This is a genomic window from Bartonella sp. AA56HLJMS, assembly GCF_042197145.1.
In the GTDB taxonomy this organism is placed as follows: domain Bacteria; phylum Pseudomonadota; class Alphaproteobacteria; order Rhizobiales; family Rhizobiaceae; genus Bartonella.
Genome location: NZ_JBHIRL010000004.1, coordinates 1 through 57,671 on the forward strand (window position 1 = coordinate 1; position 57,671 = coordinate 57,671).

Consider the following 57,671-nt stretch of genomic DNA (forward strand, 5'->3'; position numbering starts at 1 on the left):
ATTGAACAGATCAATCAAGCTGTTGAAACCTTTTTAGCAGAGATAGAACGAGAGATAAAACAACTCTCAACAAAAGCCGCTTAACCTTATGGGGGTGTTTTGTTCCCCGCATATCTACAAGCACCCCCGCCCTTTCATAACAACTTTTAAGTCATGCGTGATTCACGAAATGGGTAAATTGCGTCTCAATGTAGGAGAAAAGATATGGCGCCTCGTAAAGCTATCATAACGCAAGCAGACATTGCACGAGCTTTAAGAGAAGCAAAAAAGCAAAAATGCGAACTCATAGAAATCAAACCTACCGGTGAACTGCTTATCTATCTGAAAGCAGATATTCCAATACCAAACTCAACAGCACACCCAGACAAACTTTTAGATTTGTCAAAGAATGAATATTACGAAATCGCACTCTCTAAGATGTAAAATTGATCATGCCAAAACCACGCCCCCCTCATCTCGTTAAACAAATTACCCAACATGGCAAAATCGTATGGTATGTACGTATTGGTCATGGAAAACGTATTAGAATACGCGGAACTTATGGAACACAAGAGTTTGTTGACAACTACAAAAGCGCACTTGCCGAATTACAAGGCATAATCCCTCCAAAACCGAAAATCGGCAAACTGATTGAAGGGTCATTTGCATGGCTGCTTAAACAATACTTTAACAGCTCTAATTGGCATAGCTACACTAAAGCTACAAAAAAACAAAAAGAACTCATCCTTATGAAGGTATGTGATACCATAGGAAACATTCCATACAAAGCAATTGAAAAGAAACATATCATAGCCGGCGTTGAACGACGCAAAGAAACACCAGCAATGGCTAGAAACTTTCTGAAAGCCCTTAATGGGCTTTTTAATTGGGCGATTGACCAAGGTCTTTTAGAAAATAATCCAGCCTTAGGTGTTAAAAGACCAGCCCTTCATAACAAAGATGGGTTTGCTGTTTGGACAGAAGAAGATGTTGAGAAATATTATCAAAGATGGTCCCATGGTACCCATGAACGCGTTTGGATTGATATTCTTCTGTATACGGGCTTACGTCGTGGTGATGCGGTTCGCATTGGCTGGAAAGATGTCAAAGACAATATTATTCATCTCAAAACAGAGAAAAGTAAATTCCAAACAGATGTCTTTCTACCTATTTTACCGGAATTAGCCAAAACGCTTGAAACTGGTCCTATTGGAGAAGAAACATTCATTTGTGGTAAAGAAGGTAAAAAACTAGTTAAAGAAAGTTTTGGCAACCTTTTTCGTGAGGCTTGTAACGTAGCGGGAATCAAAAAATCAGCACATGGCTTAAGAAAATTAGCAGCAACACGCGCAGCTAATTCTGGTGCAACAGTATCACAACTCAAAGCAATTTTTGGCTGGACAAATGATGCTATGGCATCTCTTTACACAAAGAGCGCAGACCGTAAAAAACTCTCTCTTGAAGCCATAAAAAAGCTTCAAAAAGATGAGGGATAGAGGCAAAAAAACTCAATAGAATCAAGATTCACCTATTCCCTTATATTAGACATAACTATTTTATTTTACTTGCTTTTTATTTGCCTGTCACGCCCACCATTCAACTTTATAGTATAAATAAATTATTGAATTATCGTATTCTTCCAAGGTACGGGATGCGTAAATAAAGATTCGGAAATAAGATTGTGCAACATGCCTCTACAAAGGGCATACTTTACGGAGTGTTTCTAATATTTTTTACGTTCTAATAGCGCCTCTTAGGGGAAGCCATCTAAAAGTATCACAAACGTAATAACAGCCTCATTTTGCAACAGATTAGAAGTTTGATTTTAAAATTCTTTCCACAAGCATAGGCTTCCGTTCTAAAAAATATTGTTTGTTTCCTGATCTATCCCCTGTTTTTCTTAATTCTTTCATGTCTATTGGTATACAACTTGTTGTCCAAACAGTTAGATATAACCACAGTCACTTCGATAGATATAAAACACTTAACCTTAGAGCTGTATTTTGAGTTTACCAATTACAGATTATAATAAAATATTAAAAAGAGTAAAAAACACGATAAAAGCAAATTTTTTCATTCTAAAAATACATTTGATTTATAATCATGTTTTATTGTTTGCCATGTTGAATGAGAAATCCGAATATCGCAATGTTTTCTCATTTCAAACCTATTTATATTGAATTAAACAAAGCCGTCTCTCTTACACGTCATAAGAGGAATTAGTATTAAGTAAAAATTGTATAAAAAAGCACAAAAATGCCGATAACTACCTCAAGTGCTAAAATCTATCGCAACATCGGGGGCTGGAAAATAGGCAAAGTGTATGATAATGTCAGTTTGTTTCTTCATAAATGTAAATATGATGGAGCTCAATGGATTTATCATTGTACCATTTATGAGCGCCAGCGTGAAGTGAGCTTTAAGAGATATCTCTTAAAACAAAGCCTGTAAAATGGCATTCTCCTCACACTGTATTCTTATTGAAATAATGATCACCTTGAACCGTATGAGTTTAGATCTTCAGAGCTCATCTGCATAACATTTTAATGTGATTATTATCCAATATTAAAATACTTTTCACATGATGTACAAACTATAAAGAAATAAGAAAAAACATTTGAAAATGTAAATATGAAATCTAAAAATTTAACTCTAAGATACAATCTATCTTCATTCATATAAATATACAGTATACATTCTTAAACCTATAAGACTAAGAAAACCTAAACATTGATGAAACCTATAACCCTACCTGAGAAACAGTGACAATCATGTTAAATCAAATTGTCCGCAAGTGTCTCTCATTGAAAAAACAATATCTTATCTGGACGGCACATATAACATCTTTTTATACGAAAAAACTATAAAGAAGTAATTCGTTATGAATCACAGCTTCCAAGACAAGAAGATATTTTCCACCTCTTGTGCCATCTGTAAATTCTCATCATAAACAGATATCGTTTTTATTCTTCAATGTTTCATAAACTGTTCTAAATCGAATCCATCATGCCTTGTATCTAATCAAAATCGATCTTACCAAAGATCATGCTAAAAAACGTAATAATATTATTCATAAAAAATAAAAAAATCACAATAGATGTTTTTTGGCAATTTCACCAGCACTAGCCGCAATGCTTAAATCTAATCTAAGAAATAAAATATTCATTTTCAGAAAGATAAAAAGAAGCTCATAAAAAAGAGTTTTTGTAATCTGTTTCCTAAAGCATGTGATATAGTAGCAACACGCGGCAAGAATATGCAATGCTAAAGTTTCAGCAATCAAAAGCAATTTTTACTGAAAAAAGAGAAAACAGCATCATTTTATACTAAAACAGTCAACAGAAAACGTTTAGCAACAAAATCAACCAAAAAACATCAAAAAGGTTCGGGAGTTTAAAGAAAAATAAGCTAATAGAATAAAAGGAAAACTCTCTAACTTTTTATAGCCTATTAATATCATTTAAACATGGTGATCCCGACAGGATTCGAACCTGTGACCCACGGCTTAGAAGGCCGTTGCTCTATCCAGCTGAGCTACGGGACCCAACTGATTATTTTCTCAATTCAAAATAGCATCTTTAATTCAATGTGTCCAAGAATGCTGCCGATCACTGCGAAAATTATCAGAATAAGAAATAGCACGTCGAATCGACGTATGTTTCTTTTCTACACGGTAAGAGATAGCATTCTTACGCGCAAAAGCAATCGCTTCTTCCTTCCTATTAAATCGGATTCTTACCTGATTATTCATATCAGACGTTGCCGTGTACCCCATAAGAGGTTCAAGCATTTTCGCTTTCACCGGCTCATACTCTAGAATCCAAAAACCTGTATTCCCCTTACCTGACTGCATAGCTGTCTTAGCAGGACTATAAATACGTGCGATCATGCCTTTTTCCTTCAGATTACACAACGCTTGAATGATAGTTTCTCACCACACGTACCCAATTGGGTCATTCTCACACACTCAATCAAATATGGTCGGAGCGATAGGATTCGAACCTACGACCCCCTGATCCCAAATCAGGTGCGCTACCAGGCTGCGCTACGCTCCGCCATTTACATTTACTTGATGCACATTTCCTAAAATTTTCACAACAGAAGTGCAAGAGAAAAACACACTTTTTTTTAATTTTGTTGCATTTCTTTACAAAAAAGCACATTTTTAAATTTTTTTCCCTACTCAATAACAGATTTATTAACAAGTAGTAGAAAATAACCTCCGTAGAAAATCCAATCTATATTAAAAAAGAATGAATTTCTCTATAAGGACTTCATAATTTTTGTCCTTTTTTAAGCAAGCTCTCACTGTATCAAAATGCATTCCACAGATACAATTTTAGAAAAAAACGACTTAAATATCATAGAAAAACTTTTCCAAAGAGCACATAAGCCAAAAAATTCAGCTGTATTAAGCTTTTTCCTCTCTTTTTCTATCTTCCCAAGGACTCTTTTATTAAAAATTCTAGAATCTTCTACAATCCAAATCCATAAACAACAAACATTTTTTCAAAGCACAAAGATTTCATTATAAATAAAATAAAGCGCTCTTTTTAGAAAAATTTTCAAATGCGAAGATGGAAAGAATTCAACATCATACAATAAAATCTCAAAGCTATTTAAAATAAACACATGACAAAAGCAAAAAATATTATTTTTTACTCTTATATAGATATCCAAAAAGGAGAAAATTTAAATGACTTGTCTTTCCACGTATTGAAACGATAGTAGAAGGACAGAATAAGTAAGCCATGATAAGGAGTATTTACGAAATTCTTCTATTCAAAACTTCAGCAATAACAGCACGTGTTATTTTTCTTTTTCTTTGTAATGCCAACTGATCAACAGAATCAATAACACGCTTCAATGAAAATAAAGAACGTTCACAACGACTTACAAGATAATAAACCGTATCTGGATGTACAATAAGTTGCCTATCTGAAAAAAGCTTAAATGCAACAGCTGTTAACAATGCATCATCAGGCTGATTAATTTCAACGAACATTACCGAATTAAGACGACTTTTTAGATCATTTAACATTAAATTCCAAGCGGAAGGAAGTGTTCGTGCCGTCATCAATAAAGTAGCTTGTCGTGCATCAAGATTTGCTTGCTTAATACTGTTAATTAAATGAAAAAGTTCTGTCTCATTGATTTCACCTGCATCAATATCCTCTATTAAAAATGATCTGCCTAAAGAAGCCATAGTAATAGCCTGATCAATTTCATTGTGCTGAATCCTGAAAGCATCTGCTTTTTGGAGCCATATATTAGAAAAGTGCGTTTTTCCAGAGCCTTCTTTACCAACCAAAACTGCAATAGGTAAGCTCCAATTGGGCCAGTGATCAATAAGCTGAAAAGCCATACGATTGCTTTCCGTTACCACTAAATCCTCAAATTGAAAAATCGGATCATAAGGAAAATTTAAAGATAATTGCGTTTCACGCCCATTCATTTTAGCGGCTCCGAATTTCCGCTTCTCGAATACATCTGAGAACTCAGATAAGTATGAAGAGCAAAACGAACTAAAACGCCAACAGCCGCTGCCGCAGGAATAGCAACAAGCATACCAGTAAAACCAAAGAGTGAAGAAAAAGCAAAAAGTGAAAACATCAACCATACGGGATGTAATCCCACTGATGAACCTACAAGCTTGGGTTGAAGGATATAACCTTCAATAAACTGACCAATTAAAAAAAGTGCCATCACAACGATGATTCCCCCCCAATTATTGGGATAAAACTGGACCCATGCAATACCAACAGAAAGGACCAAGCCACTCATTGTGCCGATATAAGGAACAAAGCTAATAAGACCAATAAACATACCAATCAAAAGACTAAAATTGAGTCCTGCAATCGTTAAACCAATAGCATAATAGCCTCCCAATATGAGACAAACTGTTCCTTGTCCACGAACAAAGCCTGCAATAGCTCTATCCATTTCATGAAAAATACTACGAACAGTTTCAAGATGATCACGCGGTATTAACGAATCGATTGCTGTTACCATACGTGGCCAATCTAATAACATATAAAATGCCACCACAGGTGCCACAACAAATAGGCTAACGATATTAACGATTGATTTTCCTGACTTTAAAAGTGAATTCAAAAGAGACGTAATAAAATCCGAACCTTCTCCCAAAAATCCTTTAATATTATTCCGTAATTCATTTGGATCACTTCCAAAATAGCGCCTTAACCAATCAAAATCATGCTCAACAAAAAAGGTTTGAATACGATTAATGTAAACAGGTAAACCATCACTCATAAATTGCTGTATTTGCCAACTAATAACAGGAATCAAAATAATTAAAGCAGCAACAAAGGTAATAACAATAAATAGGGTGATAAGGACAGTCCCAAACACACGACGAATACCAAATTTTTCAAGTAATTGAACAATGGGATTGAGAAAATAAGCCAACACAATCCCTGCCACAAAAGGAAGCAAAATTGATCCAAAAACAAACATAAAAAGAATGAAAAAAATCAGCGTACCAAGCCAAAAAAAGATTTGTCTTTTCATATTATTCGGCAAAGGTAATTGAGTATACGCTGGCACATAAGTCTTATAACGATCACGAGATGTATTCTCACTCACTTTCTTTCTCATAAGCTGCCAAGAGGACTGTCCGTGATTATCTGATATCTTGCTCATAAAATATCCTAAAAAATTCTTCACAAAAAATTATAAACAACTTCAAAATAAGGTACAAGAAAAGTTGCTTATTTTCTTATCAATATCTCTTGCAGAGAGAACTCTATCATGGCATTGCATAATATCAAAACCTGATTTTCCATTAAAGGAAGGCTCCAATGAGCAATCAAGATCTTACAAATAATAAATCCAAGGCTGGGGATAAATCCAAAGCTGGTCTTACCTACGCAAAAGCCGGTGTAAACATCGATATGGGTAATGCCATGGTAGAAAAAATTAAACCCTTTATACGCGCAACAAAACGAGCCGGAACAGATGCAGAAATTGGCGGTTTTGGTGGACTTTTTGATTTAAAAGCAGCAGGCTTTACGGATCCTATCCTAGTAGCAGCCAATGATGGTGTGGGAACAAAATTAAAAATTGCCATTGAAGTAGGTCACCATAACACTGTAGGTATTGATCTTGTAGCTATGTGTGTCAATGATTTACTCGTACAAGGGGCTGAACCTCTCTTTTTTCTGGATTATTTTGCAACTGGAAAGCTTGACCCTGAACAAGGAGCTGCGATTGTTTCCGGTATTGCAGAAGGATGTAAACAAGCCGGTGCTGCCCTTATTGGAGGAGAAACTGCAGAAATGCCAGGAATGTATGCAGAGGGAGATTATGATCTAGCTGGTTTTGCTGTTGGAGCATGCGAACGTAGCAAGCTACTCCCTTCAAAAGATTTGACAGAAGGTGATATTATATTAGGTCTAAGCGCCTCTGGAATTCATTCCAATGGCTTTTCGCTTGTTCGACGAATCATCCAGCAAAATTATCTCAAATGGAATGACCCTGCCCCTTTTTCCCCCGAAAGCAGCCTTGGTATAGCACTTCTTACACCAACACGCATTTATGTAAAATCGCTTCTTCCCATCATGCGAAAATATGAAGGGATTAAAGCTCTTGCTCATATTACGGGTGGAGGTTTTCCTGAAAATATTCCACGTGTCCTTCCATCCTCTCTCTGCGCTGAAATTAATCTTTCTAGCATCAATGTTCCAGCAGTATTTTCATGGATTGCCAAACAAGGTAAAATAGAAGAAACAGAAATGTTAAGAACATTTAATTGTGGTATTGGCATGATCATTATCGTAGCACAGCATGCAGCTGAAACAATTACACAAGCTCTTGAAAGAAAAGGAGAGACTGTAACTCCCCTTGGCATTTTAACAAAATGCCAAGATCAAAATAAAGGAATACTTTATAAAGGGGTACTGCATTTATGAAAAAACAAATCGTCGTTTTCATTTCTGGTAATGGATCCAATATGGTCGCCCTTGCTCAAGCTAGCCAACAAACGGCATATCCTGCTGAAATCGTCGCGGTTATTTGCGATAATCCGCGTGCCAACGGTATTGAAAAAGCGCAAAACCATAACTTACCTATTCATATTGTTGATCGTAAAATTTACAAAACAAAAGAAGAGCATGAAGAAAATATTTTTACAATTTTAAATCAATATAAACCGGATTTTCTCTGCTTTGCAGGGTATATGCGCCTTATCTCACCACGTTTTGTAAAACTTTATGAAGGACGAATTCTAAATATTCATCCTTCTCTTTTGCCTTCATTTAAAGGCTTAAACACACATGAAAAAGCTTTACAAGCAGGTGTAAAAATCACGGGTTGCACTGTTCACCTTGTTACAGAAGACATGGATGCAGGAAAAATCCTTGCCCAAGCAGCCGTTCCAGTCTATCCCCATGATACTGCTGAGTGCTTAGCACAAAGAGTTCTTAAAGCAGAGCATAAACTCTATCCCGAAGCCTTAAAAGCATTTATTGAAGGGAAGAGCAAAATGGTCGATACGCAACAACAGCTTTTATCTTTTTGAGTGTATCAACAATCTATTAATCAGCATATTTCAATGCTTTACACATAGTTTTTGCTCAGTATCTACAATTGAAAATCTCTATGAAATATTGACATAATAGAGTCCATCTCTTCATAAATTTTTGCACAAAATATGTAATTTTTTGAATTTTAGTTCATTTTTAAAATTTTTCTTCTTTATTCAATTCTATGACATTATCATAAGCTCTATTTATCAAAATACTCTCGTATTTCGCCTAAAAAATCTTAAAATACGCAATTTTCTATTGCATAAATTTTTGTTTATGACGAAAGTGTTTCTTTAACTGTTACAGCTAACTGTTTGAGTGTAAAAGGTTTAGATAAAAAACCAAAAACAGCATCTTGTGGAAGATTTTTAGCAAAGGCATCTTTTGCATATCCAGAAACGAAAAGAAATTTGATATCAGGATAGTTTTTACGGACTTCCTTCAATAAAGTTGGCCCATCCATTTCTGGCATCACCACATCGGAAACAATAATATCAACTTCTCCTTTTTGTTCCTCAAGAATAGAGAGTGCTTCCACCCCACTTGCTGCCTCTAAAACCGTATATCCTCTCATTTGAAGAGCTCTTACCCCCCCCATTCTGACCGCATCTTCATCTTCAACTAATAAAACAGTCGCAGATCCTGTTAAGTCTATATTTTTATCTTTCTCTTCATCTTTTTCAATCTTTTGAGAAATTTCTCCTTTTATATTGGGGATATAACGGGGAAGAAAAATATGAAATGTTGCTCCTTCACCTTCTTTACTTTCACAATAAATATACCCACCGCTCTGCTTGATAATTCCATAAACCATTGATAAACCAAGTCCTGTTCCTTTTCCAACTTCTTTTGTTGTAAAAAATGGCTCAAACATTTTTTCTTGTATAGCAGCAGATATACCAGCCCCTGTATCTGAAATAGTCAATTGCACATACTCGCCAATTGCTAATCCAAGATGATTAAATTCAGCACTTTGTTGCTTTGTAATATTATTTGTCGCAATCGTAACAATACCTCCATCTAACATGGCATCACGCGCATTAATAACCAAATTCATAATAACACGCTGAAAAGATGCTTGATCAACTTCAACGCTCCACAAATCTCTTCCATGGATAATTTTTAACTGAATATTATTCCCCAAAAGTGGTAAAATAAGATTGCGGATATCTGATAAAAATTCAGTAAAATCGACTTCTTCAGGTCGAAGTGTTTGCTTTCTAGAAAAAGCTAATAATTGCTGGACAAGAGCAGCTGCACGATTAGCATTGTTTTTAATATTGATCAGATCAGCATGAGCAGGATCAGAACTACGATGCGTATTTAAAAGAAGATCACACGACATTAAAATTGCTGTTAAAACATTATTAAAATCATGAGCAATGCCGCCAGCCAATTGTCCTACAGCTTGCATCTTCTGACTTTGCATCATTTTATCTTCAAGAGTTTTTTGTTCGGTTGTTTCAATGACAGAGATAATAAGCAAATTTTGCAATGCATCACCGTGATAGGGCGGTACAGACATAATATGGAGCCGTAAATGGCATTCTTCATTTTTTTCTAAAACAGTTTCTAGAGAAACAAAATAATTTTTATTTGTCGCAATTCTCTGAAAAGAACGCTCTAACTGCACACAATCACGACGAGAAATAACATCATAAAAATTGACAGCTTTGTCCATACATCCCGTGAGTGATGAAAAAGCTTTATTCATATGAACCAATTGCCCTGCATGATCCACCACGGCTATTGCAAAAGGACTCGCATCAAAATATTCTTCTAATATACTGGGTAATTTTAATTGATCATCCTCTTCTTTTTGTATTTGTTGTGGAATGATCACAACACGATAAATGGCTTCCTCTTCTAAGAGAGAAGAAACAGATATAAGACAATGGAATATTTTCTCACAAGTCGTGTGTGAATTTAAACATAACGAAAACCTATAGGGTAAAGAGTAACCTGAACTTTGATATCTGTTGGTTTGTAAACAGATATCACTCCATGAGCTCTTAGCGCCAACGCTATCAAATAACGAATCAAAATTATATTGACCAATTGAGAAATTCGCTAAATCAATTGAAAACCATTCTGCAAAAGTCGCATTGGCATAAAGAATAGTTCCTTGTCTATTAACGGATACAAAACCAATAGAAGCTTGATCCAAGTGATTGATAGCCTCTTGAAGGTTCGAGAAAAAAACTTCTCGCGTTTGTTGTAAGTGCGAAATATCAGCAATACGCCAAAATAAAAGCTTTTTTTTCTGTTTTTTGATAGGTTGAATGGAAATATTATACCAAACAGATTTTTTTGGTGTAGAATCAGTAAAAATTGGCTGTTCTACTCTCAATTCCTCTTGCGCTGCAAGATTATTACAGGCTGCAACCTTTAAGCGATACGAGAGTGCACCAGCTCCTGGCAGATCCGCTATAACCCTATAACAAGACACTTCAGGCTTATAGGTCAGAATTTTTCGATAGTTTTGATTAGAATAATAAACAAAACCAGAAAGATCAGAGATTACAATTGCATCATCGCTCCTATTAAAGATGCTAAAATCAAAATCTTCATGCGACCACACATGATATCTTAAAATTCCCATTCCACACAAAACGAGTGTTGCAACACCGATCATTGCTAGAATCAAAAAAGATATTGATATCACCTGTTGCAAATAGTTTTGTGGATAAAAAAAACCTAAAATACCCACAATGAAAAGAAAACCTAATACAAAAACAATACCAAAAATCACAACTCTCCGGTGAAACGAAGACGCTGATCTTTCATTATTCTGAAAATCTTTATCCATCTCTCTTTGCCTTAGCTTATAGCTATTTCTTATGTCACAAACTTCCTTTATATTCGTTGTTATGTTGTTATAAAGTATATACTATGATATTATCTAAGATAAGCTCGCTTAATATTCAAAAGTTTATTTCTTACATTATAAGTGAATCTTTTGAGGGTATGTTTATAAATTTATCTCAATAAAAAATAATATTTCCATCCAAAATGGGAGAAAATCTATGTATATCTGGTTATCAGAGCAGATAGGTGTATCTGCTGCAAACATAACGATAAGCTTTTTGCTTTTTATAATAACAATCGCAGCTATTACCGTAATTATCGTGTTTTTACGTCGCTTAAGTACAGGAAGATACAGCATTAATAGAAAAAAAAGTCTATCACGATTAGCATTATGTGAAGTAATTTCTATAGATCGAGCACGCCGCCTTGTTTTAGTCCGTTGCGATAATAAAGAACATTTGCTCCTTATTGGCGGATTAACAGATGTGGTTGTAGAATCCGATATTACTGGTACATCAAAAATACAAAAAAGAGAAACAGACACACATCTAAGTTCCGCCCCTCCAGAAAGAAACGATGTATCGGATAAAAGTCCCTCTCCTTTTACGAATGAAGGGATAAAAGATTCAGCCATCACCGCCGAAATTGAGGGGCGGCAAGAACCATCTTTATTCATTCCTATCCCTCAAAAATAAAAATATACAATTTCATCACCACGAATTTCATTTGTTTATCATCTCAATAACCTTAATCATCGCGATAAACTCTTTCACGTCGTTCGTGACGTTCTTGCGCTTCCAATGACAAAACGGCTATCGGCCGAGCCTCAAGACGCTTGATACTAATGGGTTCGCCGGTTTCTTCACAAAAACCGTATGTCCCATTATCAATGCGCTCTAAAGCAGCATCTATTTTTGAAATAAGTTTCCTCTGACGATCACGAGCACGTAATTCGATTGTACGATCAGTTTCACAAGAAGCCCGATCAGTCAAATCGGGCTGACCAACATTCTCTTCCTGCAAATTTTCCAAAGTCTCACGAGCTTCTTTTAATATATCATTCTTCCAAGAAACCAATTTAGCACGAAAATACGCCTTTTGCCGCTCATTCATAAAAGGCTCATCTTCACTAGGGCGATATTGACCATCAATCTCTTCGCTCATGCAATAAAAAACCTCCACATATGCTATGTGCGGTCTATATATTGTGCAATACCCATCAACACAAGAGTAAAATGTTTTTTCATAACAATCGACGAATATATCTAAATGCACTGTTTAGGTTTGATCGCTTTTTTATGTAGATTGAATTCTTGATCAAATCTCATCCAGAATCATTTTTCTCGCTTATTGAAAAACTTTAAAAAGAAGGAAATCAGAGCCATCCCTCCCCTACTCTCTACATTGTTTAAAATCTAAATGAAGCAACAATAAATCATTTCATCAATGCAAAAAATAAAATCTTTATAAAGGCAAAGTGTGATATTCACGTTTCAAATACATCAAAGCATCTTTTTCTTTATTACAGTTGATTGCAACAACCTCACCAATCAAAACACAATGGGTTGCGTGTTCGTGCCAACAAATCAAACGACAATCAAACGACGCTAGAGCATCTGAAAGACTAGGCGCCCCCGTTTGCAAAGCTCCCCATTGAGCAACATCAAAACGCTCATTTTGTGTAGAATTGCAACGCCTCGAAAAAACATCCGCTAATGAGCGATGTTTTCCTGCCAAGCTATTAACACAAAAATTTCCATTCTCCATAAACACCTGATTCTTTAAATTATGACGCATGAGACAAACAAGAAGGGTTGGAGGATCATCAGATAAAGAACAACACGCCGAAACAGTCACCCCACGTCTTCCCTTAATACCATTTGTTGTCACAATATGCACAGCTCCTGCAAAAAGACTCATGGCATCTCGATATTCTTGGGAAGAAACCGCAATAGTATGTTTATGTTGAAGTTCAGGCATCAAATATGTTTTATGATTCGACATATCTTTCACTTATAAAGCTTTAAAATTTCAAGCAATCTTTCCATAAAAAGACCTATAATACATATTTTTTCTTTTCCGTCATAACACAAAAAATATTTGTGTATACACAGCGATATGATAAAAACTGCCAATCTAAGGAGATTTTAATGCCCCATTCTCATCTCATTTCGCCTTCTCTCTTGGCTTCTGATTTTTCTAAACTTGGACAAGAAATGTTAGATGTTGTTGATGCTGGTGCAGATTGGCTTCATCTTGATATTATGGATGGGCACTTTGTTCCTAACATCACCTTTGGTCCTGAAATCGTCAAAGCTCTGCGCCCATTAACAAAAGCAATATTTGATGTCCACCTGATGATCGTACCAGTAGACCCTTATTTAGAAGCTTTTGCAAAAGCAGGTTCAGATATTATAACTATTCATGCTGAAGCAGGTCCACATCTTCATCGTTCATTACAAACAATCAAAAAAATGGGGAAAAAAGCAGGAATCGCACTCAATCCAAGCACCCCTGAACATGTACTGGAATATTTGCTTGATCAATTAGATCTCATTCTCATCATGACGGTCAATCCCGGTTTTGGTGGACAAAGTTTTATTCCAGAAATAAAAAATAAAATTAAGCGCGTTAAAAACATGATTGCAAACCGCCCTATTGATCTTGAAGTTGATGGTGGTATCACCGTTGATACAATTGGGATAGCTGCAAAAGCTGGTGCAAATGTATTTGTCGCAGGCTCTGCAATTTATAAAGATGGCAATAAAGAGCTTTACAAAACACGTATTAGTGCATTGCGCCAAGCCGCAATCCTCTCACAACAAGGAAAAAAATGATGATCGCACGTTATTCCCGCCCTGCAATGGTAACAATTTGGTCTCCCGAAACAAAATATCGTATTTGGTTTGAAATTGAAGCCCATGCCTGTGATGCCCTTGCTCACTTAGGGATTATTCCGAAAGAAGCCACCAAAGTCATTTGGGAAAAAGGGGCAGCAGCTAAATTTGATGTCAATCGCATTGATGAAATTGAAGCAATTACCAAACATGATGTTATCGCATTTCTAACCCACCTAGCTGAATTCATTGGACCAGAGGCACGTTTTATCCACCAAGGCATGACATCATCTGATGTTCTCGATACAACGCTGAACATTCAATTGATGCGTGCGAGTGATATTTTGCTAGAGGATATAGATCAACTTCTTGAAGCATTAAAAAGACGTGCTTTTGAGCATAAAGAGACAATCACCATTGGGCGGAGTCATGGCATTCATGCTGAACCGACAACATTTGGAATCAAGTTTGCTCTTGCATACGCTGAGTTTTCCCGTTGTCGCAAACGTCTTCTTGCTGCACGAGAAGAAGTTTCTACTTGCGCGATTTCAGGAGCTGTAGGAACTTTTGCTAATATCGATCCACGCGTTGAAGAACATGTAGCAAAAGCCTTGAAGATGCGTACTGAACCGGTTTCCACCCAAGTAATACCAAGAGATCGTCATGCTATGTTTTTTGCAACACTTGGTGTTATTGCTTCCTCTATTGAAAGGCTAGCAATAGAAATACGCCACTTACAACGAACAGAAGTTCTTGAAGCAGAGGAACATTTCTCACCTGGGCAAAAAGGTTCATCGGCAATGCCTCACAAACGTAATCCAGTTTTAACAGAAAATTTAACTGGATTAGCCCGTATGGTACGTGCATTTGCACTCCCAGCCATGGAAAATGTAGCTCTTTGGCATGAACGTGATATTTCCCATTCATCTGTTGAGCGTTATATTGCTCCAGATGCGACTATTACACTTGATTTTGCTCTTTCTCGCCTCACATCTGTCATTGAAAATCTCATTGTCTATCCAGAAAATATGCAAAAAAATCTCAATAAATTCCGCGGTCTTGTTCACTCACAACGGGTTCTTTTAGCACTCACACAAGCAGGGATTAGTCGTGAAGATTCTTATCGGATTGTACAACGAAATGCGATGAAAGTTTGGGAACAAGGAAAAGATTTTTTAGAAGAACTCCTCAACGACAAAGATGTTACCAAAGCTTTAAGTGAAGAAGAACTTCGCGAAAAATTTGATCTTTCTTACCACACCAAACATATCAATACGATTTTTAAACGTGTTTTTGAAGAACAATAAAGCGACATAGAAAACCAAAATCCATTCAACCTATGATCAAAAATCTGTTGTAACAAAGAAAACAATTCATGAAAGCAAATCAACTCGATATTCTTATTGTTCCTGGCTACAAAGGATCTGGTCCAGATCATTGGCAAACACGCTGGGAAAAAAAATTGTCGACAGCCAGCCGCATTGAACAACTCCATTGGTCAAAGCCTGTTTGTGAAGAGTGGGTTAACAAAGTTAAAACCGCCATCGCAAAAGCTCAAAGGCCTGTTATGCTTATTGCTCATTCATTAGGAGTTCCCAGTGTTATTCATGCAACTGTACAAAATACAGAAAAAATTTGTGGCGCTTTCTTTGTTGCACCTCCAGATGTCGCCAATGAAAAAATACGTCCCAAACATTTAATGACATTTGGCCCCTATCATCGCCAAAAGCTTCCTTTTCCTTCTATTGTCATAGCCAGTCGCAACGATGAGTTTTGTCAATTTTCAGTAGCAGAAAAAATTGCCAATGATTGGGGATCACTCTTTGTTGATGCTGGGTATTCTGGCCATATTAACGCAGAATCCGGACACGGACCTTGGCCTGAAGGGCTTATGGTCCTCTCTCACTTTCTTGCAAAAATTTGATCCAAAAGAGGTGATCTTCTTTCTCATCGCTTATGTATCTTCACCTTTGGGTAAACGTGTAATGATAAAAATTATAAAAGTATCATAGCAATATCATTGAGAAATTCTATCAATTAGGATAGTATCATTTATCAATGTTATTAAAAACCTCTCAAGATAAATAGAGAATCATGATGAATCGTCGCCACCGTATTTATGAAGGCAAGGCTAAAATTTTATATGAAGGACCTGAACCAGGGACTTATATTCAATTTTTTAAAGATGATGCAACTGCCTTTAATGCAAAAAAACATGAAATTATCGACGGAAAGGGCGTTTTAAACAACCGAATTTCGGAACATATTTTTAGCCATCTTGGACGTTTGGGCATCCCAACACATTTTATCAAACGTATAAACATGCGCGAACAGCTTATTAAAGCAGTGGAAATCATTCCGTTGGAAGTTGTTGTTCGCAATGTTGCTGCCGGCTCTCTTGCTAAGCGTTTAGGACTGGAAGAAGGAACCCCGCTTCCGCAATCCATCATTGAATTCTACTATAAAAATGATTCTCTCGATGATCCTATGGTAACGGAAGAACATATCACAGCTTTTGGGTGGGCTGTCCCACAAGAGATAGAAGATATCATGCAACTTTCAATTCGTATTAATGATTTTCTTTCTGGGCTTTTTGCCGGTGTTAACATCCAATTAATTGATTTTAAAATGGAATTTGGTCGCCTGTGGGAAGATGAAACAATGCGCATTGTTCTTGCTGATGAAATCTCTCCTGATTCTGCACGACTATGGGATATGCACACACAAGAAAAAATGGATAAAGACCGTTTTCGTCGTGATATGGGAGGGCTTATTAATGCCTATCAAGAAGTTGCTAAACGTCTTGGTATTATGAATGAAAACGAACCAACACGACCAAGTGGTCCCGTTCTCGTAAAGTAAAAACAAGGTAAAAAACATCACCTTATACAAACACCCCTCTTCAAAGGAGAGGTTCTTTTAAAAAGCAGGAAGCAAAAAATGAAAGCACGCATTACAGTTACTTTAAGAGAAAGCGTTCTTGATCCACAAGGAGAAGCAATTGTCGGTGCTTTAAAAAGTTTGGCTTTCGAAGGCATTCAATCTATTCGTCAAGGAAAGGTTTTTGATATTGTTCTTGATGATTTACCTTCTGAAACTGCAAAGAAAAAACTTGAACAAATGTGTGAAGAGTTACTCGCAAATACTGTCATCGAAAATTATACAATCGAACTTCTGTAAGTGAAACGCTCATGAAAACTGCCATCATTCAACTTCCTGGATTAAATCGTGATCGAGATATGGTTGCAGCATTACATCATATAACGGGAGTTGAGCCACTAAAAATTTGGCAAACAGAAACAACAATTCCAGATGTAGATGTTATTATTATTCCTGGTGGTTTTTCCTATGGCGACTACTTAAGATGTGGTGCGATTGGAGCGCGAACTCCCGTCTTTAAAGCCATTCGTGAAAAAGCACAAGAAGGTACGACAATTATAGGTATCTGTAATGGATTTCAAATTTTGTTGGAAGCAGGATTATTACCCGGTACTTTAATGCGTAACGCTTCTTTAAAATTTGTTTGTCGTGAAATCAAGCTTGAAGTCGTCAACGCCAAGACAAAATTTTCTCGATATTATTCTAAAGGACAAATTATTCGTTGTCCTGTTGCCCATCATGACGGAAATTATTTTGTTGATAGTGAAACATTGAAACAAATGGAAGACAATGAACAAATTGTTTTTCGCTATGCAGAAAATACAAACCCGAACGGCTCAATGAAAGATATTGCTGGTATTGTTAATAAAGCTGGTAATATTCTTGGTATGATGCCCCATCCTGAAAACTTTATTGAACCCGCCCACGGAGGTACTGACGGTCGTTTACTTTTTCAAAGTGCTTTAGAGTTAGTAAATGGATAATGCTGCAAAAATACTCGCGCTCCATAATTTAAAAAAATAAGGATTTATACCATTTATCGCTTCATAAAGCTATAAACAAAGCTCTTCACAAACAACAATGGATATTATTTTCTAAACACATAATTATTTAAGACCATTTTTAGTCTTAAATCCCACCAAACAAACGGACAAAATCTTCAGCTTACTGTCTATAAATATTTTTATTATTAAACAACATGATTGTTTATAATATAAGCTGCTAGGTTAAAAAAATAAAAATACTAAATTTCGATTAATTTGACGGATAAATACTCATGAAGCCTTGCAATAACATCACTATTACATCAGAACTCATTGCACAACACGGGCTAAAAGAAGATGAATATCAACGTATCCTAACGTTAATTGGTAGAGAACCAACATTTACTGAACTAGGAATTTTTTCTGCGATGTGGAACGAACATTGTTCCTATAAATCATCTAAAAAATGGCTAAAAACTCTTCCGACAGAAGGAAAATGTGTCATCCAAGGACCTGGTGAAAATGCTGGTGTTGTCGATATTGGCGAAGGACAATGTGTTGTTTTCAAAATGGAAAGCCATAACCACCCTTCTTATATTGAACCTTATCAAGGTGCAGCGACAGGTGTTGGTGGTATTTTACGTGATGTCTTTACAATGGGAGCCCGTCCTGTTGCTGCTATGAATGCATTGCGATTTGGTGCTCCTGATCACCCACGAACACGCCATCTTGTTTCTGGTGTTGTTTCTGGAATAGGTGGTTACAGCAATTCTTTTGGTGTTCCAACGGTTGGTGGAGAAGTAAATTTTGATGAGCGTTATAATGGCAATATCCTTGTTAACGCTTTTGTCGCCGGTATTGCAAAGACAGACGCCCTTTTTTATTCTAAAGCACAAGGTATTGGACTCCCTGTTGTTTATCTGGGTGCAAAAACAGGACGTGATGGTGTCGGTGGAGCAACAATGGCTTCTGCTGAATTTGATTCTTCAATCAGTGAAAAACGTCCAACCGTTCAAGTCGGTGATCCTTTTACAGAAAAATGTCTCCTTGAAGCATGTTTAGAGCTCATGGAACTTGGAGCCGTGGTTGCTATTCAAGATATGGGGGCAGCAGGACTCACCTCTTCTGCCGTTGAAATGGGAGCAAAAGGAAATCTGGGGATACAGCTTAATCTTGATACAGTTCCTGTTCGAGAAGAAAACATGACAGCCTATGAAATGATGCTTTCTGAAAGTCAAGAGCGTATGCTCATGGTCCTTAAACCAGAACTAGAAAAGCAAGCAGAAGCAATTTTTCATAAGTGGGGACTACATTTTTCTATCATTGGAAAAACAACCGATGATTTACGTTTTCGTGTATTTCATCAAGGGGAAGAAGTTATCAATCTTCCCATCAAAGAGCTTGGTGATGAAGCGCCTGTTTATGATCGTCCTTGGAGTGAGCCGGCAAAAAAAACACCCTTGAAAGCAGAAGACGTCAAAAAAGTTGAAAATCTTGGTGATGCGCTTCTCAGCTTATTGAATTCTGCTGATCAAAGTTCTCGGCGATGGGTTTATGAACAATATGATACCCTTATCCAAGGAAATAGCCTTGTTTGTCCAGGAGGTGATGCAGGCGTTATCCGTGTAGAAAACAACAGCAAACGTGCTCTTGCTTTTTCTTCTGATGTAACACCTCGCTATTGTGAAGCAGACCCTTATGAAGGGGGGAAACAAGCTGTCGCAGAATGCTGGCGAAACATTAGTACGACAGGTGCAACACCACTGGCTGCTACAGATAATCTCAATTTTGGTAACCCTGAAAAACCTGAAATTATGGGACAGCTGGTTTTTGCTATTAAAGGTATAGGAGAAGCTTGTAGAATCCTTGATTTTCCTATCGTTTCAGGCAATGTTTCTCTTTACAACGAAACAAATGGGGAAGCCATTCTTCCAACCCCCACAATTGCTGGTGTAGGCCTTCTTAATGATTGGTCTAAAATGGTAACAATAAGTGGTATGCAAAATGGAGATATTCTTGTTTTAGTAGGAAATTGCGGCTCCCATTTAGGACAATCAATCTATGCACGTAACATTTTAAATATTGATGCAGGCGCCCCCCCACCTGTAGATTTACAACTTGAAAAAAAGCATGGTCAATTTGTTCGAGATGTCATACATCGTGGTTTTATTCACGCCGCCCATGACCTTTCTGACGGAGGATTAGCGATAGCACTTGCTGAAATGGTGATTAAAGCAGGTAAAGGAATCAAAGTAAAATTAAGCAATAAATCACTCCATCATGCAGAACTTTTTGGAGAAGACCAAGGACGTTATCTTTTAGCCGTCAAACCTCACTCTCTTAATAGTCTTAAAGAGCTCGCACAAATCAATACAGTTTCTTTAACAAAGCTAGGTCAAGTTGCAGGTGATGCACTTGATATAGATGGAATACTAAAACTTTCTATAGACAAACTCACAAAAGCCTATGAAAACTGGTTTCCACAATTTATGGGTGAAGAGTAAAAATTGTTTTTTCTCTTAAACAGCCTTTATAAAAAATGAACAACATAGGAGAATAATGATGGCAATGAGTGCCCATGCAATTGAAACGCTTATTCGTGAAGGCATTCCTGATGCTACAGTAAGAATTCGTGATCTTGCTGGAGATGGGGAACATTATGCTGCAGAAGTTATTTCTGAAAGTTTTCGTGGTAAAACCCGTGTTCAACAACATAAAATGGTCTATGATGCCCTTAAAGGCAATATGGGAAATGACCTTCACGCCTTAATGTTGCAAACAAATGTCCCAAAATAATCTAAAATTTCTTCTTGCATTCACACATTTAATACGATTAAAAGCAGTATGAGTATAAATTACACACTGATAAAAATCTGAAATATCGAGGGATAAAAATGACCACTGTTCATGATTTTATTGACAACGAAATTAAAACAAACGACGTCATTTTATTCATGAAAGGAACACCTGACGCTCCGCAATGCGGGTTTTCGGGACAAGTTGTTCAAATTCTTGATTATTTAGGATTGAATTATAAAGGGATTAATATCTTAACTTCTAACGAATTGCGTCAAGGGATTAAAGATTACTCAAATTGGCCAACAATTCCACAGCTTTATATCAAAGGTGAATTTATCGGAGGCTGTGATATTGTTAAAGAGATGTTTCAAAACAATGAGTTACAGGAACTTTTGAAAGAAAAAAATATTTCATGTAATCAATCATAGGTATCTTTCATTTTATTCAGACTCTTAAAAAGAGCTGTTTTCAGACGAAATTTTTATTTCAAGGATGCCATATGTCATATTCAGTCGATGAACAAACGCATAGAGATGCGATTAGAAACAAAATTGGCTATAAAGAATTTGTTATTCTTATTGCTTCGCTCATGGCTATTAACGCTATAGCTGTTGATATTATGCTGCCAGCTATGCCCGATATTTTAGACGGCTTAAATGTTCTCAATGAAAATGATCAACATTATATCATTTCGAGTTATCTTATTAGCTATGGTATTGCTCAAATATTTTTCGGTCCAATAAGCGATAGGTATGGACGACGTAAACTTATTCTTCTCGGGCTCGCTTTTTATTCATTTACGGCGATTGGCTGTGCCTTTGTAACTGATTTTTCTCTCTTACTTATTTTACGTATCTTGCAAGGTATTGGAGGGGCTGCTATGCGAGTTCTTACAGTTTCCGTCGTACGTGATCTTTACAGTGGTCGAAAAATGGCAGAAGTTATGTCTATTGTTATGATGGTTTTTCTTGTTGCACCAATGGTTGGTCCCGCAACAGGACAGATCATTTTACTTCTTGGACATTGGCAATATATTTTTATTTTCATGGCAATGATTGGTTTAGGACTGATGATTTGGATTCAACTACGCTTGCCTGAAACTCTTTATGCGCAACGCTCTCTTTCCTTTTCTTCAGTTAAACACAACTTATGGATTGTAATAACCAATCGCACAACACTTTGCTATACACTTGCAACTTCCATTATTTTAGGCTGTATCTTTACCGCCGTTAATACATCACAACAAACATATGAAGGGATCTATAATCTAGGACTTTGGTTCCCTATTGCTTTTGCAGTTGGTGCTGCATTTCAAGCTCTATCATCATTCTTTAACTCTCAACTCGTTGGACGCCTTGGAATGCGGCGTATTGCTCATACTATGCTTTTGCTCTTTTGTGCCACTTCATGCATTTGGTTTATTGGGTCCATCTTAGCAGGTGGTGTTATCCCTTTTCCTTTTTATATGACGTTATATTGTATATTAATGTTTACCTGCGGTGGTATTATGGCCAATTTCAATACACTCGCTCTTGAACCTGTAGGAGAAATAGCTGGAACAGCTTCTTCTGTATCCGGCTTTCTTCAAACATCTATCGGTGCAGGACTTAGCTTTTTTATTGCCCAACAATTCGATGAAACAACCATCCCAAACTCAGCAGGATTTTTCTTTCTGAGTCTCACTGCCATACTTCTCGTCTTATGGGCTGAACGTGGTCATCTTTTTAGGCAATATCATAGTAATCCTAACGAATAAATATTATTACGAAAGATTAATAACATCTCTCTTGAACAATAAGAAAATAAACCTATCAGACAAAATAAAACATCTCCAAATAGAACACTCTTGTGTTAAACATTCACATTGTTTGTTTAAAGGTACAGCTCTCGAAATATCAAATCATTTCACGACAGCACCCATAAATGGTATAATGTAAAAAAACAAACATACCTATTGTTGCAACAACTCTTGTCTGTGAAACGGTTTATTAAAAAATATTTTGATTCTTTTCTTCAATAGTTTTTATGAAGACGGGCTGGTCTCTCATCTCATGACAGGCAAACAAACAGTTTTGATTGGTTTAACCTAAACAAGATCGAAATAAGAGAAAAACTTACGCTTTAGGTCTTTCGTTCAATATAAAAAATAATAAATTATCTTTATAAATTAATATCTTACACAATCATAAAACCATAGGGAACTTTCCCATTTATAAAATACATTTAATTGATAAATTTTCCTGATTTTGGAAATCCTCTTGGAACCAAACGCCCGACGCCCGCACGCATTCCCATCCATTCAATGAGATCATCAGCTTGACGGTTAAAGATTCGTTCAGCTGTATCTTGCCAACTTAAGCCTTCTGATAAATTAAAAGTCTTGGCATCAACAACACCACCTTCTTTATAACGCTGTAAACGAACACCTTTACCGCGATTCATTTCTGGTATTTGTTCAATAGAAAAAATAAGCATTTTACGGTTTTCACCGACTACAGCAACATGATCACCATTTACCGGAACACAAAGCTTTACCTTATCAGGAGCTTTCACATTCATCACTTGCTTTCCTTTTCGTGTATTGGCGATCACTTCTGCAGAAGAAACAATAAAACCATTACCGTGAGATGAAACCAAGAGCAATTTTTCCTCGGCGTGATGCACAAACGCTGTGAGAACATCGTGCTCATCATCCATATCAACTAAGAGACGAATAGGTTCACCATGTCCCCGCCCTCCAGGTAAATTATTTGCACCAATAGCAAAAAACTTCCCCCCCGTACTGATCAGCACAATCTTGTCGGTCGTAAATGCTGGAAAGGCTAACTTTAAACTGTCTCCTTCTTTAAAAGAAAGTGCTTTATAATCGTTCAAGTGTCCCTTCAAAGCACGCATCCACCCCTTTTCAGAAATAACAATAGTAATCGGTTCTTTTTCGATCATTGCTTGTTGAATATCATCAAGATCATGTCTTGGTGCCTCTTCAAACGTCGTACGTCTTTTCCCCAAGAGTGTTTCAGGACCAAAAGTGTTTCGAACTTTTTTGATTTCTTCTGAAATTATTTTCCACTGTTTTATAGGAGAAGCTAATAAATTCTGTAGTTTTTCTTTTTCAACTTTCAAACTTTCAAATTCTTTACGAATTTCAAATTCCTCAAGTTTACGCAAAGAACGCAAGCGCATATTAAGAATAGCTTCAGCTTGATTTTCTGTTAATTCAAACCGATTAATCAGCTTCTTTTTCGGTTCATCCTCTTCACGAATAATCTGAATGACCTCATCGAGATTTAAATAGGCAATAAGATATCCATGAAGAATTTCCAATCGGCTATCAATTTGATCAAGCCGATAATAAGAGCGACGAATAAGCACTTCTTGACGATGTTCAAGCCATTGCTGCAAACTTTCTCGCAAAGAAAGAACATTGGGTATTTTTCCCAAAGACAAAACATTCAGATTAAGGGGAAATCTTACTTCAAAGTCAGTCAATTTAAAAAGAGACTCCATAAGGAGCTCCGGATCAACCGACCGATTTTTAGGAACAAGCACGATTCTGATATCTTCTGCTGATTCATCTTGAATATCCTCAAGCATTGGCAACCGACGTGCAAGCAACAATTCCGCAGTTTTTTCAATAAGGCGTGACTTTTGAACTTGGTAGGGAATTTCAGTTACAACGATCACGTAAGAACCACGGCTACCAGGTTCCTGATGCCAACGTGAACGCAAGCGAAAGAATCCACGCCCAACACGATAGGATTCCTCAATACTTTTTTTAGGTTCAACTAAAATTCCCCCCGTCGGAAAATCAGGACCAAGAACGAATTGATTTAATTCCTCATCATTTACATCGGGATGCGCAATCAAATGGAGCGCTGCATCACAAAGCTCAGCAACATTATGGGGTGGAATAGATGTTGCCATACCAACAGCAATACCAGAAGAACCATTTGCTAAAAGATTAGGGAAAGCTCCTGGTAAAACAACCGGCTCTTCATCTTCCTCATTATAGGTTAAACGAAAATCAATAGCATTCTCATTAATTCCTTCAAGTAACAATGCAGCCACTTCAGTCATACGTGCTTCCGTATAACGCATGGCAGCAGCATTATCACCATCAATATTACCAAAATTGCCTTGCCCATCAACCAACGGATAACGAACAGCAAAACTTTGAGCCAAGCGCACCAAGGCATCATAAATAGACGCATCCCCATGAGGATGAAATTTTCCCATGACATCACCAACAATCCGCGCACATTTCGCATAAGACTGTCCAGGATTTAGTTTGAGAAGACGCATCGCATGAACAATCCGCCGGTGGACCGGCTTCAATCCATCACGTACATCAGGCAATGCACGGTGTGTAATCGTAGAAAGTGCATAAGCCAAATAACGTTCCTGTAAAGCAGAACGTAATTCTATTGGTTCAATATGTTCTTTATCAAAAGGTAAATTCATTTTATCAGACATAGATTAAAACAACAATTCCCACAATAATAAGAAATTATTTTATAGGATTTATTTAATGAAATCTTCTATGAGTCGACTTTTTTATTAAAAGTCAATTACATAAAAACAAACGCTGCAATTAGAACATGAACAGAAAATTATATCAATTTGAAAAATTTATACATGTCCTTCCCCCCTTGTCCTAAGTAATTTATTGAAAGCTTTGTCAAATTCGACGATAATTTAACTGCCCACAAAGAGTTATTTCATCTTTTTCTGAAATGACAAAAGCACCTTTCAAACATCATCTTTTATTATAAAGATAAATTGTATAACAACCCCATTCAGTTTTTCTACGAAAAACCAAAAAAATGTTCAAAGCTTATGAAATTTAAACTTTTCAGAGTAAGTCCATAGAATGGAAAACCACATTATTCTCATAAAAACGAAGAGACACAATTCTCTGCTACAACGTTGTAAAAACTTCAATAAAAAATAAATAATATATTGACACATAAAGATAATTCATTTTTTTCAACTAAAATGAGGCTCCCGAATATTATAGAATTCTTTCATTTCTAATTTATTCATGATCAAGCAATTGTAATTATTTCCTCACCTATCACAAGGGGAAAAGCCACTATAGAAACAAGGAATAAAAATGCCTCGTAAAGAATCAACACAATAGCGTTTTGCCTATCTAAATTTCACAAACAGTACACGCACACATCGTTGACTCTTGAAAGGCATCAAAACTTCACTCTACGTAGAAAAGATGAAAACAATCCATTATCAACTTTATGAGCTATTTTTGTGAGTAGGAGCCATACGGATTCCTAAATCACGTAATTGTGTAGGAGAAACATCAGACGGAGCGCTCATTAAAAGATCAAGCGCCTGTTGGTTCATAGGGAATAAAGCAACTTCACGCAAATTTTTAACACCTTGCAACAGCATAATAATGCGGTCAATTCCTGCAGCCATACCACCATGTGGTGGAGCCCCATAATGGAATGCACGATAAAGACCACCGAAACGATCTTTCACAACTTCCTTAGAAAGTCCTACAAGTTCAAAAACTTTAAGCATCATTTCTGGTAAATGATTACGAATTCCACCTGATGCAATTTCATAACCATTGCAAACAAGATCATATTGAAAAGCTTTAATAGTAAGAGGATCTTGACAGGCAAGGGCATTTTCTCCCCCTTGAGGCATAGAAAAAGGATTATGTCCAAAATCAATCTTTTTTTCATCTTCATTCCATTCAAAAAATGGAAAATCAACAATCCACGCCAAAGAGAAACTATCTCTATCGAGAAGATCTAATTCTTCCCCTACCCTTATGCGTGCTGCTCCGGCAAAAGATGAAAACTTTTTTGGATCGCCAGCTACAAAAAAACAGGCATCTCCACTTTCAAGCCCAAGCTGTATACGGATTGCTTCAGTCCTCTGTTCACCAATATTTTTGGCGATAGGCCCTGCTCCTTCAAATTTTCCTTCTTCTTCACGCCAGAAAATATAGCCGAGCCCTGGTTGCCCCTCGCCTTGTGCCCATACATTCATACGATCACAAAAAGCACGACTTCCACCCGTTTTAGCTGGAATAGCCCACACTTGTGCATTCTCATCATTCGCTAAAATTTGAGCAAAGACTTTGAAACCAGAATTATAAAAATGCTGAGAAACATCTTCCATAATGATCGGATTACGCAGATCAGGCTTATCAGAACCATATTTTCGCATTGCTTCATCATAAGAAATGCGAGGAAAGCTTTGTGTCACAGTCTTTCCATCTGCAAATTCTTCAAAAATAGAACGCATAATAGGTTCCATAGTTGCTAAAACATCTTCTTGCTCAACAAAACTCATTTCAACATCTAATTGATAAAATTCACCAGGAAGACGGTCGGCCCTTGGATCTTCATCTCTAAAACATGGAGCAATCTGAAAATAACGATCAAAACCTGACATCATCAACAACTGTTTATATTGCTGTGGCGCTTGCGGTAACGCATAAAATTTTCCCTGATGAACACGACTTGGAACCAAAAAATCACGTGCGCCTTCCGGCGATGAAGCTGTCAAAAGTGGCGTCGTAAATTCCGTAAAACCATTATTTTGCATAGCTCGTCTCATAGCCGCAATAATTTCAGTCCGACGCATGATATTTTTGTGCATAGTCTCCCGACGCAAATCAAGAAAACGATATTTTAATCGAATATCTTCTGGATAATCAGGCTCACCAAAAACCGGTAAAGGAAGCTCATCAGATTTTGAAAGAATTTCTACCTCTTGTGCAAAAATTTCAATCTCACCTGTTGGAAGCGTTGCATTAATAACCTCATCAGAACGAGCACATACCTCCCCATCCACACGAATAACCCATTCAGAACGCACTTTTTCAATAACTTTAAAAGCTGGTGAAGCAGGGTCAGCAACAATTTGTGTGATTCCAAAATGATCACGTAAATCCACAAAAAGAATCCCTCCATGATCACGAACACGATGAACCCACCCCGAAAGACGAACTTGTGTTCCTACATCACATCTACGGAGAGCCGCACAATGATGACTGCGATAACGATGCATGTTTTTTGCCTTTGATTATAATATTCACATGCGCTACAAACGCTTTTTAATAACCATTTGTCAAGATATGAGAATAAAAACTCAAAAATAAAGTCAACAAAGGACAAATTTAATTTATCGAATTATAATAAAATGATGAATCTTATTACACAAACAACAGATCTTGAAATTGCACTTAACGCTCTACGTACCTCTGATTTTGTAACAGTCGATACTGAGTTTATCCGCGAAACAACTTTTTGGCCTCAACTGTGTTTAATACAGCTCGCCTCACCAGATGTTACAGTTTTGATTGATCCCATAGCACCAGATATTGATTTACAACCATTTTTTGACCTTATGGTCGATAAAAAAGTTGTAAAAGTTTTTCATGCTGCGCGCCAAGATATTGAAACAATTTATCACCTTGGAGGTGTTATTCCTTCCCCTCTCTTTGATACGCAAATAGCAGGATCCATTTGTGGATTTGGTGATTCTATCTCCTATGATCAAATTGTACAACGCTGTACAGGGCATCATCTTGATAAATCCTCCCGCTTTACAGACTGGAGTTACCGCCCTTTGTCTGAAAAACAACTGCTCTATGCACTTTCCGATGTAACTTACTTAAGAGATGTTTACTTGTTATTGAAAAAAAGGTTAGAGAAAAATCAACGAGCTCACTGGATGGATGATGAAATAACAATCCTTTTAAATCCTAAAACCTATGATATGCCAGAAGATGAAGCATGGAAAAAAGTGAAAGGAAAAATTAAAAAGCCACGTGAACTTGCTGTATTACAAAAGATAGCAGCTTGGCGGGAACGTGAAGCACGAAAATACAATATGCCACGTCGTCATATCATAAAAGATGAATGTCTTATAGAAATAGCAACCCAACAACCAAAAGATGAATCTGCATTAAAACGGTTGCGCAGTCTTAATAAGAACTGGGATAAACTCTCAATTGCTCAATCATTAATCAAAGCTGTCCACGAAGGATTAGAGGTGGATCTTTCTACTTTACCCCCCATTCCTAAACATAATCCACTCAATGATACGACAGCCGCTGTTATCGATCTGCTCAAAGTGTTATTAAAAATTGTTGCAAATGAAAACAGCATTGCCCCTAAAATTATTGCAACATCTAATGATTTAGAAAAAATTGCCAATGGAGGAATAAAGAAAAATATTCCCGCTATGAATGGCTGGCGCTATGAAATATTTGGTAAAAAAGCCGAACAACTGCTAAAGGGCCAGATAGGGTTTTACTTTAACGATGGAAAAATAAGCACAAAACAGCTTTAATTTACATTTTCATTTTGAAAAATCCATTACGCTACTCATTATCTACATCAATTGGTATGCCCTATAGGCCAACGCAAACAGGATAAATAAAGCCTACTTCTGACAAAGTTAAAAAATTAAATAGTAAACTCTTATTAAAATGATAGCTAAATCTTTATCAGGTCAATTAAATAGAAATCCCATTAAAAATAATCTAAAAAAACAGACAGTTCCTTATTTAAAAGTTTTGAAAAAAAAAGTTCTGATAATAAAAGCGCATTCATTACAAAAATAGCAGCCTAGAAATAGGAACAAACAAAGATATAATGCCTCACGTCACCATATCGTATTAAAAACTACCAAGATTGCAATCTAACAATCAAAAACGAGCCAGCATAACAACTAAAATACCTAACAAAAGCAATATATTGATTTCTAACGATAATCTAGCGTTATTTATATTGAATTAGACCTCCGAATATCGTAAGATTCTCTCATTCCATCTCAATAAGACTCATAAAGTTTCACATAAGAAATTATATGATAAAGCGCTGTTTTTTATAAATTAAACACCTTTCAAAGGATTCGAAAATCATGGTTAATAAATAGTTGTGATTTATTTCTATTTTTTATAGTGAAAGGATTTTATAATGACTGAAATGATATTCTTTTGACAGACCGTGAAAGTGCAAAACTGTTTCATATGAGTATTTCAACATTCCAGCGTCATGTAACCAATGGATCTCTCCCAAAATCTTTAAAACTTGTTTTTTATCGCGTTGGTTACAATCGTAATCTTATCAAGATAATCGAGCAAGCTAAACAGAAACGTTATAACGACGCAGCATAAAAAGAAAACCTTTTCACGTAAAAATGGACAAAACTTTTCATTTTCACATGAAGCTTATGAAGTGAAAAATCCATCCTGTGATGCAAGTAACAGAATAAAAAATTATGTTTTCTTTTATGAATGCTCAGGCATTACAAATGCTTTGCGTGGTGTCTAGCATGGGCGTTATGGAATAAGTCCTATTGTCCAGCTCATGATGATAGGCTACCTAGTTTATCCCTCGTCAATGGCCCTATTATTAAGACATAAAACACGAATAAATTAGGAAAAAAATCAAAAAATTTCAAAAGCGAGAGGTTGTTTTATTATTTTTGATAACTTCTGTAATCGTCCAAGAGGACGTTCTCCTAATAACCCAGCGTAATTCTTTGGGATCTGCAGGATAATATGATCTGCTTTTTTATGCCACAATAAATGAGGTAAAATTCCTGCAACAGAAGCACTAAAAAGATGAGCAATACGCATAGTTTCGCCAAGAATACGTGCTTTTTCAATTATATTTTGAGTTGCTAATTGAAAAATGGGAAGAGATTCTTTATCAACCAATAAACTCGTATTGCGAAAAAAAACAGCAAGTGCCGCATAAAGGCGCCCTTCATGAGAAATTCCTGGATAAGATCCTAAAGCTATTTGATTTGCTGCTTCATTGCCTCGATAATCTGGATGTATACGCCAACCAATATCCGCAAGAAGACAAGCGGCTTGACGATAACGGCATTCATTTTCGGTTTCTGAAATTCCAAAAACTTCAAAAGCATTCGTCGTAAAATCAATGAGTTCTTCTGCTTGTTTTGGTGAACGTGCCCGTAAAATAGCCATTTCTGTGCATGCTGCAATGAGAGGATCTGAAAGCCGAATCGCCTGCGGCAAACGTGAATAAAGAAAACCTTCACGAACGCCAGCACCAGAAAAGATTATCTTTTCAAACTCCATACACTGAATGAGTTCAATAAGAACTATTGCCCCATAAGATAAAAGTTTTCGACGATTCTGAGAAACCGCTGCAATCCCTCTCATATTATCAATATTGCCACGTGCTACAAGACGTAAAAAGTTCTCCATTTCAACGGCATCAACTTCATAGCCATGCATAACAGGGAGCCGATAGTGTTTCATTGCCATATGGAGTTTTGCCAAATTACGCCATGTCCCCCCTACTGCATAAAAATAACGTGCTATACCTTTACGAGCACGAACAACAGACGATTTATAAAATTGCTCATGTACAATTTTTGTAGCTACAGCACTATCATTATTTGACATATACTGTAGCCTTAAACCACCCAATGGGAGCGTTATCCCTTCACCAACATCAGAATGATCAATATCAATCAGCTCAAGACTTCCACCACCAAGATCCCCAGAAATACCTTTTGGTTGATAAAAAGTAGACACAACTCCATATGCTGAATACATAGCTTCTTCACTTCCTGAAAGAAGATATATTTTATTTTGCAAAATATCTTCAGCATGCTGAATAAATGCTACGCCATTCTGTGCATCTCGTGCTGCTGCTGTTGCTAAAGTATAGACCTCATCTGCCCCAATCTGTCGACAAAGCGTACGAAACCGTTTCAGTGTTTGCAACGCCATTTTCATCGATTTTTCTTCTAAAAATCCTGTTTTCGCCACACCATGACCGAGACCACAAAGAATCTTTTCATTAAATAAAACTGTTGGTGATCGAACAAGCCCCTCATAAATAACCAACCGAACAGAATTTGAGCCAATGTCAATAACAGCAACAGGCTTACGCCCTTTTAACCGACCTTGAGCATCTCTATATGTCATTGGATTTTAGTCTTTATGTATTTCGGCTTGTTGCCGATGCAACGCAACCAAGCGCGAAACAGAAGACTCAAAAGACTCATTTTCCCCCGCAAAACTTGTATTGGCCATAAAATACTCCTGCGCATTAAATAGACTTTCACCTATCTGCGGTGTAATACGTTTTGATGTTCCATCCTTAAGTATATCAAAGCTTTGTTGATTATCAATGATATTAGCTAACATAATCTGTAAAAGAATTTTTTGACGCACTATTTTATTAAAAACCGGAACCAATATTTCAATACGATAGTCCAAATTACGAGGCATCATATCAGCAGAGCCTAAGTAAACGAGTGCATTTTCATTAGGCAAATCTTGACCATTCCCAAAACAAAAAATGCGACTATGTTCAAGAAAACGCCCGACAATTGATTTTACACGAATATTATCCGAAATTCCTAGAATACCAGGACGTAAACAACATATCCCCCGCACAACCAAATCAATTTGCACCCCTGCTTGACTGGCACGATATAAAGCATCAATAATTTCAGGATCAACCAATGCATTAACTTTCATCCAAATAGCAGCAAACCTTCCCTGTTGTGCATGAACAATTTCTCCCTCAATATGCTCTAAGATACGACCACGCAGTGTTAAGGGTGAAAAAGCAATCTTCATTGTTTCATTTGGACGCTCGTATTGCGCAATATAATTGAATAATAACGCAACATCATGAGCGATATCATCATCCGTGGAAAAAAAAGAAAGATCGGTATAAGTTTTAGCATTAATGGGATGATAATTTCCTGTTCCAAGATGAACATAAGAGCGAAGACGTTTTCCCTCACGTCTCACAACTAATGACATCTTAGCATGCGTTTTTAATGCAATAAAACCAAAAATAACTTGAACCCCAGCACATTCAAGATCCCGGGCCCAACGAATATTTGCTTCCTCATCAAAACGTGCTTTAAGTTCTACCAAAGCAGTCACAGACTTTCCCTGTTCAGCTGCTTCAATCAAAGCGCCAACAATTGGACTATCATTTGATGTACGATAAAGTGTTTGTTTTATTTCTACAACATCAGGATCGCAAGCAGCTTGACGTAAAAATTGGACAACAACATCAAATGTCTCATAAGGGTGATGAATCACAATATCATTTTCACGAATAGCCGCAAAACAATCCCCATGATGTTCACGAATACATTCTGGAACACGAGAAATATAAGGAATAAATTTAAGATCATCGCGGGGAATAGAAACAATTTCTGATACCGTATTAAGCGCTAAAAATCCGTCAAGGACATTAATACAATTATCAGGAACAGCGAGACTATTCGCTATAAATTGGCGTAAACTCTCTGGCATTTTTGCGTCAAACTCAACTCGAATAACCTGCCCACGGCGCCGCCTTTTTAGAGCAGTTTCAAAAAAATGAACAAGATCCTCAGCTTCTTCTTCTACTTCAATATCGCTATCTCGGATTATTCTAAATGTACCAATTCCTTTAACCTCATAGTTAGGAAATACATGTTTAATAAAAAGGCAAATAACATCTTCAGATGCAATAAAACGAAAATGATTACCTTCTTGAGGAAGAAGAACGAAACGCCTTAAAAGCATTGAAATAGACAACAATACTGTGTGTGAATTCTGATCAGTTTCTCCAGACAATTGAAGCCCAATAGAAAGCCCTAAATTAGGAATAAACGGAAAAGGATGAGTAGAATCAACAGGTAAAGGTTTTAAAACAGGAAAAATTGTCTCAAGAAAATATTTTTCAAGCCATGATTTTTCAATTTCTGAAAGATCATCAGAACAAATAATTTCAATATCATTCTTTTTTAATTCATCACGTAAAACATTCAATTCTCGTAGTTGGTGAGCCTGCAGCTTTGAAATCTCAGCTAATACAATATCAAGTTGTTCCTGTGGAGTGTGCCCATCTGCACTGCACGCTGTAACGCGAGCACGAATTTGAGCTGCTAGTCCTGCAACACGAACCATAAAAAACTCATCAAGATTTGCAGCTGAAATAGAAAGAAATTGTAGACGTTCTAATAAAGGATGTTTCGAATTAGCCGCTTCCATCAAAACACGATTATTAAATTGTAGCCATGAAAACTCTCGATTAATAAACCGTACCGGATTTTTCATTGTTATATTCGATATAGAAATTTTATTTACCACCCTCTGTTCCATATATCCTAAATAATTTTCTTTTATATTTTCTAAAATCCTTGACGAAATATCTCACATAACATTTGATTATGTTATCATCATAATAATATATCAATGCCTAACTTCCCTCATCATTTTTCCATTTAATATTTAAAAATACTTGGAATTATTGCTATGCGCAAAGCACTAAAAGTAAGACAACTATTCTAATATAGCATAAAAGAGTAAAAATTTGTCTTAAAAAGCAGCTTGCATTATTATACGCTTTATTACAAACTCACGCCTATAAAATAGAAGAGCCCAATCATAGCTGATGAGAAAATTTATTCTGGAGTTTGTACGCCATGGCTGATCACAACATTCCTCATTTTCAAAATGACCTTGGATATAAAACAATCGAAATTGGTGTGAAAGAATTTATGTGTGTAGGCGCTACACAACCATTCGATCATCCTCATATCTTTATCGATATGGGAGCAGCAGATGAGAAAATTTGCCCTTACTGCTCAACCCTTTATCGTTATGTTCCCTCGCTATCATACGATCAAACAAACCCAACAGGATGCTTATATCATCCAGAAAAGCTATTATAATTGCGTTTTTTGGCTTTCTTAATAACCCCTCTTTTAATTCTGCTTGTTTAATATGAAATCATTTGTGGAACAATCACCCATCATCGTTGGAGGAGGAATTGCTGGTTTAAGCACTGCTTTAGCACTCGCTCATAAAGGAATTGCAAGCACCATTATCGAAAAGTGTAAGCAACTTGAAACGATAGGCGCTGGTATTCAACTGACACCAAATGCAACATCTATTCTTGCTCGCTGGAAACTTCTTAACAAACTCACTGAAGTCGCGACAATCCCATATTTTTTTGAGTTAAAAGATGGATTATCTTTAAAAATACATCTACGGGCTCATCTTATTAATCTAACAGAAAAATATTGGAAAGCCCCTTATATGACGATTCACCGCGCGGCTTTACAAAAAATTTTATATAATGCAGTGATTGAAAATCCTTTGATCAAATACAAAGCAGGCGAAACGATTGTATCTTCTACCCAATCGGCAACCAACATTAAAATCACGACAATAAAAATAGATACGGCAACAGAACAGCTTTATTCAACGCCCCTCCTGATCGGATGTGATGGCGTTTGGTCAACATTACGGCAACAATCTCCTTTTCATGAAAAAGCAAATTTTAGTGGCTTTATTGCTTGGCGTGCAACAACAACATCTGATAATCTTCCTCAAAACTTTCGTTCTTCATTGCAAAATATGAAGACAATTACGGCTTGGATGGGACCCAAAAATCATCTTGTTGTCTACCCTATTCAATCGTCAGAAAAAATTTTTAATTTTGTCGCCATTACGCATGGAGAAAATTCAAAAGAAGGATGGGCCCATAAAGGAGATAAAGAAAAACTCAAATCTCTTTTTAAAGATTGGAATTCAAAAATCTTACAAATCTTCGATCATATTGATGAATGGAGTTATTGGCCACTTTTTCAAATGAAACAAAATCGTTTTATCGGTTTAGAGAGACAAGTATTTGTTGGCGATTGCGCACATGCTGCCTTACCTTTTGCAGCACAAGGCGCCGCTATGGCAATCGAAGATGCCGCCACATTAGCAAAAGCACTTTCATTGAAAGATTTTTCATTAACGAAAGCACTTTCGCTTTACGAAACAACACGCACCCCGCGTATTGTAGCAGTAAAAAAACGCGGAGATTTCAATAGATTAGCCTATCACGCAACCGGTCCCATAGCAATTGCACGCAATCTCATGATGAAAATTCGTACACCAGAGAGCATTATGTCAGATCTCAATTGGCTTTACATGTATGATGCGATGAATTCTATAAAAAATAATGATAAAAACTTATAAAATTCTTCCGGCACTTTGAATATTACGAAAGAACGAGATTTTTTTAATTTTATGACACTAAAAAATATCATAATTTACTCTAATAAAAGCAATACTTTTCGAAACCTACAATCTAATTTTAAAAGCTTAATTTTTAGCTCTCCTAAAAGCAAAAACACCACTCAAAATCAGCTCCCATCTTTAATCTTTCTTTAACTCAATTCTACATCAACAACACCCTGAATTAATTTCATAGCATTTGCGACATGTGAATTTACCTTATATCGCTTAGGAAGCGCAATTTCGACTTCTCGCAATCCATCCTCTTGAATTAAAATAAGCCCAACCTCTCCATTCCCCCCAAGATTTAAATTTTGTTCAATTTGTGGAAGCATATCAACTGTTTTTATAAAGAGACGCATCATTTTATGCTGTTGTAATGATTCATTTTCCAAAGACTGAATTGTTTCAATTCGCAAACTAACTCCTTCAGAACGATTTTCTGCGCTCACCGTAATAATAAAAGATTTTCCGGGTTCTAGCATCTCTTCATAATCCGAGAGTGCCTCAGAAAAGAGAACTGCTTCATATTGTCCACTTGTATCAGAAAAATGAATAATTCCCATTTTTTTACCAGATTTTGTTTTGCGCACGTTTTTTGCCACAACAGTTCCAGCAAGCCGTGCAGCCGTTGCTCCCCCTTTAACGGCATTGGCAAAATTACCCCAAGTCTGAATACGTTTTTTGTTCAGAATAGCTTGATACTCCTCCAAAGGATGCGCAGAAAAGTAAAAACCTATAGCTTGAAATTCTCGATAAAGTTTCTCAGCCGGCAACCAAGGGGTTGTTTGCGATAAAATCAATGGTTCTTTTAATCCGCCTGCCATTCCAAATATATCAACCTGCCCGCTAGAATTGTCATCGAGAATACGAAGTGCACGCGCATGAAGGGTTCCAAGATTGGCTAATAAAACCTCACGTGCAATGTTAAAACAATCAAAAGCACCAGCACAAACTAAACTTTCCATCGCACGCTTATTAACAATACGAGGATCAACACGCGCACAAAAATCTTCCAAATCCTTAAAAATCTTACTCCCACGACAAGAAACAATATGATCTACAACAGTTTCTCCCACACCTTTAATGGCAGCAAGAGAATAATAAATACAATTATCACCAACCTCAAAAACACGATGAGATGTTTGTATAGAAGGTGCAATAACTTCAATACCCAACCTTAATGCTTCACGCCGAAAATCATTGAGCTTATCTGTATTCGTCATATCATATGTCATTGAAGCAGCTAAAAACTCAACGGGATAGTTTGCTTTCATATAAGCCGTTTGGTAAGAAACAATTGCATAAGCAGCAGCGTGCGATTTATTAAAACCATAATCGGCAAATTTTGCTAAAAGATCAAAGATAATATCAGCTTGATCTTTATCCACGCCACCTGCAACAGCTCCATTGACAAAACGCGTACGCTGTTTTTGCATTTCAGCATGAATTTTTTTCCCCATAGCACGACGTAGTAAATCAGCTTCTCCAAGCGAATAGCCAGCAAGAACCTGAGCAATCTGCATCACCTGTTCTTGATAGACAATAACACCTTGTGTTTCTTTGATCAGATGATCTATCTTAGGATGAATAGAAGCAATTTCCTCTTCCCCATGTTTGCGTGCATTATAGGTTGGAATATTCTCCATTGGACCTGGACGATAAAGTGCAACCAGCGCAATAATATCTTCAATACGGTCTGGCTTCATTCCAATCAACGCCTTGCGCATACCAGAACTTTCCACCTGAAACACGCCAACCGTTTCACCACGTGCCATCATAGCGTAGGTTGCTTCATCATTCAGAGGAATATTTGATAAATCTATTTTAATCCCCTTTCTGGCAACAAAATCGACTGCCATTTTCAAAACAGTAAGCGTTTTTAATCCAAGAAAATCAAATTTTACCAGCCCCGCTTGTTCAACATATTTCATGTTAAATTGTGTAACAGGCATATCAGAACGAGGATCACGATACATCGGGACAAGCTCCCAAAGTGGACGATCTCCGATAACAATCCCAGCAGCATGAGTTGAAGCATGACGATAAAGTCCCTCCAACTGAAGCGCTATATCTAATGCGCGTCCAACAACGGGATCTTTTTTCTTTTCTTCTTCAAATTTAGGTTCATCCTTAATAGCATCTGCTAATTCTACCTGACTTCCTGGGGTGGCAGGAATTAATTTTGTAAGATAATCCACCTGACGATAAGGAACTTCTAAAACACGCCCCACATCACGCAAAACTGCACGTGCCTGTAACTTACCAAAGGTAATAATTTGAGCAACTTGATCACGTCCATATTTTTTTTGAACATATTGAATAACTTCTTCGCGCCGCTCTTGACAAAAGTCGATATCAAAATCTGGCATCGAAACACGATCTGGATTCAGAAAACGTTCAAAGAGAAGAGAAAACCGCAAGGGATCCACATCAGTAATCGTCAATGCATAAGCAACAAGTGAACCAGCACCAGAACCCCGGCCTGGTCCAACGGGAATGTCATGAACCTTTGCCCATTTTATGAAATCTGAAACGATAAGAAAATATCCAGAAAATTGCATACGCGTAATAACTGAAATTTCATAATCAAGCCGCTGTTCATAATCTGCAATCGTATACCCTTCAGCCAACCCTATTGTTTCAAGCCGAATCTTCAAACCATCTTTAGCCTGATTTAATAACTCACTATCTTCTATTTCTAAAGTAGTTTCTGAATTAACAGATTGTTCTATAAAACGAGGCAATATCGGTTTTCGAAGAGGCGAGGCAATATGACAACGCAATGCAATTTCAACACTATTTTCCAAAGCTTCTGGAAGATCAGAAAACAGTGTAACCATTTCATCTTGTGACTTCAAATAATGATCTGGTGTCACACGTTTGCGATCTGGATTAGAGACAATTTGTCCTTCTGAAACAGCCATCAGCGCATCATGCGCTTCATACCCTTCTCTTTGCAGAAAAAAAGCTTCATTCGTTGCTACAAGAGGAATTTCATGCGCATAAGCCAATTCAATAAGATCAGCTTCTACTCTCCGGTCATAAGAGCCATGCCGTTGTAACTCCACATAAAGACGATCAGCAAAAGATTTTTTCAAATAAATTAAGCGCTCAACAGCATGTTCTTTTTTCTCTTCTGCCAAAGAAAGATTAATAGGTCCTCCCTTTCCACCCGTTAAAGCGATTATGCCTTCACTGTGTTCTGACAACCAATCAGCTTTAATATGAGGAGGATCAGTATCACACTTATCAAGATAAGCACGGCTCACAAGACGAACCAAATGAGCATAACCGGTTTCGCTAGCAGCCAAAAGAACAATAGAGCAGAAATCAGAAGCATTACGCCATTTAGCCAAATGTGAATGATCATTTTCATCACAAAAATCAACAGTAAGCTGACAACCAATAATAGGTTGGACCCCATGAGAAAGACAATGCTGTGAAAATTCCAAAGCACCAAATAAATTATTGGTATCGGTAATAGCAACCGCTGGTGCATGATCTGAAATCGTCTGTTGAATAATTTGGGGGATTTTTAAAGCCCCTTCGAGCAAGGAATAAGCTGAATGCACTCTCAAATGAATAAAGCGAGGAAGAGAATTTTTGTTCTCTTGCATTTGCATTTTAGTTTTTACCACTCTCACAATTTCCCATTACAAAATAAATGCTAAACAGCACCCCTTATAAAAGAAAAAATTCTGTTTATCATCAAACTTTAAAGCTATAAATTCATCATCCTACATAGGAGCAATATCCCAATTTTATTAATATTTATAAGAGAGTTCTATCAAGAAAATGCTTCTATTCACAGCAAATAAACACCTAAAATAAAAAGAAAAACAATATACCTCATCTAAGCACTTTAATTTTTGACCATTTAATTGTATTTTTCTTTAAATATTAATTTCTCTTCCTAAAGTTCAATGTGTAAATAAAGCAACCTCCTCTTTATGACTTTATCCCCAAAAAGCTCTTCTAAAGGTCTAGAAAAAACAAAAAGGGCAGGTTAAATTTGCTCATGCCTCCAAGTCTTCTTACCCCACTTTTTAATTCTATCCGAACTCTTTCTGGTATTACACCTAAAGTCTATGGTTTATTGACCAAACTCTTAGATGTTAATCCCACACAACGCGAAGCAACCCTTATTGACCTTCTTCAATTAATGCCCCATTCCGTTATAGACCGCAGAATGCGTCCCAGCATTGCTTGTGCAAAAGAAGGAGATACTATTACGCTTGAAATTGTCATCGATCAACATCAACCACCCCCACGTAGTCATAACCGAATTCCCTATCGTGTTATTGCCCATGATCAAACAGGAAAAATAAATTTAGTCTTTTTTCATGCTCAACCTCTTTGGCTAAAAAAACAACTTCCCGAAGGAAAAAAAGTCATTATATCAGGAAAAGTTGAATGGTTTAATGGACAGCTTTCAATGGCGCATCCAGACTATATTGCCCCAAGCGAACAATCAAATCAGATACCTCTCATCGAACCGATTTATCCATCTACTGCAGGACTAGCGGCCAAGACACTAAGACGCGCCATACAAAACGCTCTTGATTTTATTCCTCTTCTACCGGAATGGATAGATGAAAATGTAAAAAAGCAGCAAAATTTTCCTTCTTTTTCTGTTGCTTTACGCCGTATCCATGCGCCCATTAACCCCGATGATCTATCCTTAGAAAGTACAGCACGCAAACGCCTTGCCTATGATGAATTGTTTGCTTGTCAATTGGCGCTAGGACTCGTGCGTTTGAAAACTAAATCTCTTGTTGGCACTTCTCGACCAGCAACAGGAATTTATACTAACAAATTGCTCAATATCCTCCCCTTTCAACTCACAACCGGACAAAAAAAAGCAGTAGAAGATATCGCAAATGATCTTGCTTCACCAGAACCGATGCTAAGACTACTTCAAGGTGATGTAGGCGCAGGAAAAACTGTTGTTGCATTGATGGCAATGGCACAAATTGCTGAAAATTCAGGACAATCAGCTTTAATGGCACCAACTGAAGTGCTTGCTAGGCAACATTTTGCCACCATCGCTCCTCTTGCCGAAAAGGTCGGATTACAAACAACCCTTTTAACAGGACGAGAAAAAGGAAAATTGCGGACAAATATCGTGAATGATATTCTGTCAGGTCAAGTTTCTATTGTCATCGGAACTCATGCTCTCATACAAAACAGCGTTACTTATAATAATCTCGCTTTAACCATTATCGATGAACAACACCGTTTTGGTGTCCATCAACGTATCGCTCTTACAGAAAAAGGCAATAAAGCTGATATGCTGGTTATGACCGCCACGCCCATTCCGCGCACACTTGTCTTAACAGCTTTTGGTGATATGGATGTCTCTAAAATTACCGAAAAACCAATGGGACGACAACCCATTACAACAGCAACGCTTTCTTTGAAACGTCTTCATGAGCTTATAGCGAGAATCGCAATTGCATTAGAAAAAGGAGAAAAGCTCTATTGGATTTGTCCTTTAGTAGAGGAATCGACAGCTCTTGATCTCACTTCAATTGAAAACCGCTTTGCATTTCTCCATGAGCGCTTTGGAGCACACGTTGGTATGATCCATGGAAAAATGTCTACAGCAGAAAAAGAAGCCGCTATGGCATCTTTTAAATGTGGAAATACACGTATTTTAGTTGCAACCACAGTCATTGAAGTGGGAGTAGATATTCCAGATGCTTCGATCATTATCATCGAACACGCGGAACATTTTGGCCTTTCACAATTGCACCAATTACGTGGACGTGTAGGACGAGGCGATAAAAAGTCTTCCTGCATTTTGCTCTATAAAGATCCACTGACTAAAACAGCAGCAACACGCCTTAATATTATCCGCAATACAGAAGATGGTTTTGAAATCGCTGAAGAAGATTGGCGCCTACGAGGCGAAGGAGAGCTTTTAGGTACAAAACAATCTGGAGTCCCTGAATTTCATATAGCAAACCTTGCAGTTCATAGCGATCTTTTGTCAATGGCAAGAAAAGATGCTCGTTTATTTTTACAACGCGATCCTCATCTTTCTTCTGAGCAAGGACAAGCTTTACGGTTGCTCCTTTATCTTTTCGGACACAACGATGCTGCACGCCTCTTACGAGCAGGATAACAAAAACCCTCTAATAAAAAACTTAAATACCTCTCTGTTCAAATATGATTTTCTCTTAGAATTACCCATTAATGATCTACGCAGTCTCTTACCATCTTTATGCTTCATGAACGAATAACAAATCAACTGCATTAAAACAGTAGAAGCAATATTGCGTCTTTTTTTACCATTATATTCACATAACTGATCTATTTTTTGATAGGTAAGAAAATATTTTTCGTTTTATCGTAAAGGATTTAGGAATAAAAAACCTTTCTTCAGTATTCTCGTTCAACAGAGAAAAATGAAAAAATAAGTTTCATTATAAATCAATTTCTTACACTTGATTATTCTCCAAAAGATTCAGAAATATACTTTTATTCAACCGTGACTGATTTTGCTAAATTACGGGGTTGATCAACATCTGTTCCTAATAAAACAGCCGTATGATAAGCGATTAACTGAACAGGGAGTGCATAAATAATAGGAGAAATAAATTCTGGAACATCTGGCAAAGTGATCGTTGATAAAGTCTTAAGACAAGCTACTTCTGCTCCCTTTTTATCGGTTATTAAAATAATACGACCATTACGCGCTACCACTTCTTGCATATTAGAAAAAGTTTTTTCAAACCACCGATCATAAGGTGCAACAACAATAACGGGTATTGTCTCATCCACCAGAGCAATTGGTCCATGCTTTAATTCACCTGCCGCATAACCTTCAGCATGAATATAAGAAAGCTCTTTCAGTTTAAGAGCTCCCTCCAAAGCAATCGGATAAGAAGTTCCACGTCCCAGATAAAGAACACTTTTTGCATTCACCAAATCACGACAAATACATTCAATTTTTCTCTCTAATTTTAAGACCTCATTTAAAATACGTGGAACTTCTGCCAACTGTTGAACCAGTTGCTTTTCTATTTGAGCCGAGAGATAGCCACGTTGTTTAGCCGCACTAAGAGCGAGTGAAGCAAGCGTTGCCAATTGACAGGTAAAAGCTTTTGTTGAAGCAACACCTATTTCCGGTCCAGCAAGTGTTGGGAGAATAAAATCAGCCTCCCTTGCCATTGTTGATTGCTCTACATTCACAATTGTTGCTGTTTTTACACCCCGCTCACGACAATAACGCAAAGAAGCCAATGTATCAGCTGTCTCACCAGATTGAGAAACAAACAGCGATAACACATCAGACGTTATAGGAGGTTCACGATAACGAAACTCCGAAGCAACATCATTATCAACACTTAAAGCGGCAAATTTCTCAAACCAATAGCGCGCAACTAAGGTTGAATAATATGCCGTTCCACAACTCGCAAAAAGAAGCCGATGAATATTTTTCCAATCAATCAAATTCTTAAGCGGTCGAACGACATAATTTCCAAGATCAAGATAATGTGCCAAATTATGAGAAATCACTTCAGGTTGTTCAAACATTTCCTTGTGCATAAAATGACGATGATTACCCTTAGAAATCAATAAAGCCCCTTCAAGTAATGTCGTCACAGGACGTTTGACCGGTTGGTTATTAGCATCATAAATTGTAACACCTTCCCGTGTGAGAACAGCCCAATCCCCATCTTCCATATAGCTAATATAATCAACGAATGGTGCCAAAGCTATGGCATCTGACCCCACAAAAAATTCATCTTTTCCATAACCAATTGCCAGAGGTGGACCAGAACAAGCCGCAATCATAAGGTTATCTTCACCTTCGAAAATAAGAGCAATAGCAAAAGCCCCCTGCAGCCTTTTCCAACTGGTACGTATGGCTTCTTGCGGAGAAAGACCATCTTTTAATGCACGCGTTATTAAATGTGCAATAACTTCCGTATCCGTCTCTGTTTCAAAGATACAACCATCCTCTATGAGTTCCTTTTGCAGTTCTACAAAATTTTCAATAATACCATTATGAACAATCGCAAGCTTTTCAGTCACATGGGGATGCGCATTGCGTTCAACAGCAATTCCATGCGTAGCCCAACGGGTATGACCAATCCCTAAACTTCCCTCCAGAGGTGTTTTTTTTAATTTTTCTTCTAAATGAACAAGCTTCCCCTCAGCACGTACACGATAAAGATGCCCATTATGGACCGTTGCCACCCCAGATGAATCATACCCTCTATATTCAAGACGTTTTAACCCCTCAACCAAAGAGGACGTAACACACCTCTTTCCAAGAACTCCAATAATTCCACACATTAAAAAGCTCCAACCCACATCTTAAGATTCAAATTTTACAAAACAATCCAACAGCCTTTATTTAAAACTATAAATAATAAAAATAATTCAAACATGGAATACGGCAATCTTTAAGAATAAATCTTCCATCCATCGTTAGATTAACACGAAACAAAAGAATAAGCTGAAAATAATCATTTTTTCTGTTTGTTTTCTAACAAACGCTCTCGAAATTTTGTCGCATAGCCCTCTTTTATAACCTGTCGTGCACGCCCAAAAGCCATACTGTTCATAGGAATATTTTCAGTAATAACACTTCCTGAAGCAACATAAGAGCCATCCCCTATTACCAATGGGGAAACAAGTGCCGTATTAGACCCAACAAAAGCATGATCACCAATCATGGTTTTATATTTGTTAAATCCATCATAATTGCAAGTAATCGTACCGGCTCCAATATTGGTATGTGCACCAATTTCGGCATCACCAATATAACTTAAATGATTGATTTTAGAAGATTCTCCTACCTTAGCTTGTTTGACTTCACAAAAATTTCCAATCTTTACGGACTTAGCCAACTCTGTTCCAGGACGCAAACGTGCATAGGGACCAATCTGTGCATCTCTACCAACCACAGCACCTTCGAGATAACTAAATGCATGAATAACCGCACCAGATTGTACTTTTACGTTTAACCCAAAATAAACATTTGGTTCTATCACCACCCCTGGTGCAATTTCTGTATCATAAGAAAAATAGAGTGTTTCTGGCTTTAAGAGTGTAACACCCGATAACATTAAATCGCGCGCTTTACGTTTTTGCCACAAAGAATCAGCCTCAGAAAGCTCAAAACCGTTGTTAATTCCTACAATATCTTCAAAAGGAACTTCAACAACACGCACATCTAATCCTTCGCGTGTTGCAAGAGAAGCAATATCTGTTAAGTAATATTCTTTTTTCACATTATTATTACCAACTTTCTCTAAAAGAGAAAGTGCATGTTTTCCACGCATAGCGAGTATTCCACCGTTACAAAAAGAAATCTTTTTTTCTTCATCGCTAGCGTCTTTTTCTTCTACAATTGCAATCAATTGACCATTTTTCTCGAGAAGACGTCCATAACCTGTTGGATGTTTGGTATGAAAACCTGCAAAAACAACATCTGCTCCATCAGCAAGCTGTGCACGCATTTGGTGCAATGAATCTTGCTGAATGAGAGGAGTATCCCCAAAAACAATGAGCACATCATCCACCTCCTTTTGCAAAGCTAAACGAGCAGACAAAACAGCATGGGCAGTTCCTAAACGCTCTTTTTGTTCAAAAATCATTACATCTTTTACAAATGACTGAACAACGTGCATAACCTCCTTAGCACCATATCCCACAACAACCGCTAATTGTGAAGAGCCTGCCAATTCTATTTGTTTTAGAACATGGCATATAAGAGGCAATCCAGCAATTTTATGAAGTACCTTAGGCAGAGACGATTTCATGCGCGTCCCCTCACCTGCGGCAAGAACAATAGAAAGACAACTTCTAACCATAAAAACACATAAGACTAACGAGAAAATCCAAAAAAATTCATAATACTGTGCCAACGAATATCTTCAATATAACTCAACGAAGGATAATGTTCTAAAAGCCAAAATGAAAGATCCTGCATAGAACCTGTTAAAAACAAAATCCCTGTAAGAATAAGAAAAACACCAATGATTTTTTCAACTTTTCCTAAATGAATACGAAAAGCTCCTAAAAATCGCATAAAACTGCTCGAAAATAAAGCTGCTAACATAAAAGGAATAGCAAGACCTAATGCATAAACCGCTAAGAGAACAGCTCCCTCTCCCACAGTTTCTTTTGTTCCAGCAAGCGTTATAATAGGACCTAAAATAGGGCCAATACACGGTGTCCAACCAAAGGCAAAAGCTAAACCGATAATATACGCGCCTAAAGGACCAGCAGGTGTTTTTTTGGTCTGAAAACGCGCCTCACGAAATAAAAAAGCGATCTTGAAAATCCCCAAAAAATTTAAACCAAAAATAATAATGACAATTCCAGCAGCAAGGGCAAACCAATCACGATAATAACCGATGAATTTCCCAATTGTACTAGCACTGGCACCTAAAGCAACAAAAACAGTCGTAAACCCAAGAACAAAAGCAATAACAGAAGATAATAAAGCCCACCGGATAAAAACTTTCTCATCAGGCTTTTCTGAACGAAAATCATCAATACCAACCCCTGCCATATAGCACAAATAAGGAGGAACTAACGGCAAAACGCATGGTGACAAAAAAGAGAGTGCCCCAGCAAAAAACACACCAACTGTTGAAATTTCAATCAAAATTCATACCCCGTCTTTCATCATAGTTTACCCCCATGAACAATGATCAATCCACATCTTCATCAATTTGTTGCATATTTTCTTCATTCGCTATCACACTTATATCTTCATCATGACCAGAAACGACTGAAAAAACTTTTTGATAGATTTTATCTTTATTTTTAGCAATTGCAATATACTCTCCCTCTGCTAACACGAGTGAAACATACGCACCAACTGTTTCATAAACGATATCACCAGAATCATTGGCAAGAGACCAACTTGTATCTGCAAGCGCTTCTCCTCCTTCTTGTCGCACCAACTTTAAGACAATCTGAGCGGCCTGATGTTCAAGAGTAACTTCTGTTATTTTACCCGCATCCACTTGAATATCGGAACGAGCCGTCGCATTAATAGAACCATAATGGGAAGCAACATGGTAGCGGCCAGCTTTTAAACGCACAACTGAGTGGGGTTTAACATTTGATATAATCACTCCCGTATCATCATTTTCTTTTTCATCCTCATAAATGGTAAAACGGAGTTCCTTTTCATTCATTACGCCATTGAGCAGTGTTGCATTTAAAATGACACCACCAGCCTCAAGATTAAAGTTTTTTACAAGACTCTGCCCATTTTCTAAACGAATATGGCGCACAGCACTCATATGACCAAATGAGACATGAACAAGATAATTTCCTGGTTCGAGATTAAAACGTGCACCTCCCCCCTTATAGGTTGCCACTAATGGTAACTTATTATCAATCCCTAGAATAGGGGCATAAACCCGCCAGACAAGCCCTTTTTCAATATCCGGATGACTATTTGTTAATCGAGCATTCAAAATGAGTTGTGTTTGAGATGCTAAGTTTTCATTTTCCTGCTCTTGAGTCTTTACAATAAAACTCCTTGATTGTCTCTGCTGCTGATCTTGCCCTTCTCCTGCTTCAGAAAAAGCACAGTGACTCCAAGTCAATAAAGCAAGCACCACGCACAACCATACACATCGGTGCACTATTTTTATAAGAATACCCATTTTTGCATTGTTGACCAACATGATCTTTTTTTCAAGAAACAATATCACACAGCCATCATTTTAAATTGAGAAACTTACACCACAACCACATGATGAAACAGCATTGGGATTGTGGATTTGAAAAGACTGCCCCATAAGATCATCAACAAAATCAATCTCAGCTCCTTCCATAAAAGGAAGTGATAGTAAATCAATAAACACAACTGCCCCGTCTTTTTTGAGAACGAAGTCATCTTCACACATTTCAGAAACCAAGTCATATTTATAAGAAAAACCAGAACACCCACCACCTTCAACAGAAATACGTAATGCTATTTTATCGGGTTCACGCAAAAGTATCTGTGCAATTTTTTTGGCAGCAACATCTGAAATTTTCACATTCATTTTATATATCCTTGCATTAAACCATCAAGAAAGAGTATCCTACACTCAAAGAGCAGTTTATTTCTCATAAACCACTCTCAATTTTAAGATGATAATAGACAGCTTGCAATGGATATAGGAAATATCAACTTCAATTACCAATCTCGAGCAGTATACAGTGCTCATCCACAAACAAGCCGTGGTCGATTATACCATGAAACAATGAGCACCACACGCTCACCTTTTCAACGAGATAGAGATCGTATTATCCATTCTAATGCATTTCGACGTCTTAAACATAAAACGCAAGTGTTTATTGCTGATGAAAGCGATCATTACCGTACTCGCCTAACCCATTCCATAGAGGTTTCTCAAATTGCAAGAACATTAGCCCGTGCCCTGTGTCTTGATGAAGACCTTGCCGAAGCCATTGCCCTTGTTCACGACTTTGGACACACACCCTTTGGCCATGCTGGAGAAGATGCTCTTAATGAAGCCATGGTACATTGTGGCGGCTTTGATCATAATGCACAAGCATTACGCATTGTAACAAAACTAGAACAGCGCTATGCAAATTTTGATGGACTTAACCTTACATGGGAAACCCTCGAAGGACTTGTAAAGCATAATGGTCCCCTTTTAGGTCCTCACGCGAAGAATAAGGAGGTTCCTATCGATATTTTACAATACAATGTAAAGCAAGACCTTGCACTCGATTGTTTTGCAGGACTAGAAGCGCAATGTGCTGCTATTGCAGATGATATCGCATACAATGCGCATGATATTGATGATGGTCTACGTTCGCAATTTTTAACACTCGATCAATTTGAACATGTTTCACTAACAGCAGCAATATTAAAAGATATAACAGATGAGCATCCCCAGCTCGACCAAACGCGTCGCGGTTACACGCTTGTACGAAGACAAATAACAACCATGGTTGAAGATGTTATCAAACAGTCACAAAAAAATTTAGCACGCATCAAACCAACAAGCATAAACGATATTCACCAAGCAAAACAAACTATTGTCACCTTTTCACCGACAATGACCGTTTATGAAAAAGAACTAAAAAACTTTTTATTTAAAAATCTTTACTACCATGAACAAGTTCTTAGTCGTCGCAATGCAGCAAAATGCATTGTACAAAAATTATTCAATTGTTATTATGAAAATCCAAATACAATGCCTGAAAGTTGGCAGAGCAAAACAGTGCACTTAAAAAATCAAGAGTTAGCACGTTTGATTGCAGACTTTCTTTCAGGCATGACGGATCACTACGCTCTACGTGAATATCAGCGTTTATTTGACCATACAGATAATTTCGTTTAATGGCTTTTGGCATCATCATGGAAGCTAAATATGAATATCTTTAAAAATTTCGAAAAAAAAATTAAGAGATCAATTGAATTATCTGATATAAAAGGAAAAAATGGAGAAGATCTAGATTTATCAAAAATCACTGTTGATCCTCCGCGTGATTCCTCCCATGGTCATTTATCAACCAATGCTGCTATGGTGCTTGCAAAATCTATTGGAATCAATCCACGTGCACTTGCAGATAAAATCATAGAACTTCTTAAAAATGATTCCTCTATCGAAAATATAGATGTTGCCGGTCCTGGTTTTATAAACATAAAGCTTACAAAATTATTTTGGCAAGATGCTATAAAATCTATGCTTGAATTAGGCACTTCTTATGGTCGTATTCCAATGGGACAAGGAAAATGCGTCAATGTTGAATATGTCTCAGCAAATCCCACTGGACCAATGCATGTAGGACATTGCCGCGGAGCGGTTGTTGGGGATGTTCTCTCCAATTTGCTACAATTTACGGGCTATAACATTACAAAAGAGTATTATATCAATGATGCGGGTCAACAAATCGAAGTCCTCGCCCATTCGGTACTATTGCGCTATCGTGAAGCTCTTGGGCAAAAAATTAATGAAATTCCAGAAGGACTCTATCCTGGAGAATACTTGATACCATTGGGTCAATCGCTTGCTCAAGAGTTTGGTGACCAACTCCTCACGATGGATAAAGATGAAGCCTTATCTCTTGTGAAAGAACGTGCAATTCATGCAATGATGTCCATGATTCGCGAAGATTTGGCTGCTCTTAATATTTATCATGATATCTTTTTCTCTGAGCGAATGCTTTATGCAGATAATGCACGCGCCATTCGTAACACCATCAACGACCTCACTTTAAATGGTTATATCTACAAAGGAAAACTCCCCCCTCCCAAAGGACAAAATACAGAAGACTGGGAACCAAGCGAACAAACTTTGTTCCGTTCAACAAATGTCGGTGATGACCAAGACCGTGTTTTAGTCAAATCTGACGGTTCTTACACTTATTTTGCTGCTGATGTTGCTTATTTTCGGGATAAATTTAATCGTCATTTTGATGAAATGATTTATATTCTAGGCGCAGACCATGCTGGCTATGTAAAGCGGCTAGAGGCAATGGCAAAAGCAATTTCTGGGGGTAAAGCTAAATTAAGTGTCTTCTTGTGTCAATTGGTAAAACTTTTTCGCAACGGTCATCCTGTACGCATGTCAAAAAGAGCAGGATCTTTTGTCACTCTACGGGATGTTGTCGAAGAGGTTGGGCGTGATCCTGTGCGTTTTATGATGCTATACCGTAAGTGTGAAGCACCTCTTGATTTTGATTTTGCAAAAGTAACAGAACAATCAAAAGATAACCCCATCTTTTACGTACAATATGCAAGTGCACGTTGTCACTCAGTCTTTCGTCAAGCACAAGAAGCGCTTCATATTAAAAGCTTTTCAAATAATACATTGATTGCCCATCTTCATCGATTAACAGATGACCATGAAATATTGTTAATACGCAAACTTTCTGAATATCCACGTATCATTGAACAGGCCGTAATTCATAAAGAACCGCATCGATTAGCGTTTTACCTTTATGACCTTGCCTCCAGCTTTCACACCCATTGGAATAAAGGGAGTGAAAATCTCAATTTACGCTTTATTCAACCTGATGATAAAGAGTTATCCTTTGCAAGATTAGGATTGATACAAGCTGTTATCAATATTTTATCATCAGGGCTTACCATCATAGGAGTCGAAGCACCCATAGAAATGCGTTGAAAAAGTTCTATAAATACATACAATAGGTACTCTATTGATAAACTTTTTCATGTATCCTTGCATGAGAGGGGGAAAATTTATAATTTTAATATAACAAATCAAAATCAACCAGTGATTGCACGTAAGTGCAAACCATCATGTGAGAAAAGCTATGAGCGATAACGATCGCAAAAATCTACACGAAACAAAACACGATCATGAACACCATGATCCTTTAGAAAGGCTTACGCGCATTTTTAATCCGCACAAACAAAGCGGAAACCAAAATGAGCAATCTTCTTTAAAAACAGAACGATCAACATCTCACCCCGAAACATCATCCCATGATGATGATTTTGATTTCTCCTTTCTAGAAGAGGAACTTGAAAAAAATTTAGCACATGACTTACCGTTTGATGATCAAAAAAAACAATGGGACTTGCATGCAACCAGCAACGCAACAGCCTCAGATATTGCACAATCTTCTTCTTTCAACCATTCAAAACAAAATAATTTATCTGAAGAGAAATATTCTTCACCTAGCAGTCATGATGAAGAACAAATTTTAGATGCGCTTTCTCCATTACCAATCCCAAAGAATCAATCACATCAACAGAAAAAAACAGCAACCAATGCTGATCCTTTTCTTGAAAAAAGTAATCTTATGTCACAATCAGAATCAGAAAATTTCTTTTTTGATAAATCTGAAAGGCACGAAAATAAGAGAGAGACGCCAGAAGATGTTGAACAAACCAATCGTTTTTCACAAATAAATTCACAACAACCTGAGACTACGAATATACAAAAAACTTATGAGGACAATCAAAACCTCTATGACACTCCTATAAACCATCCCTATAAAATTTCAGCTGATCAAGAAAATTGGATTAAAAAAGATTATCCTGATGTCTCCTCTTCTACAGAGGAAAATGAGTTTTTCTCATCTTCTTCTAATCTTGTGTCAGAAAGACAAAACACTGCAAGAAATCAAACAACAAGTACCTTCTCCTCACCTTTAGATTCTCCACCAGTTGATAGACAATCTTATTTAAAGGGGGCTTCACAAGAAGATCATACAACCAATTATCCCCATTTTTTTGCAGAACCCCCCTCACAACAAGAAACTTATGGCGAAAAAGTTCCGATATATGATGAGGCTCGAGCCCAATACATCAATAACGCCGAAGGTGCCTCTAACCCAAATAGAGAAATTTCATATAATGAAAATAATTTAGATGAGTTTCTTTCCTCATCCCCCTCTTTAAATACAAAACAAACGGATGGCTTTTTTGCCCATAACTATACGCACAGAGATACTCCCCCTCCCAATGTTGATACTTATAAATTTTCAGAGGAAATCGTAGAAAAAACTGGTCCTATTATGGTTCCAGAAGTCCCGTATAAAGCGCCAGAATATGATGTGCCAACTAATGGTGGTTTAGAAGAAGAATTTGCTGATGTACTCAATGTAGGGAATGTCCCAACGGATAATTTTTCTCAAAAAAAACAGAAAAACGAGGTTTTTAGTGAAGTTTTTCATCAGTCTATGCAAAATTCAAAAGAAGGTGTTTATATAAACTCTAAAGAACAAAATTCCGACTATTTTTCTTCTGCCAATATGGAATATAATTTTCCCTCTTTTAGCGAGAATTCATCATACACAAGCTCAGATGAGGTTCCCACACCTCCATCAGCTCCTCCTCCCTTAAAAAGTTTTATTTTTGGTAAAACTTTCATTAAAGGTTTTTTTATACTTATTTTAATAGGACTTGGGTTTGCTGGTTATTCTCATTTTTTTATGCCATCACAAAAAAATCAAGAAACGGTCATTATCCACGCTGATAATACGCCTTTTAAATTCAAACCAGAAACAACTGAAACGAAAAATGATGTTGCACATAATTTAGATATCTATAAACAAACAACTGAACAAAATGAGAAACAAGAAAATACACAACAATTTCTTATTGATAACTCTGAACAACCTGAAAATTTAAAAGAATTAAACCCTGAAGAATCTTCAAGCGTTTCCTCATCGTCTTTAAATGAATCTGATGTTGAAGATGCAGTCACAGAAGCCATAAATCATACTATTCCAATGCGAGAAGTACAAACTGTTATTGTCAATCAAGATGGTACAGTTACACTAGCCCCTGCGCATCAGACAAACAGCAAAACTGCTGCTCAATCTGAAGAAAGCATTGATCAAACTTCTAATGAACTTCAAGATTCGTCTCTTGTTTCGTCGCATGATTCTGACATAAACGACCAAGAAAGAGATCATGATCTCAAAAATAATATTGATAAAATAATCGCAGAAAATAATTCTAGCTCAAATATTGAAGAAAAATTTATCCCTATCCCTTCTCATGCAGAAAGAAATACACAAGTTGAAACACCAGCCGCGTCTCGCCCCATATCACCAAACAGAGTCGCAGCACAAAATTCAGAAAGTTATTACGTACAACTTGCATCTCAACCAACGTATGAGCTCGCTAGAAATTCTTTAAAAAATATGAAATCTAAATTTGGATTCCTTATCGGTGCCCGTTCTTTAAATATTCAATCCGCTTTTATACCAGGAAAAGGTACTTATTACCGTGTTCGGCTTCAAGCGCAAGACCGTAATGAAGCCATAATCCTTTGTGAATCCATTAAAAGTTCTGGTGGAAGCTGCTTCATCACACGCTAAACCAATAATGCAACGGTTTTAACAACCGTTGCATTATTTATTTCCATACCATTTAATTACTTATCAAAAACTTCAGAAATTAAAATCGTCCTATCTTTTTCGCTTATCTGTTTGCACTGACTTTATTCTTTAATCTACGTCGATTTTCGCCCTATCTAAAAGATTATATTTACGAAAAAATTACTCCGTACCCTTATAGGTATAAGGTACAGGAGGAAGCGAATTTAAATCTTTTTTCGGCGTTGTTACACTTTGGCTTGTTTCTGGGGTATTATAACGCGAACTATGTTCAGGAGATTTTGCAAAAAAAGATCCTAAAAAACCAAAAATAAACCAGATAATAACCATCGCAAGAAGAATAGCAAAAATACCCTTAGCGATTGAAACAGGTTGTTCATGACCTCTTCTTTCTGCGGCCATACGTTCTTCATATGTGTGATAATTTTTATCAATCATAGTGGATTCCTTTTCTCAATTCCCTTACCTTTAAATTTCTAGAAAATATGCATATATGCAATTATTCAGATACTTATTGTGAGAAAACGATAATTATAAACAAAAGTTCCAGCTTACTTCATAAAGTTGAGAAAAAGAGGTAGGGATAGAATTAAAATACCTACTCTAGCCTTTGAATTCTATAATAAACCCCTTTGTATTCTATAATAAAACATTGACACAAAGGTTTTGTTAATAATAGAGTTATAATCAAAATATTTCATTATTTTTATTAATAAAAATGAAACATACTCAAAAGGTTTTTTATGAAATCTCCCATATCATCGCTTCCCTTTAAAATAGAAAAACACCCATCTCCTCTGTCAGAAGAAAAATATGAAGAAATTTTAAAAAGTCCTGGTTTTGGTCAATTTTTTACAGACCACATGTGTACTATTCAATGGACTGAAGACAAAGGCTGGCACAATGCCGTCATTTCTCAATACAAAGCTTTAGAAATTAACCCTGCAAGTACCGTTTTACATTACGGACAGGAAATTTTTGAGGGTTTAAAAGCATATCGTGCAAAAGATGGACGCATCTTGCTCTTCCGTCCTGATGCCAATGCACAACGCTTTATAGAATCAGCACAACGTTTAGCTATGCCAGAATTGCCAAAAGATATTTTTCTGGATGCCGTTCATCAATTAGTAAAGATTGATCAAAAATGGGTTTCTGATCAGCCCAACGCTAGCCTCTATATCCGTCCATTTATGTTTGGCAATGAAAACTTTTTGGGAGTCCGCCCTTCTCAAGAATATCTTTTTTGTGTCATAGCCTCTCCAGTTGAATCCTATTTCAAAGGAGAAGAAAAATCTGTCAGCGTCTGGATTGAAACAGATTATAGTCGTGCTGGTCCAAGAGGAACAGGGGCTGCCAAATGTGGTGGAAACTATGCAGCAAGCTTACTTGCACAAAAAACTGCAACTGAAAATAATTGTAGCCAAGTACTCTTCCTTGATATGATTGAACATAAATGGATTGAAGAACTTGGTGGTATGAATGTCTGCTTTATTATGGACAATAATACACTTGTAACCCCCCCACTTAATGGAACTATCCTTCCAGGGATAACCCGTGATTCAATCTTAAGGTTAGCTCAACAAATGGGATTAAAAATAGAAGAGCGTCCTTATTCTTTTGCAGCGCTTCAAGAAGATGCAAAGAGTGGACACCTTAAAGAAGCCTTTGCTTGTGGTACAGCTGCCGTTGTCACATCAATTGGTCGTTTTAGATATAAAGGGGGAGAATTTATTATTGGAAATGAAACAGTTGGAGAAGTTACAAAGCAACTTCGTACACAATTGGTTGGCATTCAAAAAGGGAACATAGAAGATAAAAATGGCTGGGTACATTCTGTCCAGCTCTCATAATATTTAAGGTATTCTCATATCTATAAACGCTTCCATGAAAGTAGATTCATGGAAGCGTTTTTCCTAGAAAAACTCCCTCTATTTTTAGTGACAAAAAAGAAAGCACTAATCAAATTTCGAATGATTTCTATGCTTTGCTTTAATATTACGGACTGTACCCGTATGGGAGCGCATTACGAGAGTTTCCGTTTGAATGTAACGAGATGTAAATTTAACACCAGAAAGCATATTGCCATCTGTCACCCCTGTTGCTGAAAATAAAACATCACCCTTTGCCATTTCTTCCATTGTATAAACCTTATTGGGATTACTAATCCCCATTTTAGCTGCACGAGCAATTTTCTCTTCTGTATCTAGCAGCAAACGACCTTGCATCTGTCCTCCAATGCAGCGCAAAGCAGCAGAAGCTAAGACACCTTCAGGTGCTCCACCAATCCCCATATAGATATCAATACCTGTTTCTTCTGGATCAGTTGTATCAATAACAGCAGCCACATCTCCATCCCCAATCAAGCGAATCGACGCCCCTGTCGCTCGTACTTCATTAACCAATTTTTCATGACGAGGTCTATCCATAATACAAACAACAATCTGATTAACAGTCACTCCTTTAGCCTTCGCAAGAGCATGTATATTATCGGTAGGACAAGCATCTATATCGACTACTCCCTTTGGATAACCAGGACCAATAGCAATTTTGTTCATATAAACATCAGGGGCATAAAGGAGATTACCCTTTTCAGCAATTGCAACTACTGCCAAAGAATTGGCAATATTTTTAGCACAAAGTGTTGTACCCTCTAGTGGATCAAGTGCAATATCGATCGCCAATCCACTTTGAAAACCTACTTTTTCTCCAATATAAAGCATAGGCGCTTCATCCCGCTCACCTTCACCAATCACCACTGTACCATCAATAGGCAATCGATTAAGTTCCTGCCGCATTGCATCTACAGCAGCTTGATCCGCTGCCTTTTCATCGCCACGTCCGCGCCAGCGTGCAGCAGCAACAGCAGCACGTTCAGTAACACGTACCAATTCAAGCGTCAAAATACGATCAAGTCCATTTAAAATCTTCTGAGTTGTGGGCATATGAAAAAATCCTACCGAATGAATACCAGAAAAAATATGAGTCCTTATTAAATACTAAGAATAAAGTTTTTTGGCAAAGATGAAAATTTTCCACAAGAGATAAAAGAACTCAAGCGTGCTTTTTTTATTATCAAGAAAGTTATCAATTCTTTGCCATAGGTTCAATACGAATAAATTGAGATTTTGCAACAAGATGTCCATCTTTTTCAATTTCTGCAAGTGCCTGTCGTACATTCACCTCTGTTGTTTCGTGCGTAATTAAAATAATTGTTTTTTCAATTTGATCTTCTACAAAAGATCTTTGAACAATCGACTCCAATGAGATGTGATTATCAGCCATATGCCTTGCGACCTCGGCAAAAACACCAGTACGATCATGAACATTTAAACGAATAAAATAACCACCTGCATGATGCGAAATACGTGCTTTTTTATGAGGAGCAAGTTCTAATGCTGGACGTCTTAAAACAGGTGCATACTGAAAACCAGAACGTGCTTTTGCTATATCAGCCAAATCACCAATAACGGCTGATGCTGTTGCCTTTCCTCCGGCGCCAGGACCAGAAAACAGTAATTCACCTAATAAATCACTTTGAATAGAAAGAGCATTGGTTACACCATTTATCTGTGCAATCATTGAGGATGTTGGTACCATTGTTGGATGAACGCGTTGCTCTATTCCAGAATCCGTTTTTAATGCAACCCCTAAAAGCTTAATCCGATACCCCAATTCATCAGCTGCTCGAATATCAATTTGCGAAATATTATGAATTCCTTCAACATAAACATCATCTAACGAAACAGCAGTTCCAAATGCCAAGCTTGTCAACAAAGCTAATTTATGAGCAGTATCATTTCCCTCAATATCAAAACTTGGATCTGCTTCAGCATACCCAAGTCTCTGTGCATCTGCTAAACAATCTTTAAATGAAAGACCTTCCGTAAACATACGTGTTAATATATAATTACAGGTTCCATTGAGAATACCATAAATTCGCGATATGCGATTACTAACAAGTGATTCTCTC

The 57,671-nt window shown here is 37.1% G+C and carries 42 protein-coding genes, 2 tRNA genes and 2 pseudogenes (1 of these 46 running past the window's edge); 25 read left to right on the forward strand and 21 right to left on the reverse strand.

Features of this window, described 5'->3' with window-relative positions:
- The 3 genes and pseudogenes from ACFINI_RS03180 to ACFINI_RS03190 form a co-directional block, all read left to right on the forward strand.
- Nucleotides 1-84 (forward strand): annotated as a pseudogene (locus ACFINI_RS03180) (exonuclease); the annotation flags it as partial.
- A 120-nt stretch (nt 85-204) separates the two neighbouring features.
- Nucleotides 205-423, forward strand: coding sequence for a hypothetical protein (locus ACFINI_RS03185; protein ID WP_375643864.1), 219 nt, complete (start codon nt 205-207; stop codon nt 421-423).
- Nucleotides 424-431: 8 nt separating this feature from the next.
- Nucleotides 432-1,475, forward strand: coding sequence for a tyrosine-type recombinase/integrase (locus ACFINI_RS03190; protein ID WP_375645738.1), 1,044 nt, complete (start codon nt 432-434; stop codon nt 1,473-1,475).
- A 1,971-nt stretch (nt 1,476-3,446) separates the two neighbouring features.
- Here the strand turns inward: ACFINI_RS03190 and ACFINI_RS03195 are convergent.
- From ACFINI_RS03195 to ACFINI_RS03215, 5 genes are all read right to left on the reverse strand, one after another.
- Nucleotides 3,447-3,523, reverse strand: a tRNA-Arg gene (locus ACFINI_RS03195).
- 39 nt (nt 3,524-3,562) lie between these two features.
- Nucleotides 3,563-3,868, reverse strand: a complete 306-nt coding sequence (locus tag ACFINI_RS03200; protein WP_273791168.1) for an ETC complex I subunit — start codon at nt 3,866-3,868, stop codon at nt 3,563-3,565.
- Nucleotides 3,869-3,957: 89 nt separating this feature from the next.
- Nucleotides 3,958-4,034: transfer RNA gene (locus tag ACFINI_RS03205), tRNA-Pro, on the reverse strand.
- Between the two features lie 710 nt (nt 4,035-4,744).
- Nucleotides 4,745-5,434 carry a DnaA regulatory inactivator HdaA gene (hdaA, locus tag ACFINI_RS03210; protein WP_375645744.1) on the reverse strand — a complete coding sequence of 230 codons (690 nt, stop codon included), beginning with the start codon at nt 5,432-5,434 and terminating at the stop codon, nt 4,745-4,747.
- The gene (locus ACFINI_RS03215; RefSeq protein ID WP_375613080.1) at nt 5,431-6,642 is read right to left on the reverse strand and encodes an AI-2E family transporter; all 1,212 of its coding nucleotides are present in this window, start codon (nt 6,640-6,642) and stop codon (nt 5,431-5,433) included. Before ACFINI_RS03215 ends, hdaA begins: the two co-directional genes overlap by 4 nt.
- Before the next feature lie 158 nt (nt 6,643-6,800).
- On the opposite strand from ACFINI_RS03215, the gene purM reads away from it, so the two are divergent.
- Entirely contained in the window at nt 6,801-7,910 is a 1,110-nt protein-coding gene (gene purM / locus ACFINI_RS03220; RefSeq protein WP_375613081.1) for a phosphoribosylformylglycinamidine cyclo-ligase, read from the forward strand.
- Nucleotides 7,907-8,518, forward strand: coding sequence for a phosphoribosylglycinamide formyltransferase (gene purN, locus ACFINI_RS03225; protein WP_375613082.1), 612 nt, complete (start codon nt 7,907-7,909; stop codon nt 8,516-8,518). Before purM ends, purN begins: the two co-directional genes overlap by 4 nt.
- A 281-nt stretch (nt 8,519-8,799) precedes the next feature.
- Here the strand turns inward: purN and ACFINI_RS03230 are convergent, their stop codons facing one another.
- Nucleotides 8,800-11,334: a response regulator gene (locus ACFINI_RS03230; RefSeq protein WP_375645747.1), complete on the reverse strand. Its 2,535-nt coding sequence runs from the start codon at nt 11,332-11,334 to the stop codon at nt 8,800-8,802.
- 217 nt (nt 11,335-11,551) lie between these two features.
- Here ACFINI_RS03230 and ACFINI_RS03235 point away from each other — a divergent pair, with 217 nt between their 5' ends.
- Nucleotides 11,552-12,028 carry a hypothetical protein gene (locus ACFINI_RS03235; protein ID WP_375645752.1) on the forward strand — a complete coding sequence of 159 codons (477 nt, stop codon included), beginning with the start codon at nt 11,552-11,554 and terminating at the stop codon, nt 12,026-12,028.
- Nucleotides 12,029-12,080: 52 nt separating this feature from the next.
- Here ACFINI_RS03235 and dksA read toward each other — a convergent pair whose 3' ends face one another.
- Both dksA and ACFINI_RS03245 read right to left on the reverse strand, forming a co-directional pair.
- Complete coding sequence (gene dksA, locus ACFINI_RS03240) at nt 12,081-12,497, reverse strand: RNA polymerase-binding protein DksA (protein ID WP_015856486.1); 417 nt, start codon at nt 12,495-12,497, stop codon at nt 12,081-12,083.
- A 300-nt stretch (nt 12,498-12,797) separates the two neighbouring features.
- Nucleotides 12,798-13,337, reverse strand: coding sequence for a flavin reductase (locus ACFINI_RS03245; RefSeq protein ID WP_375611549.1), 540 nt, complete (start codon nt 13,335-13,337; stop codon nt 12,798-12,800).
- A gap of 146 nt (nt 13,338-13,483) precedes the next feature.
- Here ACFINI_RS03245 and rpe point away from each other — a divergent pair, with 146 nt between their 5' ends.
- From rpe to ACFINI_RS03295, 10 genes are all read left to right on the forward strand, one after another.
- Nucleotides 13,484-14,170, forward strand: a complete 687-nt coding sequence (gene rpe / locus ACFINI_RS03250) for a ribulose-phosphate 3-epimerase (RefSeq protein WP_375645756.1) — start codon at nt 13,484-13,486, stop codon at nt 14,168-14,170.
- Nucleotides 14,170-15,477 carry an adenylosuccinate lyase gene (gene purB / locus ACFINI_RS03255; protein WP_375611588.1) on the forward strand — a complete coding sequence of 436 codons (1,308 nt, stop codon included), beginning with the start codon at nt 14,170-14,172 and terminating at the stop codon, nt 15,475-15,477. The genes rpe and purB overlap by 1 nt, the downstream gene beginning before the upstream one ends.
- A 68-nt stretch (nt 15,478-15,545) precedes the next feature.
- The gene (locus ACFINI_RS03260; protein WP_375611547.1) at nt 15,546-16,094 is read left to right on the forward strand and encodes an RBBP9/YdeN family alpha/beta hydrolase; all 549 of its coding nucleotides are present in this window, start codon (nt 15,546-15,548) and stop codon (nt 16,092-16,094) included.
- Nucleotides 16,095-16,267: 173 nt separating this feature from the next.
- On the forward strand, nt 16,268-17,032 hold the full coding sequence (purC, locus tag ACFINI_RS03265) for a phosphoribosylaminoimidazolesuccinocarboxamide synthase (protein WP_273791179.1): 765 nt from the start codon (nt 16,268-16,270) through the stop codon (nt 17,030-17,032).
- 78 nt (nt 17,033-17,110) lie between these two features.
- On the forward strand, nt 17,111-17,350 hold the full coding sequence (purS, locus tag ACFINI_RS03270) for a phosphoribosylformylglycinamidine synthase subunit PurS (RefSeq protein WP_375611546.1): 240 nt from the start codon (nt 17,111-17,113) through the stop codon (nt 17,348-17,350).
- Between the two features lie 11 nt (nt 17,351-17,361).
- Entirely contained in the window at nt 17,362-18,033 is a 672-nt protein-coding gene (purQ, locus tag ACFINI_RS03275) for a phosphoribosylformylglycinamidine synthase subunit PurQ (protein WP_375645761.1), read from the forward strand.
- Nucleotides 18,034-18,326: 293 nt separating this feature from the next.
- A complete protein-coding gene (gene purL, locus ACFINI_RS03280; RefSeq protein WP_375645765.1) occupies nt 18,327-20,537 on the forward strand; it encodes a phosphoribosylformylglycinamidine synthase subunit PurL in 2,211 nt (736 codons plus the stop codon).
- 58 nt (nt 20,538-20,595) lie between these two features.
- Nucleotides 20,596-20,829 (forward strand): BolA/IbaG family iron-sulfur metabolism protein, encoded by a 234-nt coding sequence (locus tag ACFINI_RS03285; RefSeq protein ID WP_375611543.1) that lies wholly within the window; start codon nt 20,596-20,598, stop codon nt 20,827-20,829.
- A gap of 98 nt (nt 20,830-20,927) precedes the next feature.
- Entirely contained in the window at nt 20,928-21,260 is a 333-nt protein-coding gene (gene grxD, locus ACFINI_RS03290) for a Grx4 family monothiol glutaredoxin (RefSeq protein ID WP_375621320.1), read from the forward strand.
- 71 nt (nt 21,261-21,331) lie between these two features.
- Nucleotides 21,332-22,588 (forward strand): multidrug effflux MFS transporter, encoded by a 1,257-nt coding sequence (locus ACFINI_RS03295; protein ID WP_375611542.1) that lies wholly within the window; start codon nt 21,332-21,334, stop codon nt 22,586-22,588.
- Between the two features lie 467 nt (nt 22,589-23,055).
- On the opposite strand, the gene parC is transcribed toward ACFINI_RS03295, so the two are convergent.
- Complete coding sequence (gene parC, locus ACFINI_RS03300; RefSeq protein WP_375645769.1) at nt 23,056-25,305, reverse strand: DNA topoisomerase IV subunit A; 2,250 nt, start codon at nt 25,303-25,305, stop codon at nt 23,056-23,058.
- Nucleotides 25,306-26,082: 777 nt separating this feature from the next.
- On the reverse strand, nt 26,083-27,876 hold the full coding sequence (gene aspS, locus ACFINI_RS03305) for an aspartate--tRNA ligase (protein ID WP_375645774.1): 1,794 nt from the start codon (nt 27,874-27,876) through the stop codon (nt 26,083-26,085).
- A gap of 132 nt (nt 27,877-28,008) precedes the next feature.
- Between aspS and rnd the strand changes: the two genes are divergently transcribed.
- A complete protein-coding gene (gene rnd / locus ACFINI_RS03310; protein WP_375611539.1) occupies nt 28,009-29,163 on the forward strand; it encodes a ribonuclease D in 1,155 nt (384 codons plus the stop codon).
- A gap of 643 nt (nt 29,164-29,806) precedes the next feature.
- Nucleotides 29,807-29,992, forward strand: a pseudogene (locus ACFINI_RS03315) (helix-turn-helix transcriptional regulator).
- Nucleotides 29,993-30,265: 273 nt separating this feature from the next.
- On the opposite strand, the gene ppx reads toward ACFINI_RS03315, so the two are convergent.
- Both ppx and ACFINI_RS03325 read right to left on the reverse strand, forming a co-directional pair.
- Nucleotides 30,266-31,783 carry an exopolyphosphatase gene (ppx, locus tag ACFINI_RS03320; protein ID WP_375611538.1) on the reverse strand — a complete coding sequence of 506 codons (1,518 nt, stop codon included), beginning with the start codon at nt 31,781-31,783 and terminating at the stop codon, nt 30,266-30,268.
- Between the two features lie 6 nt (nt 31,784-31,789).
- Nucleotides 31,790-33,970, reverse strand: a complete 2,181-nt coding sequence (locus ACFINI_RS03325) for an RNA degradosome polyphosphate kinase (RefSeq protein ID WP_375611537.1) — start codon at nt 33,968-33,970, stop codon at nt 31,790-31,792.
- 323 nt (nt 33,971-34,293) lie between these two features.
- On the opposite strand from ACFINI_RS03325, the gene ACFINI_RS03330 reads away from it, so the two are divergent.
- Nucleotides 34,294-34,542, forward strand: coding sequence for a zinc-finger domain-containing protein (locus ACFINI_RS03330; RefSeq protein WP_375623967.1), 249 nt, complete (start codon nt 34,294-34,296; stop codon nt 34,540-34,542).
- Between the two features lie 52 nt (nt 34,543-34,594).
- Nucleotides 34,595-35,842 (forward strand): FAD-binding protein, encoded by a 1,248-nt coding sequence (locus tag ACFINI_RS03335; RefSeq protein WP_375645780.1) that lies wholly within the window; start codon nt 34,595-34,597, stop codon nt 35,840-35,842.
- Between the two features lie 191 nt (nt 35,843-36,033).
- Here ACFINI_RS03335 and dnaE read toward each other — a convergent pair whose 3' ends face one another.
- On the reverse strand, nt 36,034-39,501 hold the full coding sequence (gene dnaE / locus ACFINI_RS03340) for a DNA polymerase III subunit alpha (protein ID WP_375645941.1): 3,468 nt from the start codon (nt 39,499-39,501) through the stop codon (nt 36,034-36,036).
- A gap of 401 nt (nt 39,502-39,902) precedes the next feature.
- On the opposite strand from dnaE, the gene recG reads away from it, so the two are divergent.
- On the forward strand, nt 39,903-42,011 hold the full coding sequence (gene recG / locus ACFINI_RS03345) for an ATP-dependent DNA helicase RecG (RefSeq protein ID WP_375645784.1): 2,109 nt from the start codon (nt 39,903-39,905) through the stop codon (nt 42,009-42,011).
- 356 nt (nt 42,012-42,367) lie between these two features.
- Here recG and glmS read toward each other — a convergent pair whose 3' ends face one another.
- The 5 genes from glmS to ACFINI_RS03370 all read right to left on the reverse strand — a co-directional run bounded on the left by glmS (nt 42,368) and on the right by ACFINI_RS03370 (nt 47,913).
- Nucleotides 42,368-44,191, reverse strand: coding sequence for a glutamine--fructose-6-phosphate transaminase (isomerizing) (gene glmS, locus ACFINI_RS03350; RefSeq protein WP_375621326.1), 1,824 nt, complete (start codon nt 44,189-44,191; stop codon nt 42,368-42,370).
- A gap of 173 nt (nt 44,192-44,364) precedes the next feature.
- Complete coding sequence (gene glmU, locus ACFINI_RS03355) at nt 44,365-45,714, reverse strand: bifunctional UDP-N-acetylglucosamine diphosphorylase/glucosamine-1-phosphate N-acetyltransferase GlmU (RefSeq protein WP_375610449.1); 1,350 nt, start codon at nt 45,712-45,714, stop codon at nt 44,365-44,367.
- 14 nt (nt 45,715-45,728) lie between these two features.
- The gene (locus ACFINI_RS03360) at nt 45,729-46,517 is read right to left on the reverse strand and encodes a cytochrome c biogenesis CcdA family protein (RefSeq protein WP_375610470.1); all 789 of its coding nucleotides are present in this window, start codon (nt 46,515-46,517) and stop codon (nt 45,729-45,731) included.
- Between the two features lie 43 nt (nt 46,518-46,560).
- A complete protein-coding gene (locus tag ACFINI_RS03365; RefSeq protein WP_375645946.1) occupies nt 46,561-47,550 on the reverse strand; it encodes a carboxypeptidase regulatory-like domain-containing protein in 990 nt (329 codons plus the stop codon).
- A gap of 39 nt (nt 47,551-47,589) precedes the next feature.
- Complete coding sequence (locus ACFINI_RS03370) at nt 47,590-47,913, reverse strand: HesB/IscA family protein (protein ID WP_375645788.1); 324 nt, start codon at nt 47,911-47,913, stop codon at nt 47,590-47,592.
- A 108-nt stretch (nt 47,914-48,021) separates the two neighbouring features.
- Between ACFINI_RS03370 and ACFINI_RS03375 the strand changes: the two genes are divergently transcribed.
- The 3 genes from ACFINI_RS03375 to ACFINI_RS03385 all read left to right on the forward strand — a co-directional run bounded on the left by ACFINI_RS03375 (nt 48,022) and on the right by ACFINI_RS03385 (nt 53,683).
- Nucleotides 48,022-49,224, forward strand: a complete 1,203-nt coding sequence (locus ACFINI_RS03375) for a deoxyguanosinetriphosphate triphosphohydrolase (RefSeq protein ID WP_375645792.1) — start codon at nt 48,022-48,024, stop codon at nt 49,222-49,224.
- 30 nt (nt 49,225-49,254) lie between these two features.
- Nucleotides 49,255-51,012, forward strand: coding sequence for an arginine--tRNA ligase (gene argS, locus ACFINI_RS03380; RefSeq protein WP_375645797.1), 1,758 nt, complete (start codon nt 49,255-49,257; stop codon nt 51,010-51,012).
- 151 nt (nt 51,013-51,163) lie between these two features.
- The gene (locus tag ACFINI_RS03385) at nt 51,164-53,683 is read left to right on the forward strand and encodes an SPOR domain-containing protein (RefSeq protein ID WP_375645803.1); all 2,520 of its coding nucleotides are present in this window, start codon (nt 51,164-51,166) and stop codon (nt 53,681-53,683) included.
- A gap of 180 nt (nt 53,684-53,863) precedes the next feature.
- Here the strand turns inward: ACFINI_RS03385 and ACFINI_RS03390 are convergent, their stop codons facing one another.
- A complete protein-coding gene (locus tag ACFINI_RS03390; RefSeq protein ID WP_375627800.1) occupies nt 53,864-54,139 on the reverse strand; it encodes a hypothetical protein in 276 nt (91 codons plus the stop codon).
- Nucleotides 54,140-54,444: 305 nt separating this feature from the next.
- Here ACFINI_RS03390 and ACFINI_RS03395 point away from each other — a divergent pair, with 305 nt between their 5' ends.
- On the forward strand, nt 54,445-55,551 hold the full coding sequence (locus ACFINI_RS03395; RefSeq protein ID WP_375645807.1) for a branched-chain amino acid aminotransferase: 1,107 nt from the start codon (nt 54,445-54,447) through the stop codon (nt 55,549-55,551).
- 105 nt (nt 55,552-55,656) lie between these two features.
- Here ACFINI_RS03395 and glpX read toward each other — a convergent pair whose 3' ends face one another.
- Both glpX and ACFINI_RS03405 read right to left on the reverse strand, forming a co-directional pair.
- Nucleotides 55,657-56,643 carry a class II fructose-bisphosphatase gene (gene glpX / locus ACFINI_RS03400; protein WP_375645810.1) on the reverse strand — a complete coding sequence of 329 codons (987 nt, stop codon included), beginning with the start codon at nt 56,641-56,643 and terminating at the stop codon, nt 55,657-55,659.
- Between the two features lie 142 nt (nt 56,644-56,785).
- Nucleotides 56,786-57,671 carry the 3' portion of a homoserine dehydrogenase gene (locus ACFINI_RS03405; protein ID WP_375645814.1) on the reverse strand. The gene runs 431 nt beyond the window's last position, so only the last 886 of its 1,317 coding nucleotides appear in the window; the start codon falls outside the window, past its right edge — the gene reads right to left on this strand; its stop codon occupies nt 56,786-56,788.

Coding starts and splice junctions, on each gene's coding strand:
- glmU (WP_375610449.1), bottom strand. CDS start 45,714: ATGGTTAGAAGTTGTCTTTCTATTGTTCTTGCCGCAGGTGAGGGGACG.
- purL (WP_375645765.1), top strand. CDS start 18,327: ATGAAGCCTTGCAATAACATCACTATTACATCAGAACTCATTGCACAA.
- ACFINI_RS03375 (WP_375645792.1), top strand. CDS start 48,022: ATGGATATAGGAAATATCAACTTCAATTACCAATCTCGAGCAGTATAC.
- ACFINI_RS03215 (WP_375613080.1), bottom strand. CDS start 6,642: ATGAGCAAGATATCAGATAATCACGGACAGTCCTCTTGGCAGCTTATG.
- ACFINI_RS03385 (WP_375645803.1), top strand. CDS start 51,164: ATGAGCGATAACGATCGCAAAAATCTACACGAAACAAAACACGATCAT.
- purB (WP_375611588.1), top strand. CDS start 14,170: ATGATCGCACGTTATTCCCGCCCTGCAATGGTAACAATTTGGTCTCCC.
- ACFINI_RS03285 (WP_375611543.1), top strand. CDS start 20,596: ATGGCAATGAGTGCCCATGCAATTGAAACGCTTATTCGTGAAGGCATT.
- parC (WP_375645769.1), bottom strand. CDS start 25,305: ATGTCTGATAAAATGAATTTACCTTTTGATAAAGAACATATTGAACCA.
- purC (WP_273791179.1), top strand. CDS start 16,268: ATGAATCGTCGCCACCGTATTTATGAAGGCAAGGCTAAAATTTTATAT.
- purS (WP_375611546.1), top strand. CDS start 17,111: ATGAAAGCACGCATTACAGTTACTTTAAGAGAAAGCGTTCTTGATCCA.
- dksA (WP_015856486.1), bottom strand. CDS start 12,497: ATGAGCGAAGAGATTGATGGTCAATATCGCCCTAGTGAAGATGAGCCT.
- glpX (WP_375645810.1), bottom strand. CDS start 56,643: ATGCCCACAACTCAGAAGATTTTAAATGGACTTGATCGTATTTTGACG.
- ACFINI_RS03370 (WP_375645788.1), bottom strand. CDS start 47,913: ATGAATGTGAAAATTTCAGATGTTGCTGCCAAAAAAATTGCACAGATA.
- ACFINI_RS03190 (WP_375645738.1), top strand. CDS start 432: ATGCCAAAACCACGCCCCCCTCATCTCGTTAAACAAATTACCCAACAT.
- dnaE (WP_375645941.1), bottom strand. CDS start 39,501: ATGCAAGAGAACAAAAATTCTCTTCCTCGCTTTATTCATTTGAGAGTG.
- ACFINI_RS03200 (WP_273791168.1), bottom strand. CDS start 3,868: ATGATCGCACGTATTTATAGTCCTGCTAAGACAGCTATGCAGTCAGGT.
- ACFINI_RS03335 (WP_375645780.1), top strand. CDS start 34,595: ATGAAATCATTTGTGGAACAATCACCCATCATCGTTGGAGGAGGAATT.
- purM (WP_375613081.1), top strand. CDS start 6,801: ATGAGCAATCAAGATCTTACAAATAATAAATCCAAGGCTGGGGATAAA.
- ACFINI_RS03365 (WP_375645946.1), bottom strand. CDS start 47,550: ATGTTGGTCAACAATGCAAAAATGGGTATTCTTATAAAAATAGTGCAC.
- argS (WP_375645797.1), top strand. CDS start 49,255: ATGAATATCTTTAAAAATTTCGAAAAAAAAATTAAGAGATCAATTGAA.
- ACFINI_RS03260 (WP_375611547.1), top strand. CDS start 15,546: ATGAAAGCAAATCAACTCGATATTCTTATTGTTCCTGGCTACAAAGGA.
- glmS (WP_375621326.1), bottom strand. CDS start 44,191: ATGTGTGGAATTATTGGAGTTCTTGGAAAGAGGTGTGTTACGTCCTCT.
- ACFINI_RS03390 (WP_375627800.1), bottom strand. CDS start 54,139: ATGATTGATAAAAATTATCACACATATGAAGAACGTATGGCCGCAGAA.
- ppx (WP_375611538.1), bottom strand. CDS start 31,783: ATGACATATAGAGATGCTCAAGGTCGGTTAAAAGGGCGTAAGCCTGTT.
- hdaA (WP_375645744.1), bottom strand. CDS start 5,434: ATGAATGGGCGTGAAACGCAATTATCTTTAAATTTTCCTTATGATCCG.
- ACFINI_RS03395 (WP_375645807.1), top strand. CDS start 54,445: ATGAAATCTCCCATATCATCGCTTCCCTTTAAAATAGAAAAACACCCA.
- rnd (WP_375611539.1), top strand. CDS start 28,009: ATGATGAATCTTATTACACAAACAACAGATCTTGAAATTGCACTTAAC.
- ACFINI_RS03295 (WP_375611542.1), top strand. CDS start 21,332: ATGTCATATTCAGTCGATGAACAAACGCATAGAGATGCGATTAGAAAC.
- recG (WP_375645784.1), top strand. CDS start 39,903: ATGCCTCCAAGTCTTCTTACCCCACTTTTTAATTCTATCCGAACTCTT.
- purN (WP_375613082.1), top strand. CDS start 7,907: ATGAAAAAACAAATCGTCGTTTTCATTTCTGGTAATGGATCCAATATG.
- ACFINI_RS03325 (WP_375611537.1), bottom strand. CDS start 33,970: ATGGAACAGAGGGTGGTAAATAAAATTTCTATATCGAATATAACAATG.
- ACFINI_RS03185 (WP_375643864.1), top strand. CDS start 205: ATGGCGCCTCGTAAAGCTATCATAACGCAAGCAGACATTGCACGAGCT.
- aspS (WP_375645774.1), bottom strand. CDS start 27,876: ATGCATCGTTATCGCAGTCATCATTGTGCGGCTCTCCGTAGATGTGAT.
- ACFINI_RS03330 (WP_375623967.1), top strand. CDS start 34,294: ATGGCTGATCACAACATTCCTCATTTTCAAAATGACCTTGGATATAAA.
- rpe (WP_375645756.1), top strand. CDS start 13,484: ATGCCCCATTCTCATCTCATTTCGCCTTCTCTCTTGGCTTCTGATTTT.
- ACFINI_RS03230 (WP_375645747.1), bottom strand. CDS start 11,334: ATGGATAAAGATTTTCAGAATAATGAAAGATCAGCGTCTTCGTTTCAC.
- grxD (WP_375621320.1), top strand. CDS start 20,928: ATGACCACTGTTCATGATTTTATTGACAACGAAATTAAAACAAACGAC.
- ACFINI_RS03245 (WP_375611549.1), bottom strand. CDS start 13,337: ATGTCGAATCATAAAACATATTTGATGCCTGAACTTCAACATAAACAT.
- ACFINI_RS03235 (WP_375645752.1), top strand. CDS start 11,552: ATGTATATCTGGTTATCAGAGCAGATAGGTGTATCTGCTGCAAACATA.
- purQ (WP_375645761.1), top strand. CDS start 17,362: ATGAAAACTGCCATCATTCAACTTCCTGGATTAAATCGTGATCGAGAT.